46 protein-coding genes and 1 riboswitch (2 of these 47 only partly in view) are annotated in these 57,671 nt (G+C 64.9%); of the genes, 18 read left to right on the plus strand and 28 right to left on the minus strand.

Annotated features, from left to right (window positions below; all coding sequences use genetic code 11):
• From JNB89_RS00500 to JNB89_RS00515, 4 genes are all read right to left on the minus strand, one after another.
• Window positions 1-428, minus strand: the 5' end (the start) of a protein-coding gene (locus JNB89_RS00500) for a GGDEF domain-containing protein (protein ID WP_220360847.1). 721 nt of this gene lie to the left of the window's left edge; 428 of the gene's 1,149 nt are visible here — the first part of the coding sequence; the start codon lies at window positions 426-428; the stop codon falls past the left edge of the window.
• The gene (locus tag JNB89_RS00505) at window positions 388-1,287 is read right to left on the minus strand and encodes a hypothetical protein (RefSeq protein ID WP_220360848.1); all 900 of its coding nucleotides are present in this window, start codon (window positions 1,285-1,287) and stop codon (window positions 388-390) included. The genes JNB89_RS00500 and JNB89_RS00505 overlap by 41 nt, the downstream gene beginning before the upstream one ends.
• Before the next feature lie 756 nt (window positions 1,288-2,043).
• A complete protein-coding gene (locus JNB89_RS00510) occupies window positions 2,044-4,209 on the minus strand; it encodes a M1 family metallopeptidase (protein ID WP_135892079.1) in 2,166 nt (721 codons plus the stop codon).
• Window positions 4,210-4,798: 589 nt separating this feature from the next.
• Complete coding sequence (locus JNB89_RS00515; protein WP_220360849.1) at window positions 4,799-5,962, minus strand: epoxide hydrolase family protein; 1,164 nt, start codon at window positions 5,960-5,962, stop codon at window positions 4,799-4,801.
• A 137-nt stretch (window positions 5,963-6,099) separates the two neighbouring features.
• On the opposite strand from JNB89_RS00515, the gene JNB89_RS00520 reads away from it, so the two are divergent.
• From JNB89_RS00520 to JNB89_RS00535, 4 genes are all read left to right on the plus strand, one after another.
• Window positions 6,100-6,483, plus strand: a complete 384-nt coding sequence (locus tag JNB89_RS00520; RefSeq protein WP_013341204.1) for a CidA/LrgA family protein — start codon at window positions 6,100-6,102, stop codon at window positions 6,481-6,483.
• On the plus strand, window positions 6,480-7,220 hold the full coding sequence (locus JNB89_RS00525) for an LrgB family protein (RefSeq protein WP_013341205.1): 741 nt from the start codon (window positions 6,480-6,482) through the stop codon (window positions 7,218-7,220). The genes JNB89_RS00520 and JNB89_RS00525 overlap by 4 nt, the downstream gene beginning before the upstream one ends.
• 344 nt (window positions 7,221-7,564) lie before the next feature.
• Window positions 7,565-9,268 carry an alpha,alpha-trehalase TreA gene (gene treA / locus JNB89_RS00530; RefSeq protein ID WP_220360850.1) on the plus strand — a complete coding sequence of 568 codons (1,704 nt, stop codon included), beginning with the start codon at window positions 7,565-7,567 and terminating at the stop codon, window positions 9,266-9,268.
• 165 nt (window positions 9,269-9,433) lie between these two features.
• Entirely contained in the window at window positions 9,434-10,024 is a 591-nt protein-coding gene (locus JNB89_RS00535) for an alpha-ketoglutarate-dependent dioxygenase AlkB (RefSeq protein ID WP_198140001.1), read from the plus strand.
• A gap of 19 nt (window positions 10,025-10,043) precedes the next feature.
• Here the strand turns inward: JNB89_RS00535 and JNB89_RS00540 are convergent, their stop codons facing one another.
• Window positions 10,044-10,679 carry a carbonic anhydrase gene (locus JNB89_RS00540; protein ID WP_013341208.1) on the minus strand — a complete coding sequence of 212 codons (636 nt, stop codon included), beginning with the start codon at window positions 10,677-10,679 and terminating at the stop codon, window positions 10,044-10,046.
• 240 nt (window positions 10,680-10,919) lie between these two features.
• Window positions 10,920-11,192 (minus strand): DUF1488 domain-containing protein, encoded by a 273-nt coding sequence (locus tag JNB89_RS00545; protein ID WP_013341209.1) that lies wholly within the window; start codon window positions 11,190-11,192, stop codon window positions 10,920-10,922.
• A gap of 179 nt (window positions 11,193-11,371) precedes the next feature.
• Between JNB89_RS00545 and JNB89_RS00550 the strand changes: the two genes are divergently transcribed.
• The gene (locus JNB89_RS00550; RefSeq protein ID WP_220360851.1) at window positions 11,372-12,865 is read left to right on the plus strand and encodes an MDR family MFS transporter; all 1,494 of its coding nucleotides are present in this window, start codon (window positions 11,372-11,374) and stop codon (window positions 12,863-12,865) included.
• 72 nt (window positions 12,866-12,937) lie between these two features.
• Here JNB89_RS00550 and cobM read toward each other — a convergent pair whose 3' ends face one another.
• Genes cobM through cbiE form a run of 4 tightly spaced genes read right to left on the minus strand, consistent with a single transcriptional unit; the run spans window position 12,938 to window position 16,755 of the window.
• The gene (gene cobM, locus JNB89_RS00555; RefSeq protein WP_220360852.1) at window positions 12,938-13,663 is read right to left on the minus strand and encodes a precorrin-4 C(11)-methyltransferase; all 726 of its coding nucleotides are present in this window, start codon (window positions 13,661-13,663) and stop codon (window positions 12,938-12,940) included.
• Window positions 13,664-13,691: 28 nt separating this feature from the next.
• Window positions 13,692-14,414 carry a cobalt-precorrin-6A reductase gene (locus JNB89_RS00560; protein WP_220360853.1) on the minus strand — a complete coding sequence of 241 codons (723 nt, stop codon included), beginning with the start codon at window positions 14,412-14,414 and terminating at the stop codon, window positions 13,692-13,694.
• A complete protein-coding gene (locus tag JNB89_RS00565) occupies window positions 14,411-15,499 on the minus strand; it encodes a cobalt-precorrin-5B (C(1))-methyltransferase (protein ID WP_220360854.1) in 1,089 nt (362 codons plus the stop codon). Before JNB89_RS00565 ends, JNB89_RS00560 begins: the two co-directional genes overlap by 4 nt.
• A gap of 5 nt (window positions 15,500-15,504) precedes the next feature.
• Window positions 15,505-16,755, minus strand: coding sequence for a precorrin-6y C5,15-methyltransferase (decarboxylating) subunit CbiE (gene cbiE / locus JNB89_RS00570; RefSeq protein ID WP_220360855.1), 1,251 nt, complete (start codon window positions 16,753-16,755; stop codon window positions 15,505-15,507).
• A gap of 83 nt (window positions 16,756-16,838) precedes the next feature.
• A riboswitch (cobalamin riboswitch) is annotated at window positions 16,839-17,028 on the plus strand.
• Window positions 17,029-17,120: 92 nt separating this feature from the next.
• Between cbiE and cobG the strand changes: the two genes are divergently transcribed.
• Genes cobG through cobJ form a run of 4 tightly spaced genes read left to right on the plus strand, consistent with a single transcriptional unit; the run spans window position 17,121 to window position 21,944 of the window.
• Window positions 17,121-18,692, plus strand: a complete 1,572-nt coding sequence (cobG, locus tag JNB89_RS00575) for a precorrin-3B synthase (RefSeq protein ID WP_276572766.1) — start codon at window positions 17,121-17,123, stop codon at window positions 18,690-18,692.
• Window positions 18,693-18,697: 5 nt separating this feature from the next.
• A complete protein-coding gene (locus tag JNB89_RS00580) occupies window positions 18,698-19,324 on the plus strand; it encodes a precorrin-8X methylmutase (RefSeq protein WP_135892069.1) in 627 nt (208 codons plus the stop codon).
• Window positions 19,321-20,064, plus strand: coding sequence for a precorrin-2 C(20)-methyltransferase (locus tag JNB89_RS00585; RefSeq protein WP_220360856.1), 744 nt, complete (start codon window positions 19,321-19,323; stop codon window positions 20,062-20,064). Before JNB89_RS00580 ends, JNB89_RS00585 begins: the two co-directional genes overlap by 4 nt.
• Window positions 20,061-21,944, plus strand: coding sequence for a precorrin-3B C(17)-methyltransferase (cobJ, locus tag JNB89_RS00590; protein ID WP_220361248.1), 1,884 nt, complete (start codon window positions 20,061-20,063; stop codon window positions 21,942-21,944). The genes JNB89_RS00585 and cobJ overlap by 4 nt, the downstream gene beginning before the upstream one ends.
• 25 nt (window positions 21,945-21,969) lie before the next feature.
• Here the strand turns inward: cobJ and JNB89_RS00595 are convergent, their stop codons facing one another.
• Both JNB89_RS00595 and JNB89_RS00600 read right to left on the minus strand, forming a co-directional pair.
• Window positions 21,970-24,594 carry an AAA family ATPase gene (locus JNB89_RS00595; RefSeq protein WP_220360857.1) on the minus strand — a complete coding sequence of 875 codons (2,625 nt, stop codon included), beginning with the start codon at window positions 24,592-24,594 and terminating at the stop codon, window positions 21,970-21,972.
• Entirely contained in the window at window positions 24,591-25,733 is a 1,143-nt protein-coding gene (locus JNB89_RS00600; protein ID WP_220360858.1) for a metallophosphoesterase family protein, read from the minus strand. The genes JNB89_RS00595 and JNB89_RS00600 overlap by 4 nt, the downstream gene beginning before the upstream one ends.
• A 256-nt stretch (window positions 25,734-25,989) precedes the next feature.
• Here JNB89_RS00600 and JNB89_RS00605 point away from each other — a divergent pair, with 256 nt between their 5' ends.
• On the plus strand, window positions 25,990-27,270 hold the full coding sequence (locus JNB89_RS00605) for a DUF445 domain-containing protein (protein WP_220360859.1): 1,281 nt from the start codon (window positions 25,990-25,992) through the stop codon (window positions 27,268-27,270).
• Window positions 27,271-27,433: 163 nt separating this feature from the next.
• Window positions 27,434-29,392: an AI-2E family transporter gene (locus tag JNB89_RS00610; RefSeq protein WP_220360860.1), complete on the plus strand. Its 1,959-nt coding sequence runs from the start codon at window positions 27,434-27,436 to the stop codon at window positions 29,390-29,392.
• Between the two features lie 33 nt (window positions 29,393-29,425).
• Here JNB89_RS00610 and JNB89_RS00615 read toward each other — a convergent pair whose 3' ends face one another.
• The 3 genes from JNB89_RS00615 to JNB89_RS00625 all read right to left on the minus strand — a co-directional run bounded on the left by JNB89_RS00615 (window position 29,426) and on the right by JNB89_RS00625 (window position 32,483).
• Window positions 29,426-30,400: a 2-dehydropantoate 2-reductase gene (locus JNB89_RS00615; protein ID WP_220360861.1), complete on the minus strand. Its 975-nt coding sequence runs from the start codon at window positions 30,398-30,400 to the stop codon at window positions 29,426-29,428.
• A gap of 4 nt (window positions 30,401-30,404) precedes the next feature.
• Entirely contained in the window at window positions 30,405-31,196 is a 792-nt protein-coding gene (locus JNB89_RS00620; protein WP_220360862.1) for a class II aldolase/adducin family protein, read from the minus strand.
• 87 nt (window positions 31,197-31,283) lie between these two features.
• Complete coding sequence (locus JNB89_RS00625; protein WP_135892062.1) at window positions 31,284-32,483, minus strand: aromatic amino acid transaminase; 1,200 nt, start codon at window positions 32,481-32,483, stop codon at window positions 31,284-31,286.
• A gap of 176 nt (window positions 32,484-32,659) precedes the next feature.
• Here JNB89_RS00625 and JNB89_RS00630 point away from each other — a divergent pair, with 176 nt between their 5' ends.
• Window positions 32,660-33,601 carry a LysR family transcriptional regulator gene (locus tag JNB89_RS00630; RefSeq protein WP_013341226.1) on the plus strand — a complete coding sequence of 314 codons (942 nt, stop codon included), beginning with the start codon at window positions 32,660-32,662 and terminating at the stop codon, window positions 33,599-33,601.
• Window positions 33,602-33,629: 28 nt separating this feature from the next.
• On the opposite strand, the gene JNB89_RS00635 is transcribed toward JNB89_RS00630, so the two are convergent.
• From JNB89_RS00635 to JNB89_RS00650, 4 genes are read right to left on the minus strand one after another with little or no spacing between them, the layout of a single operon-like run.
• The gene (locus tag JNB89_RS00635) at window positions 33,630-34,757 is read right to left on the minus strand and encodes a hybrid sensor histidine kinase/response regulator (RefSeq protein ID WP_220360863.1); all 1,128 of its coding nucleotides are present in this window, start codon (window positions 34,755-34,757) and stop codon (window positions 33,630-33,632) included.
• Between the two features lie 9 nt (window positions 34,758-34,766).
• The gene (locus JNB89_RS00640) at window positions 34,767-35,396 is read right to left on the minus strand and encodes a chemotaxis protein CheB (protein ID WP_220360864.1); all 630 of its coding nucleotides are present in this window, start codon (window positions 35,394-35,396) and stop codon (window positions 34,767-34,769) included.
• Between the two features lie 7 nt (window positions 35,397-35,403).
• Window positions 35,404-36,249 carry a CheR family methyltransferase gene (locus JNB89_RS00645; protein WP_041729473.1) on the minus strand — a complete coding sequence of 282 codons (846 nt, stop codon included), beginning with the start codon at window positions 36,247-36,249 and terminating at the stop codon, window positions 35,404-35,406.
• Between the two features lie 55 nt (window positions 36,250-36,304).
• Window positions 36,305-39,901 carry a response regulator gene (locus tag JNB89_RS00650; RefSeq protein WP_220360865.1) on the minus strand — a complete coding sequence of 1,199 codons (3,597 nt, stop codon included), beginning with the start codon at window positions 39,899-39,901 and terminating at the stop codon, window positions 36,305-36,307.
• Between the two features lie 242 nt (window positions 39,902-40,143).
• Here JNB89_RS00650 and treF point away from each other — a divergent pair, with 242 nt between their 5' ends.
• Window positions 40,144-41,997 (plus strand): alpha,alpha-trehalase TreF, encoded by a 1,854-nt coding sequence (gene treF / locus JNB89_RS00655; RefSeq protein ID WP_220360866.1) that lies wholly within the window; start codon window positions 40,144-40,146, stop codon window positions 41,995-41,997.
• 71 nt (window positions 41,998-42,068) lie between these two features.
• On the opposite strand, the gene JNB89_RS00660 is transcribed toward treF, so the two are convergent.
• The 3 genes from JNB89_RS00660 to JNB89_RS00670 form a co-directional block, all read right to left on the minus strand.
• The gene (locus JNB89_RS00660) at window positions 42,069-42,965 is read right to left on the minus strand and encodes a MipA/OmpV family protein (protein WP_220360867.1); all 897 of its coding nucleotides are present in this window, start codon (window positions 42,963-42,965) and stop codon (window positions 42,069-42,071) included.
• Window positions 42,966-43,348: 383 nt separating this feature from the next.
• Window positions 43,349-44,101, minus strand: coding sequence for a peptide-methionine (S)-S-oxide reductase MsrA (msrA, locus tag JNB89_RS00665; RefSeq protein ID WP_220360868.1), 753 nt, complete (start codon window positions 44,099-44,101; stop codon window positions 43,349-43,351).
• Between the two features lie 171 nt (window positions 44,102-44,272).
• A complete protein-coding gene (locus JNB89_RS00670) occupies window positions 44,273-44,812 on the minus strand; it encodes an Lrp/AsnC family transcriptional regulator (protein ID WP_220361249.1) in 540 nt (179 codons plus the stop codon).
• A gap of 149 nt (window positions 44,813-44,961) precedes the next feature.
• Between JNB89_RS00670 and JNB89_RS00675 the strand changes: the two genes are divergently transcribed.
• Window positions 44,962-45,978 carry a 1-aminocyclopropane-1-carboxylate deaminase gene (locus tag JNB89_RS00675; protein ID WP_220360869.1) on the plus strand — a complete coding sequence of 339 codons (1,017 nt, stop codon included), beginning with the start codon at window positions 44,962-44,964 and terminating at the stop codon, window positions 45,976-45,978.
• 61 nt (window positions 45,979-46,039) lie between these two features.
• Here JNB89_RS00675 and JNB89_RS00680 read toward each other — a convergent pair whose 3' ends face one another.
• Window positions 46,040-46,930, minus strand: coding sequence for a LysR family transcriptional regulator (locus JNB89_RS00680; protein ID WP_220360870.1), 891 nt, complete (start codon window positions 46,928-46,930; stop codon window positions 46,040-46,042).
• A 176-nt stretch (window positions 46,931-47,106) separates the two neighbouring features.
• Between JNB89_RS00680 and JNB89_RS00685 the strand changes: the two genes are divergently transcribed.
• Entirely contained in the window at window positions 47,107-47,832 is a 726-nt protein-coding gene (locus JNB89_RS00685) for a pirin family protein (protein ID WP_013341237.1), read from the plus strand.
• Window positions 47,833-48,051: 219 nt separating this feature from the next.
• Here the strand turns inward: JNB89_RS00685 and ahpF are convergent, their stop codons facing one another.
• The 3 genes from ahpF to prpR form a co-directional block, all read right to left on the minus strand.
• Window positions 48,052-49,644 carry an alkyl hydroperoxide reductase subunit F gene (ahpF, locus tag JNB89_RS00690; protein WP_135892053.1) on the minus strand — a complete coding sequence of 531 codons (1,593 nt, stop codon included), beginning with the start codon at window positions 49,642-49,644 and terminating at the stop codon, window positions 48,052-48,054.
• 195 nt (window positions 49,645-49,839) lie between these two features.
• Entirely contained in the window at window positions 49,840-50,403 is a 564-nt protein-coding gene (gene ahpC, locus JNB89_RS00695) for an alkyl hydroperoxide reductase subunit C (RefSeq protein WP_013341239.1), read from the minus strand.
• Window positions 50,404-50,559: 156 nt separating this feature from the next.
• Complete coding sequence (gene prpR, locus JNB89_RS00700) at window positions 50,560-52,668, minus strand: propionate catabolism operon regulatory protein PrpR (RefSeq protein WP_220360871.1); 2,109 nt, start codon at window positions 52,666-52,668, stop codon at window positions 50,560-50,562.
• A 220-nt stretch (window positions 52,669-52,888) separates the two neighbouring features.
• Between prpR and JNB89_RS00705 the strand changes: the two genes are divergently transcribed.
• The 3 genes from JNB89_RS00705 (at window position 52,889) to JNB89_RS00715 (ending at window position 56,215) form a co-directional block, all read left to right on the plus strand.
• Window positions 52,889-53,770: an isocitrate lyase/PEP mutase family protein gene (locus JNB89_RS00705; RefSeq protein WP_013341241.1), complete on the plus strand. Its 882-nt coding sequence runs from the start codon at window positions 52,889-52,891 to the stop codon at window positions 53,768-53,770.
• 539 nt (window positions 53,771-54,309) lie between these two features.
• The gene (locus tag JNB89_RS00710; protein ID WP_220360872.1) at window positions 54,310-55,749 is read left to right on the plus strand and encodes an MFS transporter; all 1,440 of its coding nucleotides are present in this window, start codon (window positions 54,310-54,312) and stop codon (window positions 55,747-55,749) included.
• A 28-nt stretch (window positions 55,750-55,777) separates the two neighbouring features.
• Window positions 55,778-56,215 (plus strand): GNAT family N-acetyltransferase, encoded by a 438-nt coding sequence (locus tag JNB89_RS00715; RefSeq protein ID WP_220360873.1) that lies wholly within the window; start codon window positions 55,778-55,780, stop codon window positions 56,213-56,215.
• Between the two features lie 62 nt (window positions 56,216-56,277).
• Here the strand turns inward: JNB89_RS00715 and JNB89_RS00720 are convergent, their stop codons facing one another.
• Window positions 56,278-57,180: a 2OG-Fe(II) oxygenase gene (locus JNB89_RS00720; protein WP_220360874.1), complete on the minus strand. Its 903-nt coding sequence runs from the start codon at window positions 57,178-57,180 to the stop codon at window positions 56,278-56,280.
• Window positions 57,181-57,234: 54 nt separating this feature from the next.
• Window positions 57,235-57,671, minus strand: partial view of a nuclear transport factor 2 family protein gene (locus JNB89_RS00725; protein WP_220360875.1) — the 3' portion only. The gene runs 43 nt beyond the window's last position; 437 of the gene's 480 nt are visible here — the last part of the coding sequence; the start codon falls outside the window, past its right edge; its stop codon occupies window positions 57,235-57,237.

Genomic DNA, 57,671 nt, shown 5'->3' on the forward strand with positions numbered 1-57,671 from the left:
AGCGTCGCATCGGGCAACAACACGGACGAAGGCATGCGCGGCGCGCCTGCGGGGCTGGCATTGATCAGCGCGGCGAGCGACGCGAGGCGGCGCGTCAGTTCGGCACGCGCGTCGCGATAGCCGTTGGCCGCGGCGTCGTGCGCGCCCGGCACCTGTTCCCACGCGCCGACCCGCGCGCGTGCCGTTCCGGCTTGCTCGACGGCCTCCAGCACGAGGCTCGCGTATTCCTGTTTGACCTGATCGGAGAACACGGTTCTGATCTGCAAGGCGAGGTACAGCAGGCCGATCAGCAGACACAGCAGCGAAGCCACGGCGAGCGTGGCGGGTCCGGGCGTGAGCGGCCGGCCGTTGACGCGCAGCGGCCCCGGGCGCCACGCGAAGAGCGGCTCAGGGATGCGAGTAGAGGTCTTGCTGGCTTCCGCTGCCATGTTGTCGATAGCTGACTCGTCGAAAGAAGGAACCCATGCGCGCGAAGAGATTGCCCTTGCGGCGCGCGTTGCTGGCCGACGCACGCCGCTCCTGCTGGGCGGATTTCGCTTCCCGCGCGGGGCGCGTCGATGCAAGCTGAGGCACTGCGGCTGGCGCAGCGGTTGCGGCAGCTTGCGTCGCGCGAGGCGCGATCGCGGGCGCGGCGGCCAGGCTCGAGCGCGCATCGGCGGCGGCGTCCGCGAGCACCGCCTCGTCCTGAGGACGCGAGATCTCACCGGCCCATGTGGACGGCTTGCGGCGCTCGTCCACCGTCGCCGCCGAAGATTGCGCGGGGATTGCCGGCAAGTCGAGTAGCGCGATGGCGTCGGCGGGTGAACTCGTCGCGACGGCAGGACTGCGTGCGAGAGCATCGGGCGCCGGCATTCCGAGCGGCCCGGCGGTCGTCGCGACAGTGGCCGGCGCTGTCGGACTGCGCGCCGGAGCACCCGGCGCCGGCATCACGGGCGGCCCTGGGGTTGTCGCGACAGTGGCCGGCGCTGTCTGCGCGGCCGTTGCAGGCAAACTGCCGCTTCGCTCCGACGCTGTCGCCAGCATGGACGCCGTATGGTTCGGCGCGGGCATGCGCAAAGCCTGGCGCGCGCGGGCAATGGCTTCCGCGTAGGTCTGCTGATCGCTGTTGAACCACACCCCGTAAGCGACGGTGCCGACCACGCCAAACGCAAGCGCGCTCGCCGCCGCCACGCACAGCGCCAGTCGCCCGAAGCGGGGTGTCATGTCCGTTGCCTGCGCAGTTCTCGGGTCGAGGCCGTCATCGTCATGGTCCGCGCGAACATGAGGCAAGTCAGGATCGTTGTACATCGTAGTACGCTCCGCAATTCTTCCGTCTGACGCTCCGTCAGGCCCGGTTCACACAGTCTGCACGGTCGATGCAAACGCTGCCCGAAGAATGTAACTCTCTCATTCGATAGTCACAACACGACCGGCTCTGCTTCAAACGTCTGTTCGGCAGATCGCATTTGAGCCTGCAAAACCAGGTAAAACCTTCAAGGCGGCCATGCATGCGCGACAAACTCGCGGCGCCGCGAGTCGGCCAAGCCCGCTGCAAAGGCCCGCCACGTGTGAAGGCGAAGCCTCGCACCGTACGAGGGGCCTAAGTCCACGCAATAAGCGCGCCTGTGTGGCGGATCTGGACAGTAGGCGCGGGCGGACGCTTCAAACGCACGTGTGACCGCGAGAATTGGTTGCGTGATCCACCAAATTGAGGATATTTCGCGCGGTGGCGCGCGCAGCGGGAAGGAGGAATCTGCTGGCCGAAGCGATTCGATCGTGGACGCTGCCGCGTTCCCGAGCCGCGGCCATGAATGGCGCATTTCGCCGAGGTTTCGGCACAAAAGCGCGATGGCAGAACCGACGAATGGCAACGCAGCGGCATGTTGGCGTCGCGCAGAGCAGCCGCTACCGCGCGCTGGTTCAGCGAGCGTTTTTCAGCCCTGCACGTCAGGCATGACTGCGGCCGCGGGGCATTTACGCCCAGCGGCCGCAGGGTGCTGCTTGCAACGCAGCTCCAGGGTGGCCGCCAACGTGCAAACGTCGCCGGCCAGGCCCTGAGTGGTCTTACTGCGTCTGCGCCTTCTGCCGCAGCTTGCCCTGATAGCGGATGGTCGGACGCAGCGACTGCGTCGTCGGTGCCGGGGCTTTCAGCAGTTGGCGGGCCACCATGGTGTTGGCGGAAGTGAGCGAGCCGATGGTCGTTTCACGCGACGGGTCGGCGAGTCCGTGAGCAACCAGCAGTTTTGCCTCGAGTTGCAGGCTCGTCAGCAGCACAGGGTCGGTCAGCGCATTGCTCTGTGCGAGCAACTGGCTCCACGCGTTGTTGCTGTAGTTCGTCACGTAGTAGTCGAGGCCGCTCGGATCGGCGAGCACCGCGGAGCAGCCGTTCAGCCGCACCTGCGTTTGCAGGTCCTTCATGGCGACCGTCTTGCGCGAAGTGAGTCCATCGCCATAAGCGAGCGTGAGCGGAATGGTCCATTGCGTTCCGGGATACTGGTTCTGGTTGGGGAACGGCGCCTGTTTGAGCGTCACGATGGTCTGGTTCGTGGTCAGGTCGCATTGGGTGTCGAGTGAGATCAGCGGCACGCCGGTTTGCCGCACGAAGCTGTCGCCAATCGCGCCCATCGGCTGACCGCTTGCCTTCGTGAGCTCGTCCCATAGACGCTTGGGCGTGACGTTGCCGAGCGCGTAGTCGGCCAGGTACTGCTGCAGCCCCTTGCGCATCGTTTCTTCGCCGAGATAGTTCTCCAGCATCTTCAACACGTGACCGCCCTTGTCATACGTGAAGGCGCTCGCGCTCAGCACGAAGTCGTTGGACGCCCAGCCATTGAAGTTCGGCTGCACCGGGAACGCCGTGGACTTGAGGTCCGCGTTGATGACCGCGTACTTGTTCTTCACGTCGTCGACCCAGCTGAAGCGGTCCGGGAAGAAGCGCACTTTCGTCTTGTTCTCGAAGAACGTGGCAAACGATTCGTTCAGCCAGACGTCGTCCCACCAGTCGAGCGTAACGAGGTCGCCGAACCATTGATGCGCCGCCTCGTGCGTGAGCACCGTCACGCCATAGTCGGACATGCTCGTGCCTGGCGCCGGCAGGATATCGTCGGCGAATTCCAGAATCGCACCCCAGTTCTCCATGCCGCCGAAGTTCAGGTCCTTCTGTTCCTTGAACGCGTCGTTCGCCGCAATCGTGTCGAACTTGGTGAGCGGCAACGGGATGCCCGTGTAGCGATAGTAGTAGTCGAGTGCCTGCTTGGTCTGCTGCATGGCGGGCTTGGCCCAGTCACGCATGCCGGGCGGCGTGAAAATGCGCAGATGCAGGCCTTTGCCGTCGGGCAGCGGGCTCGTGAAGTCGTCTTCGAGAATGTCGAACTGACCGCCGCCGAAGAACAGCAGATACGAAGGCATGGGCGGGGTTTTTTCGAACGACACCAGCTTATAGCCGCCGCCAACGTTCACCGCCGGCTTTTCGGCCGCGTTCGACACGACGTTCCAGTTTTGCGGCACTTCCGCGCTCACCTCATAGGTCGGCCGGAACGCCGGCTCGTCCCAGCCGGGGAACCACTGCCGCGCGAGATTCGACTCTCCCTGGGTAAGAATCGCGCCGCTCGTCGAACCGTCGGTCGCCTTCAGGTCGACGCGGAAAACGCCCTCCGCCGCGGAACAGCCAGGATACGGATCGTCGCCGCAACTTCCGCCGGTTTTCGTCACCGGGTCGTCGTAGCTCTTGAAGTTGATGATGCCGCTCCACTCCATGTGCAGCGAGTAGTTGCCCGCGGCGATCTGACCGCTGACGGGCCGCAACTGGTAGAAGTCGCCGTCGTCCTGCGGCGTGGCGATCAGCGCGATGTTGCCCGGCTGAAGCATGATCGTGCCGTTGGTGAACTTGATGCGATGCCCCGCGATCGTGATCGCGTTAACCGCCTTGAGCACCTTGATCTGCACGTCGGCGCGGCCGTCGAACGACGACAGCGCCGGGTTGGGCCTGAACCACAGCTTGTAGTTGACGGGCGTTACCGTGTTGGGCAGTTCAACTGGCTGCACGGTCTTGTCGATCGACGTGTCCGCGACCGCCGCGCTCGCCGGCACGACCGGCGTATCGGAGGCGCTCGCCGGGCCTTGGGCAGATTTGCTCGTGAGCGAAGCCGAGCCGTCTCCTCCTCCGCAACCGGCCAGGGCCATTATTCCGGCTAGCGCCAGGCACTGAATCTGCAATCGGAAATTTATGCGCATTTTAATCCTCGACTGACAATATCGGTATAAACAAGGTGCGTTGAGTCACTTCAGCCGTGTTTCTCTTTTTTCAGCGAAAAAGGTCTCCCGCACCAGCACCGATTTGCTAGCGAGAATATATGGACGTGTTACGCCCTCAGCACTAACGGCTGATTTTTAAAGTTACAGATCTTTTTATTACAAAGCTTTCAGAACAGACATTTACGACGCCGCTCCGATTCACGGAAAAGCGCATGCAGCGCGCTTTCCGGAGAAACGCGATAAACGTGGCTCGGTTTTGACGCCAGTGCGTAGCCTAGTTTGGCAAACGTTATCGTGTCAACTTCCTTTCACAAACTTTCCTGGTTTCGAGCGCCACGTATGCAAACCGAATGGCCGCGCCGATTTACCTGAGTCGATACTCTAAATACGTGATTTCCCGGACGGGACTACGGAAAATTTTTTATTTTCTAATTGCCGGATGTGATAAAGCGAAAGCGCGAGTCGCCGAGAGAAACCGGCGACTCGCGCTTTACTTTGCATTGAGTTCGGGACGCACTTGCCGCACGCAACCGCTTGGCAAATCGCGGCGTCGGCGTCTCGCACCAGGTCAGCGGCGCCCGGTCCGCAGCGGTCTGAAGAAGCTGCGAATTTCGGCCGCCAGCAGGTCAGGCTTTTCCATTGCGGCGAAATGGCCGCCGCCTGGCATGTCGGTCCACTGCGTCACATTGAAGGTTCTTTCAAGCCAGCTGCGCGGCGGATGACTGATCTCCTTCGGAAAACGCGCAAAGCCGACGGGCGGCACGACGCGTTCAGCTTGCGCGAAACGCATCGGCTGAAGACGGTTTTCCCAGTACATCTGCATCGCCGGCCCAATGCTCTGCGTGTACCAGTAAAGCGAGATGTTGGTCAGCAACTCGTCTTTTGAAAAAACGCGCTCCACGTCCCCTTCGCAATCGCTCCACGCGCGGAATTTTTCAGCTATCCATGCGGCGAGCCCCACAGGCGAATCGTTCAGCGACGCCGCGAGCGTAAGCGGCTTCGTCATGTGCAGATGCGAGTAGCCGCCTTCGAGCGCGGCCCACTCGTTCCTGTCGCGCAAAAAGCGCTCTTCTTCCGCGCTCAACGCTTGTTGCGTCGCGCCGATCGCGGGCTCGTAGGAACCCGGCAGGAAGTTCAAATGAATGCCGTCGACCACCTCGGGATGCCGCGTCGCAAGTGCAATGGAGACGCCCGCGCCCAGGTCGCCGCCTTGCGCGCCGAAGCGCGGGTAACCGAGGCCGTGCATCAGCGACGCCCATAGATCCGCGACCTGAAACGCCGACATGCCGGGCCGCGCAGGCGCCGCGGAAAACGCGAAGCCGGGCAGCGAAGGCACGACCACGTCGAACGAATCCGCAGGTTCGCCGCCGAACGCGCCGGGGTCGCACAGCCGTTCCAGCAGCGCTTCGAACTCGACGAACGAACCCGGCCAGCCATGCGTGACAACCAGTGGATAAGGCGCCGGGCCCGCGCCGCGCCGATGCACGAAGTGCACGCGCTGTCCCTCTACGTCGGCCATGAACTGCGGCTGCCGGTTCAGGCGCTCTTCAGCGGCGCGCCAGTCGAACTGCCCGGCCCAATACGCGGCGAGCTCGCGCAGCCATGCTGCGTCCATGCCCTGTTGCCATGCGGGCGACGGCGTGGCGGGCGCCCAGCGCGTTGCGAGTATCCGTCGACGCAGATCGTCGATGTCGTGCTCAGGCACGGCGATATGAAACGGCTGGATTTGCATGGGCGTCGTCCACGGTGGAGTAGTCGATCGAGCGCAGTTTGCAGCGCGCCGTTCGCGGCAATCGGCTCGCATGATCCACAAAACTACCGGCATGGTACACAATGCGCGCTGTTTCGTTTCGTGCGCTGGAGATCGACATGCTGGGAGCGCTGGCCGCCCTGCTCACCTTTCAATGCCTTGGAGAAGGCGTGTCTTACGTGTTCCGCTTACCGGTGCCGGGCCCGGTGATCGGCATGCTGCTGCTGTTCGGCTTTGTGATGATGCGCCCGCAAACAGCGGACGCCATCGAGCCCACCGCGCTCGAATTGCTACGGCATCTGTCGTTGCTTTTCGTGCCCGCGGGCGTCGGCATCATGGTGTCGGCCAGCCGCATTCGCGGCGATGCGATTGCCGTGATCGTTTCGATCGCCGTCAGCACCACGCTTGCAATTGCGGTTGCCGCGCTCGTCACGCGTGCGTTGATGCGCCGGCAGCAGCGCAGCGGACCGGACAACCGCGCCGACACGGAGGCCGCACAATGACCGCTTTACCGAAGCTCGGCGCGATCTGGGTCTATCTGGCGGCAAGTCCGCTGCTCGGTCTCACCATCACGTTGATCGCGTATCTGATTGCGCAGGCCCTGTATGCAAAGGCGCGTTTCAATCCGCTCGCCAATCCGGTGCTGATCGCGGTCGCGCTGCTCGTCGCAGTGCTCGAACTGACCGGCACGCCATACGCAACGTATTTCGAAGGCGCGCAGTTCGTCCACTTTCTGCTCGGTCCGGCGACCGTTGCACTCGCGTTGCCGCTTTATCGCCAGTGGCCGAAGCTGCGCCGCTATGCGTTGCCGCTCATTGGCGGACTTGTCGCCGGCTCGTTGACGGCGATTGTCTCGGCCATCGGCGTGGCCGCGCTGTTCGGCGCCTCGCATCAGACGCTCGCGTCGCTCGCGCCCAAATCCGCGACTACGCCGATTGCGATGGCGGTGGCGTCGCAAATCGGCGGCATTCCGTCGCTTACCGCGGTGCTCGTCATATCGACGGGAGTGTTCGGCGCCGTGTTCGCGCGCGCCATTCTCAACGTATTGCGAATCGCCGAGCCCGAGGTGCGCGGCTTCGCACTCGGCATTGCGTCGCACGGCATCGGCACCGCACGCGCATTTCAGGTGAGCGAGCAGATGGGCGCGTTCGCCGGGCTCGGCATGGGGCTCAATGGCGTGTTTACCGCTTTTGTGGTTCCCGTGCTGATGCCTGTGATGGCGCGCTGGCTGGGCGTGTGAGCGTTGGGCACGGCGTCGCGTGCGCACAGGAAGAGCGCGTGCGCAGCACATGAGCATCGCGCAGATGCGTGGAGGGCCACCGCTATTGCAGCAGAGATCGGCAATCCACAACGCGGTTTCGCCCGCCACAATGCTTCGCCATCCGAATTAATCACGCCTCGTCGCGATCGCTACATCGCACTCCCTTGCCAGAGCCAGGCTCTTGCGATTCACGCAGCATAGTTTGAAGCGAGCCCGCTTTTATGCGATGCTAGCCACGCCCCAAACGCAGGGCACGGCAGGTCATCGAACGAGAGGGTGTGAGAGGCAGACCAATCCTGTTGTCCATTCCTTCAGGAGGAGACATGATTGTGTCATTGCAAGCGCGCAGCATTCGCTGTGCCGGCCGCGCGCCCGGCATGCCTGGCTGTCCCAACGGTTTACCGCGGCCTTTGCCTCCCGGCGCCCGCCTGAAGTATCTGCAGCGCGCGGCCGCCGTTTCGGGCTTTGCCTTCCTCTTTGGTCTTTCATCGCTTTGTCATGCGGACACGCAGGTCGGCGGCACGTTGCCGCCCGCACCGGACATACTGTATGGCGAGCTGTTCGTTGCCGTGCAAACGGCACAGATCTATCCGGACCAGAAGACCTTCGTCGACGCAACGCCTAATGCGGACCCCGCCGTCATCGTGCAGCTTTATCAGCAGCAGAAGAACAATCCGGGGTTTTCGCTCGCGAACTTCGTGAACCAGTATTTCACGCCGCCGAGCGAGCCGGTAATCACCCCGCCCGCGAACCAGACGCTGCGCGAGCACATCAACTGGCTGTGGCCCGCTCTCACGCGCACGACCACGAGCGCGCCGCCTAACAGTTCGCTGATCCCGTTGCCGAAGCCCTACGTAGTGCCCGGCGGACGCTTTCGCGAAGGCTACTACTGGGACACCTACTTCACGATGCTCGGCTTGCAGGAAGCCGGCCGCGAAGACCTGGTCGACAACATGCTCGACAACTTCGCATACATGATCGACAAGTTCGGCCATATTCCGAACGGCAATCGCACGTATTACCTCGACCGCTCGCAGCCGCCCTTCTTCTCGCACATGGTGGAGCTCGCGTCCAAAGTGGAAGGCCACGGCGTCTATCAGAAGTACCTGCCTGCGCTGCGCAAGGAATACGGCTACTGGATGCAGGGCGAAAGCTCGACGTCGGCCGGCTCGGCCACGCGCAACGTGGTCGTGATGCCTGACCGCACTGTCCTGAACCGCTATTGGGACGAGCTGGACACGCCGCGCGACGAATCGTATCTGGAGGACATACAGACCGCGCAAAAGGCGACCGGCCGCAATCCGAACGACGTGTACCGCGAATTGCGCGCCACCGCCGAAAGCGGTTGGGACTTCAGTTCGCGCTGGTTCGGCGACAACATGACGCTCGCGACGGTGCGCACCACGTCGATCGTTCCGGTCGATCTGAACAGCCTGATGTTCCACCTGGAGATCAGCATTGCGAAAGGCTGCGGCGAGACGCGCGATTTCCGCTGTGTCGGCGAATTCACGGCACGCGCAGCGAAGCGCGCGCTCGGCATCAACCGCTACCTGTGGAATTCGAACGGCTACTACGGCGACTACGACTGGCAGCTCGGCAAACCACGCGACAACAAGACGGCGGCCATGGTGTTTCCGCTGTTCGTCGGCGCTGCATGGCCGGATCGCGCGAAAAAGACCGCGCAGCAGGTGCAATCGACGTTGCTGCAACCGGGCGGCCTTGTCACGACGACCTACAACACCACGCAACAGTGGGATGCACCGAACGGCTGGGCGCCGCTGCATTGGGTCGCCATTCAGGGCTTGAAGCGCTATGGTCAGGACGCGCTCGCGCAACAGATCGGCACACGTTTTCTCGCCGACGTAAAGGGCGTTTATGCGACCGATAAAAAGCTGGTGGAGAAGTACGTAGTGGAAGGCGCAGGCACCGGCGGTGGCGGCGGAGGCGAATATCCGCTTCAGGACGGCTTTGGCTGGACCAATGGCGTGACGCTGAAACTGCTCGACCTGTACAGTCCGGGCGAATAAGCCAGACGGCAGCGCGCGCCGGGCGGGCACGGGCGGCGCGAGGAGACCACGCTTGGAGGAAGGCGAGTCCGGGCGAGCGTCCGCAATACTGTACAAAAACACAGTATAATGACTCGTATGAACCAGTCATTTCCCGGCGGGCCCGTGCCCGCCCGGCGTTCGATCATGGCGTCCCAGCAAGGACTCTTTGCCCCGGAACCGGTCAGCCTGTTCAGTGACCGTGAAGGCGGAATCCGTTACCTGCCCGAGTCCATCGCGCCGGATATTGCGCAGCAGTGGTTTGTCGAGTTGCTGAACAGCATTGGCTGGAGCAGCCATCAGCGCATGATGTATGAGCGCGAAGTGGCGGTGCCCCGGCTGATCGCCACGTTCCTACGCGAATCGGCGGACCTGCCCGCGCCGCTTGGCGCGGCGTTCGAGGCGGTGCGCTCGCTCGTCGGCGCGCCGTTTAACCGCGTGGGGCTCAACCTGTACCGGGACGAACATGACAGCGTCGCGCCGCACAACGACAAAACCGCCAACCTGGTGCGCGGCGCGCCGATTGCGATCGTGTCGCTCGGCGCCGCGCGGCGCATGACAATCCGCCCGAAAAAAGGTCCCGGCCGCGCCGTGCATGTGGAACTGGAGCCGGGCAGTTGCCTTGTCATGAGCTACGCGTCGCAATTCACGCACGACCACGGCATTCCCAAGCTCGTGGAAAGCGTCGGGCCGCGCATCAGCCTCGCGTTTCGCTGCTACAACGGTCCGCGCGACTAACCGGGCATTGGCGCACGGCTCACACGGCAAAAATGTCCGGATTCTCGAGCAAGGGCACGAATTGACCGGTGCGGCCGTCGAGTGCGAGCATCACCCCGCTCTCGATGTCGAAAATCCAGCCGTGCAGCTGCAGGGTCTTGTTCGCGAGCCCGACCGCAACGGAAGGATGCGTCCGAATGTTCGCCAACTGCGCGACCACGTTGTCCTTGACCAGCGCGTCGAGCCGTTGCGCGGGCGACTCGTAGCTGCGCGACGCGTTGATGGCCTTCGCGGCATCCGCGTGGCGCAGCCAGCCCGCCACTGCCGGCAGGCGCTCCAGGTTGGTGTTGGCCGTGATCGCGGTCATCGCGCCGCAGTTCGAGTGCCCGCATATCACGATGTCGCGCACGCCAAGCACCGCGACCGCATATTCGACCGTCGCCGACACGCCGCCGGGCTCGGGACCATACGAAGGCACGATGTTGCCCGCATTACGAATCACGAAAAGCGCGCCCGGCTCTGCCTGCGTCAGCAGTTCAGGAACCACGCGGCTGTCCGAGCAGGTCACGAAAAGCGTGCTCGGGCTTTGCGCGGTGGACAGGCGCTTGAACAAGGCGCTTTGCTGCGGAAACACTTCGCGTTGAAAGCGGATCAAGCCCTCGATGATTTCCTGCACGATGTTCTCCAGATAGTCGAAGTTACGCGGCGCGCCCCGTTCAGCCAGCTTGTGCATGCTGGCGCCTGCGGCGGCCGCGGGCGGTTCGCGCGACTATACCGCGTTGCGGCGCCCAGGTCAGGTGCGTCCCTCATGCCGCCGCGTGTCTGCCGTGTCAGTCAGGTCCGCGCGTGCCGCGGCGGCATGCCGGCGGCATGTCGGCGGCATGCCGGCGGACCGGCGGACCGGCAAAACCCGTCGTCAAGGGCCTGTCTTGTCGAAGTCGCGCGTTTCCAGTTCCACGGATTGCCCGCCGTTCTTTTCGAGCACGCGCGTCGCGGCCTTCTCAATCTGCGCGCGGTTCGCCTCGAAAGTGCCCACCAGGTCGTGAGCCGACGGTCCGCCGTTGCCGAAATGGTCGTTCAGCGCGTCGAGCGAGACGCTGCACCAGACGTCCTTTCCATCGACATTGGCTTCGAAGGCGACGCGCGCGGCCGCCACCACTTCACGGCGTCCGGTGAATTCGATCCTCATAATGACCCTCCATGTGTCGAAAGAATGTCGTCAGTCGCAAGCGCCGTGCCACGCCGCCACGCCGCCTGCCCGCGTGCGACAGACTGCGCGGATCGCGCGCAAGGTGCATACTCGGAGTCGGCCGCGGCCGATGCGCCGCCTCGCCCGCGCACCTACTATTCTGATACCAACTCCACCCCATGTCCCGCAATCCGCAATCGTCACGCCCTCTGGTCATTGCCGCTGTAATGGCATCCATGGCGATGGTCGCCATTGAAGCCACCATTGTCTCCACCGCCATGCCGCAGATCGTCGCGCAACTCGGCGATCTGCATCTGTATAGCTGGGTCTTCTCGTCGTTTCTGCTCGCTCAAACGGCCATGACCGTGGTGTTCGGCAAGCTCGCTGATCTATACGGCCGCAAGCCGATCGCACTGGCCGGCATCGCCATCTTTCTGCTCGGCTCGGTGCTCGCTGGCTTTGCCTGGTCCATGCCGGCGATGATCGCGTTCCGTCTGATTCAGGGCATTGGCGCAGGCGCGATCCAGCCGGTTACGCTCACCATTGTCGCGGACCTTTACCCCGCACGCGAACGCGGCAAGGTGCAGGGCTATCTCGCGAGCGTCTGGGCGATTGCCGCGGTTATCGGGCCGATGGTCGGCGGCTTCATCATCCACAACATGTCGTGGGCGTGGATCTTCTGGATGAACGTGCCGATCGGCCTCGCATCGGCGGCAGGCTTCATTGCGTTCCTGCGCGAGTCCGAGCGGCACGCGCGCCCTTCCATCGACTTCGCGGGCGCCGCGCTTTTCATGGCCGCCATCGCCGCGTTGATGACCGCGCTCACCTACGCGGGCGACGACGACCTCGCGCATGCATCGATGGCTGCGGGTGCATTCGTCGTGTGTCTGCTGCTGTTCGTGCTGCAGGAGCGCCGCGCGAGCGAGCCGATGATCTCGTTCGCGCTGTGGAGCCGCCGCCCGATCGCCGCGTGCAACGGCGCGACGTTGCTCTCCGGCATGATCCTGATGGGCTCGACCACGTTTCTGCCGATGTACGTGCAAGGCGTGCTGAACCGCTCGCCCGTGATTGCCGGCCTCGCGCTCACGATGATGATGGTCGGCTGGCCGACCGGCGCCACGCTCGCGGCGAAGGCGTTTCACCGTATCGGCTTGCGGCGCATGCTGATTGGCGGCAGCGCGTTCATTCCCGTCGGCGCGGTGCTGCTGCTCTTTCTCGCACCGGGCGGCTCGCCGGTGGTCGCGGGCCTGGGTTCGCTCGTCATGGGCTTCGGCATGGGCATTTCGAGCGTCAGTTGCCTCATGCTGATCCAGGAGATCGTGAAGATGGACGAACGCGGCAGCGCGACCGCGTCGAACCTGTTCTCGCGCAACCTCGGCAGTACGCTTGGCGCGACCCTTTTCGGCGCGGTGCTGAACTTCGGTCTGAGCCATTCGCAAGGCAGCGCGGTGGTGACCTCCGATCAACTGAAGAGCCTGCTGCAGAACCAGGCGGCGAACTTCGCCGGCAGCGAGGCCGTGCGCACGGTGCTGCATCAGTCGCTGCACCTGACCTTCGTGTCGCTCTTCGCGATTGCGATTTTCGTCGTCGTGCTGCTCGCGCTGGTGCCGGCCATCAACATTGGCGGCGAGAAAAAGATGCCGCTAGAAGCGCTCGCGCCGCTCGAAGACTGAGCCGTTCAGACGCCAGCGCCGTGATCGCCGCCACCAAGGTGTGAGCGAGTTGCAGGCGCTGCGAGCACCCTGTCAGCTTTTGGCGTACAGCGTGGAGTTGGCAAAGCCCTCGGCGGCCAGCACGTCTCCAACCAGAATCAACGCCGTGCGTTCTATCTGCGTCGACTGAATCTTGCCGAGAATATCGTCGAGCGTGCCGGTGATCTTTTCCTCGTCCGGCCAGCTCGCGCGATACACCACCGCAACGGGACACGCGCCGCCGTAATGTGGCCGTAACTCGTCGACGATACGCGCGAGGTGCCGCACGCCGAGGTGAATCGCCATCGTCGCCCGATGCCGCGCGAGGTCGGCGAGTTGCTCGCCTTCGGGCATGGCGGTTCGGGTCGCGTAACGCGTGAGAATGAGCGTTTGCGAAATGCCGGGCAACGTAAGCTCGCAGCCGAGCGTCGCCGCGCATGCAGCCGTGGCGGTTACGCCCGGCACGATTTCATACGGTATCGCGAGCTCGCGCAGTCTGCGAATCTGTTCGCCGATCGCGCCATACAACGACGGGTCGCCGGAATGCACGCGCGCCACGTCCTGGCCGTTCCTGTGCGCGCGCTCGAGCAAGGCCACGATCTGCTCGAGGTCGAGTTCGGCGGTGTTCACCACTTCGAGCGCCGAATGTCCTTCGAGCACCGCTGCCGGCACCAGAGACCCCGCATAAAGAATCACCGGGCAGCTGCGCACGAGGCGCTGCCCCTTCACCGTAATCAGTTCGGGGTCCCCAGGACCCGCGCCGATAAAAAACACCGTCATTCAAGACTCCATGATTGATGCTGACCGTTCAGTCCGGCAGACCGAGCGCCGCGAGCAGATCCGTCGTGCTGGGGAATTCGCGCTCCACCGCTGGCAACGCAGGCCGGCGCAGCATCACGACGGGCAAGCCGCGCTCGCGTGCGACTTCGAGCTTCGCTTCAGTCGCGCTGCCGCCGCTATTCTTGCTGATGAGCACGTCGAAGCCTTGCAGCGCGAAGAGCGCGCGCTCGCCTTCCAGCGTGAACGGCCCGCGCGCCGCAAGAATGCGGGCACGCGGCGTATCGGCATGCGAGTCGAGGCAGCGCACGAACCAGAACTGATGCGCGGGAATTTCGTCCAGATGTGCGAGCGGCTCGCGCCCGAGCGTGAAGAGCGGGCGTCTGAACGCAGCCAGTGCCGCCGTGAGTTCGTCCCAGTTGCCGACCATGCGCCAGTCGTCGCCCGGTTGCGGCTGCCATGCGGGCCGGCGCAAAGCCCAGCAGGGCACGCGAGCGGCGCGCGCCGCCAACGCCGCGTTGGCGCTCATTTGCGCCGCGTACGGGTGCGTGGCGTCGATCACAAGGCCAATCGCTTCCTGTTCGATGTAGCGCTGCAAGCCCTCTGCGCCGCCAAAGCCGCCCACGCGCACCGTGCAGCGCAGATCGTCGGGCACCTTGCCGAGCCCGGCGAGACTGTACACGTCGCGGGCAGACAAGTGCCGCGCGATCCGCAACGCGTCGCCGGTGCCGCCCAGCAGCAGCACCCGCGTCATCGCGCGGCTCCGATCAGATTGCCTTGCCGGTCAATGGCGAACATTTCGACCTGCACCTGCGGCGGCACGATTTCGCGCGCCACGTGCAGCGCATGCTGACAGACGATGTCGGCGAGCGGCACCTGCTGCGCATGCGCGAGCGCTACCGCCTGCTGACTGGTATTGGCCGCGCGAATAGCGGCTTGCAGCGTCGCGTCGGCGCCGTGTTCGGCGGCCCAGCTCGCGAGGCATGCGAGGTCGATGCTCGAACTGCGGCTATGCAGGTCCAGATGCCCGGCCGCGAGCTTGCTGAGCTTGCCGAAGCCGCCGCAAATACTGAGGCGCTCGACCGGCGCGCGTTTCATGTGCTTTAACACTGCGCCGACAAAATCGCCCATTTCGATCAGCGCTATGTCCGGCAAGCCGTAGTGCGCGCGCATTGCATCTTCGCTCGCGTTGCCGGTGCAGGCGGCCAGATGCATATAGCCATTGGCGCGCGCGACGTCGATACCCTGATGAATCGACGCGATATAGGCGGAGCACGAAAACGGCCGCACGATACCCGTCGTGCCCAGTATCGAGAGCCCGCCGAGAATGCCGAGCCGCGGGTTCATGGTTTTCTGCGCGAGCGCTTCACCGCCCTCCACGCCGATCGTCACGTCGAAACCGCCGCGATAGCCGTGCTCGGCTGCCAGTTCCGCGAGGTGCTCGGTCATCATCTTGCGCGGCACCGGGTTGATGGCCGGCTCGCCGACCGCGAGCGTGAGGCCCGCGCGCGTCACCGTGCCGACGCCCGGCCCTGCGCGAAACACCACCCCCGGCCCTGGAACGAGCCGAACCCGCGCGAACACCAGCGCGCCATGCGTGACGTCGGGATCGTCGCCGGCGTCCTTGATCGTGCCGGCTTCGGCGCCGTCATCGGTCAGGCGGCAGAACACGAGCGGCATGGGTACGTGCTGCCCCTTCGGCAGCACGATCTCGGCGACCTCGCTCCCCACGCCCGCGAGCAGCAGACGCGCCGCCGCCAGCGAGGTCGCGGTGGCGCAACTGCCGGTCGTGTAGCCGCTGCGCAGCGGCGCGGGTTGTTCGGGGGTCTCGTCGCGCATCGCAGTCAAGCGCAGGGATTGCGCGATGGGTCGCTTGCCGCACCCGCAGCGTCGCGAGGTTTCACCACCTCCAGCAACGTGATCGGCAACGCCTGCCGCCACGTATCGAACCCGCCGAGCGGTTGCGCGTCGGCCAGCGCGATGCGCGTGAGCGTGCCGCCGTGGCGCTCGCGCCACGCAGCGAGCGCGGCCTCGCCCTGCAACGTGACCGCATTCGCAACCAGCCGGCCGCCGTCGCGCAGACTCGCCCAGCATGCTTCGAGCACACCGGGCGCCGTCACGCCGCCGCCGATGAAAATCGCGTCCGGCGCGGGCAGCCCTGCCAGCGCTTGCGGCGCGCGGCCCGCGACGAGTTGCAGACCGGGCACGCCCAACGCGTCGCGATTGTGTTCGATGAAGCGCTGCCGCTCCGCATGGGCTTCCACGGCAATCGCGCGGCAGGCCGGATGCGCGCGCATCCATTCGATGCCGATGGAGCCGCTGCCCGCGCCCACGTCCCATAGCAATTCGCCGGGCGCCGGGGCGAGACGCGCGAGCGTGATGGCGCGCACGTCGCGTTTGGTCAACTGGCCGTCGTGACGAAAGGCGTCGTCGGGTAAGCCGCAGGTGAGCGGCAGACGCGGCGCGCCTTCCGTCGCGCGGCATTCGAGCGCGATCAGGTTGAGCGCGGCGCTCTGCTCTGTGGACCATTGATCCGCGCGGCCGTCGATGCGTCGCTCGGCGTCGCCGCCCAGATGTTCGAGCACGGTCATGCGCGTCGCGCCGAAGCCGCGCGCGCTCAGCAAGGCCGCAAGGGCTGCCGGCGTGCCACCGTCCGCGCTCAATACGAACATGCGGGCGCCGTCGTGCAACTGAGCATTCACAGCCGATAAAGGCCGGCCGACCAGCGACACCGTGGCCACCTCCTGCAACGGCCAGCCGAGGCGCGCAGCGGCGAGCGACAGCGACGAAGGCGCCGGCAGCACGCGCAGTTCGTCAGCCGGCAACTGCCGCGTGAGCGTTGCGCCGACGCCGAACAGCATCGGATCGCCGCTTGCGAGCACGCACACCGGGCGGCCCCGCTGTGCAAGCAGCGGCGCGAGATCGAACGGCCGCGGCCACGCGGCGCGGCGTGCGGCAAGCCGCGCCGGCAACATCGACAGATGACGCTCGCCGCCGTAAATCACCGACGCCTCGAGCAACGCACGCCGCGCGGGCCGTCCCAAACCGGCGAAGCCGTCGTCGCCTATGCCCACTACCGTCAGCCACGCCGGCATGCATCCTTCCTCATGTGGTATCTCAAACAATGCGCTGCGCCACGCCGGTCAAAGCGTCCAGCCTCGTTGTGCCATCCGAAAAAAGGCATAATACAGCCGCCGGTGCCCTTCGGGGCCTAACAGGGAACACAGCGCAGAACAGATTGCGCTGTGGCTGCCCCCGCAACTGTATGCAGCGAGTCCGCCTGCGCTCAACGCCACTGGTTTAACCGGGAAGGCCGCGACGGACGACGACCTGCGAGCCAGGAGACCTGCCGGCGAGACTGTTCGTGCCAGCCAACATCGGGCGGGGTGTACCGATGCCGCAGCCAGGCCGCTTCATGGCTTGCTCGGGCCGTCGCGCGACGCTAACCGCGGTGTCCGTCTTGAATCCAGTCTGCTCCTCTGCTGTCCTGCCCGACGCGGCCCTTGCGCTGCGGCCCTCGGCATGCCCGGGGCTCGTGCGGATCGTCGCCGCGCGCGACGGCGGCATCTGCCGGATCAAGCTGCCGGGCGGCGAACTGGGCGCGGCGCAGGCAGAAGCGATTGCGCACGCGAGCGCGCGGCATGCGGCGGGTGTGATCGAGCTGACGAATCGGGCCAATCTGCAACTGCGCGGAGTTCGCGGCGGCGACGAAGCGGCGCTGACCGCGGCGTTGGTCGAGGCGGGTCTCGGGCCGATGGCCACAGCCGGTTTCGACGGCGGTGCCGATGCTGGGGCCGCTTCGTTTCCCGACTTGGGCGGCGTGAGTGCTGCGGGTGCAGCGGGTGCAGCGAGTGCCGCGAGTGCCGCGAGTGCTGTGAGTACTGCGGGTGAAGCAGGTGCCGCAAGCACCATGAGCACCCTACCCGCCCCCACCGCTCTCACCCCCAGCGCCGCCGACGACATCCGCAACGTGATGATCAGCCCCACGGCGGGCCGCGACCCGTCCGCTCTCTTCGACACCCGACCGCTTTGCGCGGCATTGCTCGGGCTGCTGCAAAGCGACGCACGGTTCGCGGCGCTGTCGCCGAAATTCGCGCTGCTGGTGGACGGCGGTGAGCGGCTTGCGCGGCTCGATCATCCACATGACGTGTGGCTCGCGGCATCGCAGGATGCTTGCGGCGAGATCCGCTTCGTGTTCGGCCTCGCGGGTTGCCCGCCCGTCAACGCAACCGGCCAGGCAGGCGCGTTGTCTTCAGTGCGGCCTGCGCAGGTTGCGGCGCTCGTGCGCGCGCTGCTGCACACGTTTCTCGACCTTGCCGCCGCCGACGCCACACGCATGCGGCATCTTCTCACCACGCATTGCGTCGACGCCGTCTTGCAGCATGCGCAACGCTACGTCGACTTCCCTTTGCAGCGCGACGCAGCCCTCGCGCAATGGCAACGCAGCACCGCCGCCGAGCCCGCCTTGCGCGTCGGCGCCCATGCACAACGCGACGCGGGAACCTGGCATGTGGGCGGCCAGCCGTTTCTCGGCCGCATTGACGCAAGCACGTTGCAGCGCCTCGCCGCGCTCGCGCGGCAACACGGCAACGCGACGCTGCACATTACGCCGTGGCAAAGCGTGCTGCTGCCCGACATCGGCACACAGGCGGTGCCTGCCGTGCTTGCCGCACTGACCAGGCTGGGCTTCGCTTGCGATGCCAGCGACCCGGCCGCACGGCTTATTGCGTGTGCCGGTTCGAGCGGTTGCGCGAGAAGCCTCGCCGACACCAAGACGGATGCGCTCACGCTCGCGAGGCGCCTGCCCGCCGCCGCCCAGGTGCACCTGAGCGGTTGCCCGCGCTCCTGCGCCGCCGCGCATCGCGCGCCGTTCACACTGCTCGCGGTGGCACCAGGCATTTACGACCTATATCGACGCAACGCACAGCCGGGCTTCGGCGAATGCGTCGCGCGCCGACTGACTATCGAGCAGGCCGCCGACGCGCTTGCGCCGCTCGCCAGCAGTGAACCGAGGCATGACCCAGATGAGTAACACCAATGCTTGACTACATACGCGACGGCGCGGAGATCTACCGCCAGTCTTTCGCGACGATCCGCGCCGAAGCGGACCTGTCGCGCATCCCCGCCGACCTGGAGAAGCTCGCCGTGCGTGTGATCCACGCATGCGGAATGGTCGACGTGATCGACGATCTCGCGTTCTCGCCGCAGGCCGGCACAGCGGGCCGTCTGGCGCTTGCACAAGGCGCGCCGATTCTTTGCGACGCCGGCATGGTCGCGCAGGGCATCACGCGCGCACGGCTGCCCGCAAACAACGACGTGATCTGCACGCTCACGGACGAACGGGTGCCCGAACTCGCTCGCACGCTCGGCAATACGCGCTCGGCTGCGGCGCTCGAATTGTGGCGCCCGCGCCTCGCCGGCAGCGTCGTCGTGATCGGCAATGCGCCGACGGCGCTGTTCCATCTGCTCGACATGCTCGATGCGGGCGCGCCGCAGCCCGCGCTGATTCTCGGCTTTCCGGTGGGATTCGTCGGCGCGGCGGAATCGAAAGCGCTGCTCGCAGCCGACAGCCGCGGCGTGCCGTATGTCGTCGTGCACGGCCGGCGAGGCGGCAGCGCGATGGCTGCGGCAGCGGTCAACGCACTCGCGACGGAGGCCGAATGACAGGCGCGCGGCAACCCGGCGGGCGTCTCTTCGGACTGGGCGTCGGTCCCGGCGACCCCGAACTCATCACGCTCAAGGCGCTGCGTCTGCTGAAGGCCGCGCCGGTGGTCGCGTACTTCGTCGCGAAAGGCAAGAAGGGCAACGCGTTCAGCATTATCGAGGCCCATTTGCACGACGGCCAGCAGCGCCTGCCACTCGTCTACCCCGTGACGACCGAGGCGCTCGAGCCGCCGCTTTCGTATGAAGCGATCATCGCGGACTTCTACGACACCGCGGCGCAGATCGTCGGCGCACATCTCGATGCGGGCCGCGACGTGGCCGTGATCTGCGAGGGCGACCCGTTCTTCTACGGCTCGTATATGTATCTGCACGACCGGCTCGCCGAGCGCTACGAAACCGATGTGGTGCCGGGCGTGTGCTCGATGCTCGGCGGCGCGGCCGTGCTGGGCGCGCCTCTCGTGTATCGCAACCAGAGCCTGTCGGTGCTGTCGGGCGTGCTGCCCGAAGACGAACTGCGGCGCCGTCTCGCCGATGCCGACGCCGCCGTCGTCATGAAGCTCGGCCGCAATTTCGACAAGGTGCGGCGCGTGCTGGTCGAGCTTGGCCTCGCGCATCGTGCGTTGTATGTGGAGCGCGCGACGATGGGCAATCAACGCATCGTGCCGCTTGCCGAAGTCGACCCGATGGCGTCGCCGTATTTCTCGCTGCTCGTGGTGCCGGGGGAAAAATGGCAAGGATGACGCCGCCCGCCGTCGTGATTCTGGGCGCGGGCGCGCTCGCTACCGCGCGGCGCATCCAGGCGCTGTATCCAGGCTCGCAGGTGCACGCGCTGCGCGAGCGCGTGCAGGCCGAAACGGTCGATGTCGCCTATAGCGAACTCGGCGCGCACCTGCGCGAGCTGTATGCGCGCGGCACGCCGATCGTCGCGTTGTGCGCGGCCGGCATCGTGATCCGCTGCGTCGCGCCGCTGCTGTCGAACAAGGGCGCGGAACCGGCTGTGCTGGCCGTCGCCGAAGACGGCAGCGCGGTGGTGCCGCTGCTCGGCGGCCTCGCTGGCGTGAACGTGATGGCTCGCGAAATTGCCGCCGCGCTCGCCGTCGCACCGGCCATTACGACGAGCGGTGAGCTCAGGTTCGGCACCTGTGTGCTCAATCCGCCGCCGGGTTACGCGCTCGCGGACATCGGTCAGGGCAAGCGCTTCGTGTCGGACCTGCTGGCGGGCGCGAGCACGCGGATCGAAGGCGACGCGCCCTGGCTCGACGACGCGCAACTGCCCCGCTCGGCCCGCGCACGGCTCGCGATTCGCATCACGCCGCGCGCGTGGGACGGGCGCGAGGACGAGCTCGTGATTCACCCGCGCAGCGTGGTTGCAGCGGTGATCCTGCAAACCGGAGAGGCGTGCAGCGCTTCCTCGATCGCGGACCGCGTGCGCGCCTCACTGGACGCGCACGGCCTTGCCACGCTGTCGCTCGCCGCGTTGCTGGCAGCGCCGGAAGAGATGACGAACGCGGCGCTCGCCGACGCCGCAGCAAGTCTAGGCGTGCCGCTGCGCTTTGCCGGACGGTTTGCTGGACGCTTTGCCGAAGGCCGAGCCAAAAGCGAGGTCGCAAGCCGGGCCGAAAGCCAGGCCGAAGCACCGGCCGAAGCACCGGCCGAAAGCGGGGCCCAAAGACAGGCCGAACCGCGGGCCGCTCAAGCTCATATGGAATACAGCAGTTCACCAACAAGCCTGTTGCAAGCCGCGCTGCGCATCCCTTACGAAACGCTGCCCCGCGAGCACGACAAGCACGACAAGCACGACGCGCACGACAAAGGCGTCGCGCTCGCCCTTTCGCCTGTTGCGATCGACCCCGACACGATAGGCCGCGCGCGCGGCCGGCTGACCGTGATCGGCCTCGGCCCCGGCAGCGCCGCGTTGATGGTGCCCGCCGCGCGCCGCGCGCTCGACGAAGCCTCCGACATTCTCGGCTACGAGACCTACGTGAAAATGGCCGGGCCGCTGCGCGCCGATCAGCGTGTGCACGGCACGGACAACCGCGAGGAGATGCAGCGCGCACGCCACGCGTTCGAACTCGCGAGTGAAGGACGCTCGGTGGTCATGGTGTCGTCCGGCGACCCTGGCGTGTTCGCGATGGCCGCGGCCGTGCTCGAAGCGCTCGACACCTCCGGCGACCCCGCGTGGGCCGCCGTCGACCTGCGCATCCTGCCCGGCGTCTCCGCGGCGATGGCCACCGCTGCGCAAGCCGGCGCGCCGCTCGGCCACGACTTCTGCATGCTCTCGCTGTCGGACAATCTGAAGCCGTGGAGCATCATCGAGCAACGCCTGCGGCATGCAGCGCAAGCCGACCTCGTCATGGCGTTCTACAACCCGATCTCGCGCGCGCGGCCGTGGCAACTGGACAAGGCGCTCGACATCGTGCGCGAATACCGCGCGCCCACCACTCAGGTGGTGCTCGGGCGCGACATCGGCAGGCCGGGCGCGACACTGCGCACGCTGACGCTCGCCGAACTGCGTTCAACCGACGTGGACATGCGCACAATGGTGATCGTGGGCTCGTCGACCACGCGGCAGTTCACCAAAGGCGCGCAGTGGGTCTACACGCCGCGCTGGTACACATGAAGCGCGGCGCGTAGAGCGCGAACGCTCAGGCCGCTGCCTTGATATCGTCGATGGCGCGCTGCCTCACGCCCAGGTCGTCCCACAGTTCAGGGTGGCAGGTGAACACGAGTATCTGATGCCGGGTGGCGGCGTCGAGCAGCGCCCGCTTGATGGCGTCGCGCCGTGCCGCGTCGGTATGCACCGCCGCATCGTCGAGCATCAGCAAGGTGGGCCGGCCCGCCGCCTTCAGCAGATCCGCGTAGGCAAGCCGCGTGAGAATGCCAAGCTGTTCGCGCGTGCCGAAGCTGAGCGCCTCCAGCGTGTCGGCGCGGCCATAACGGTCCAGCGTCGCGGGACTCAGGTCGTCGCCGAGCGCAAGCGTGGATTGCGGGAAAATCCGCTTCAGATAGTGGCCGAGGCGCTCGGTCAACGGCGCGCGCAATTGCGCAACGGCCGCATCGCGCTCGGCCACGAGTACTTCGTCCAGCAGACTCAACGCCCCCGCGCGCAAACTCAGTTCTTCCTTGCGGCGCGTGGCCTGCTCGATCTTCGCCTCGAGCGCGGCGAGCCGCTCGCCGAGCCCCGATGCGCCGACGGTCTCCAGTTGACTGCGCAAATGCGCAATGCGGACCTGCCGCTCATGCTGCTCCTGACGCGCCAGTTCCGCCGACGCCCGATAGCGCCTGGCCTCGGCCGCCGGATCGTCCAGACGCACGGCTTGTAGTTCACGCTCGCGGCCTTCGCGCTGCCTCGCGAGCGCCTCGACCTGCACACGCTGTTCAACGATCTTCGCCTGCCACTGCGCGCGCTCGCGGCTAAACGCCGCGTCGCTCAACTGCGCTTCCTTGCGCTGCACCTGGAGCGCGAGCGATTCCGCTGTGGCGATGCCGGTCGAGCGTTTCTCCGCTGCGTCGCTCAACAGTTTGCGCGCGCTTTCCAGCGCCGCGTGTGCGAGGTCGGCGCGGCGTCGCGCTTCGTCGAGCGGCAGCGCGGCGGACACGTCGGGCAGGCCCGTCAGCCGTTCGCTGGCAGCCTGCAAACGGGCACTGGCCGAAGCGGACGCCGCGCGCAGCGCGTCGATGCCTTGCGGCGCATGTGCTTGCAGCACGTTCGCGTGGCTCTTCTGTTGCGCGAGCAGCGCTTTCCATTGCTCGCGCCTGAATTCCGCTTCGGCGAGCGAGCTCACGCCGAGCGCCTGCAACAACTGCGCGTGCTGCGCTTCGAGCGCGGCCAGTTCGGACAGACGCGCGGGCAAATCCGAAACGCCCGGCACCACGCGCAATTCGCCAAGCTCACCAAGCGCGATGCGTTTTTCTTCGTCCACACGCAGCACGCCTGCGCCGCTGACAGGCTCGTCATCCACCGTGATGGTGCCGTTCAGCCGATATTCGACGCGCGTCATCGCCGCTTCCGTGCGCGCGCGCAGCACGGTCAACGACGCATCCAGTGCCGCGAGCTGTTTGAGCTTGCCCTCGTCTATTTCCAGCGACGCCGCAGCACGCGTGGCCTCGACGAGCGCGTCATGCGCTTCGCTCGCGGCGCCAATCGCCGCCTGCAACCGTTCGAGTTCCGCGCGATGCATGCCTAGCTGGTTACGCAAATCCGCTGCGCTCACCGCTGCATTGGCGAGTTCGAGCGCACGATTGGCGTCGGCGGCGGCCTGCTCCAGTTGCGCGACGCGGCTTGCCGCTTGCGCATGGTCGGTTTCGGCTGCCGCCACGTTGGCGCGCGCCGCGTCGAGCTGCTGCCGCTCACGGGCGACGGCCGTTTCAAGTTCGACAGCGGCCTGTTCCCGCTGCAACGACAGTGCAAGTTCCGCTTCGCTGACTTTGAGCGCCTGCACGAGCCCCTCTACGTTGCGCTCGAGGTCGGCGGCAGCATCCGCGCGCTGTTGTGCGAGCGCGGCCTTCTCTTCGTGCAGCGACCAGGGGCTCTTGCGTTGCGCGTCGTCGAATGCTTCCTGCAGTGAGGCGAGTCGCGTGATGTTTTCGTCGAACTGCTCGCGCTGCCGCACGAGGTCGTCGCGCTCGGCGCTTAGCGCGCTTAACGCCGCTTCCGCTTCCGCAAGCGCTCCCGTGGATTTCTGCGTGCGCGCGGTCAGCAGTTGCCGCAGCTCGCGCTGCACGACGGCGATCAACGCGTCTTCTCCCGCCGCTTCGCGGCTGCCCGACAGTTGCGACAAAGCATCGCGCAGATACTGCGCCGCATGTCCCGTCGAATCGCGCATGTCCTGGGTGCCGCCCTGCTGCACCCACAGCAGGCCGGGCACGCCTGCGTTCTCCGCCTTCAGCGGTCCGCGCGCGGCGCGCGAGAAACCGAGCAAGGCGGCGAGCCGGTCTTCCGCTTCGTCCTCGCCGAACACGTTCTGGCCGATTTTCAATTCGCAGCGCTGACGCGTGACGAACTGCTTCGACAGGCGGCAGGCCACGCCGTCGAGATCGAAGCTCACTTCCACCGAAGGCTGCCCGCTTGCCTTGCCCCATGGCAGCAGATCTTTCAGATGCGAGGCCTTGTAGCGCTCGAGGAACACCGCGCGCACCGCCTCGGCAATCGTGCTCTTGCCGGCTTCGTTCGGCCCGACGAAAAGATTGAGTCCGGGCTGCAGGTCGTCAATGAAAAGCCGCCCGGTGAACTGCTTGAATTCCTGTATTGCGATGCTTTGAAGCTTCATGCGGACCTCGCCTCACGCGGCAGTTCACGTTGAAAACGCGCCAGCAGCAGCAATGCTTCGGCAGCGCGTTTGACCTGTTGCGGATTGGACTGCGGGTCCTCCTGCATGGCGCGCAGACGCGCCACCACTTTCGCCAGATAGCCGCTTTGCGCGCCGAGCTCGGCCAGGTCTTCGGTGGTGGGCAGCACGTGAAGCGCGCTCAGGTCGACGCGCAATGCGCGCACGCGGGCGCGTGCTTCGTCGACCGCGACGCGCAGCGCTTCGGCCTCGGCCAGCGCTGCGGTGCCGCTCACCGTGAGGCGCAGCACGTCGTTGCGGCCCAAGGTCGCAAGACGCGTTCTCAGCGCGTCCACGTCGGTCGGCACAGCAATCGTTTCGTCCCAGCGATGCCATTGGTATTGGCCGACGCGCAGCGGCTGCACCACCGGCACCGCGCCCGGCTCGCTCAGGCCCACTTCGAGCACGAAGCCCGGATCGTTCGCGCGAAAACGGTCCTGCTCGTGCGTGCCGGCGTACCACGTGCGGTCGTCGACGCGCAGGTGGCCATGCCAGTCGCCGAGCGCGAGATAGTCCAGACGTGCGCTCGCTGCGCGCGTCGGCGCAATCGGATTTGACGAGTCGATGCCTTCCTGCAGAATGCCGCTCACGCTGCCGTGCGCGAGGCCGACGCGGTGATAGCCTGGCGGGGTGTCCGCCAGGTCGAAGAAACCGGTGGTGTCGTCATAAGTGATGCGCTGCGTGAGCGGCGCGCACAGCAGAGCCAACCGGCATGCGTCGAGCACCACGACGCCTGGCTCGAGTACCACGCGCACGTTCGGCGGCACGCAATTCAGGCGCTGCGCGCGCGTCCATACGCTTTCGACGAGCGCCGCGTCGTGATTGCCCGGCAGCATGATCCACGGACCGGTGAACGCTTGCAGCGCGGCAAAGAGACGCCGGATCACCGTGTCGGACACCGTTTGCAGATCGAACACATCGCCGGCCACGAGCACCGCGTCGACCTTGCGCGCGGCGGCTTCTTCGGCGATGCGGCGTACCGTGTCGAAACGCGCCTGCGCGAGATGCGCTGCCTCGTCCGGCTCGAACTGGCCGAACTGCGTGCCGATCTGCCAGTCCGCCGTGTGCAGAAACCTGATCACTGTGCCTCCATTGCGTTGCATGTACTCGCATTCATTTGCGTTGCCGCGCGACGTGAGCCACCTGGCCGGGCTCACGGGGCAGCCATCGTCGCGACAGTTCAACCGTACATGTTACCGCGCGCAAGCGGCAAAAAGTGGGCACAAGCGGCAACAAGCGGCAAAGCGCACCGTGCGTCGCCCGCTTTGCACCCGATACGTTCGCCGCGTGCCGCGCACGGCGCTAAACTCGCGGTTCCAGACCCGGGCTCTCGCGCCGATGAACAAAGCACTCGAACTGAAGAAAGCCAAACGCACGCCCTTGCTGCTGCTCGCCGCCGCGGCCTGCGTCTTTGTCGCGACGGCGTTGCTGCCGCGCGGCGTGTGGATCGACGGTATCAAGGCGGTGGCCGAGGCGGCGATGGTGGGCGCGCTCGCCGACTGGTTCGCTGTCGCCGCGCTGTTCCGGCGCGTGCCGATTCCGATTGTCTCCGCACACACGGCGATCATTCCGCGCAACAAGCACAAGATTGCCGACAACCTGGCCGTCTTCGTGCAGGACAAGTTTCTCGACGTGCCGTCGCTCGTCGGGCTGATCAAGAAGCACGACCCGGCGCAGAGCATCACGCGCTGGCTCTCGGCGCCTGCGAACAGCGCACGTATTGCCGATTACGTGGTGAAGGTGACGGGCGGCATGCTCGATCTCACTGACGACGTGCGCATTCAGGCGTTCATCAAGGACGCGCTGCGCGACGTGCTCGGCAAAGTCGATCTGTCACAGTCGATGGGCTCGATTCTCGACACGCTCACGAAGGACGGCCGCCATCAGGAACTGCTCGACGCCGGCATCGAGCAGGTTCTCGCGCTGCTGCGCCAGGTAGAGGCGCGGGAGTTTATCGCGGAACGTATCGTCGATTGGGTGAAGAGCGAGTACCCGAAGATGGAGAAGATTCTGCCGTCCGCGTGGCTCGGCGAGAAAGGCGCCGAGGCGATAGCCAGCGCCGTGAACCGGATGCTCGAACAGATTAGCGAAAACCCCACGCACCAGTTGCGCCAGAAATTCGATGACGCCGCACACAAGTTGATCGTCAAGCTCAAGAACGATCCCGCGTTCCTGCAAAAAGGCGAGGAACTGAAGCGTTATCTCGTGGAAGGCGAAGCGCTCGCCTCCTACGTGAAGGACATGTGGGGCGAATTGCGCGCGTGGCTCAAACGCGATCTGCAAAGCAGCGACTCGGCATTGCACGCGCGAGTCGTCGCGGCCGGACAATGGGTAGGCCGCGAGCTCGCGAACGACGCGGCGCTGCGCCAGTCGCTCAACGACCACCTGGAAGAAGCCGCACGCGCGATGGCGCCGGAGTTTGCGCGTTTCCTCACACGACATATCAGCGATACCGTGAAGAACTGGAACGCAGAGGACATGTCGCGGCAAATCGAGCTCAACATCGGCCGCGATCTGCAATATATCCGCATCAACGGTACGGTGGTGGGCGGCTTTATCGGCTTGCTGCTTTATGTGAGTTCGCAACTATTCGAGTTGTTGCGCGTGCAGTTCGGCTAGCGCGCCTGTATCGCATCGCAGCGCAGAACGCATACAATTCGGGCATAAGGTTTGCTCCGTCGCAGTGGCCCTATGGCCCATGGCTCTATGGCCCGATCCTGCGCCGCGTTCATCGCGTGCAGGATCTGAAAGCGACCGCGCCGCACAATCGGACAGTGTGCTCATGAAAATATCCCTACCGCCGCACGGGCGCCCGAACCGCGTTTATCCTCCCGGCGCGCCCGGCTTGCATGGCCTTGCGTCGGTCATTACCGGCGTCGTGGTGGTTTGCGCGCTTTACTTCGGCCGCGCGGTGCTGATTCCGATCACGCTCTCCGTGTTGCTGAGCTTTCTGCTCGCGCCGCTCGTGCAGACGCTAAGGCGCCTGCATATGGGGCAATTGCCGTCTATTTTCATTGCCGTGCTGTTCGCACTTGCGGCGCTGCTTGCGATCGGCGCGCTGATCGGCGCGCAGCTCGTGCAACTCGCGAGCGACTTGCCGCAGTATCAGGTGGCCATCGAGCAGAAGATCGAGACCGTGCAGGAGAAAACGATCGGCCGCGCCGATTCGTTGATGACCCGAGCGGCCGCCACGCTGCAACGCGTGGCGCCCTCGAAGCCGCCGCCGCCACGGCCTACCGGCCGCGCGGCGCGCAATGCGCCGGCCGTGCCCACGCCCGTCGAAGTGCACGAGCCGTCGCCCACGCCGCTGCAACTCGCGCAGCGCGCACTGTCGCCGGCCATCGCGCCGATTGAAACCACGTTCATCGTGCTGGTGGTGACAATCTTCATCCTGCTGCAACGCGAGGACTTGCGCGACCGCCTGATCAGCCTGTTCGGCTCGCGCGACCTGCATCGCACGACCACCGCGATCAACGACGCTGCCGTGCGTCTGAGCCGCTACTTCGTCGCGCAATTGGGCGTGAACCTGAGCGCGGGCGGCGTGATCGCGATTGGTCTTGCGATCATCGGCGTGCCGGGTGCGCTGCTGTTCGGCGTGATTGCGGCGCTGCTGCGCTTCGTGCCATATATCGGCATCTGGATCGCGGCGCTGCTCGCGGTGTTCCTCGCCGCCGCTATCCAGCCGCAATGGACGATGGCGGTGTACACGCTGATTCTGTTTATCGTCGTGGACGTCGTGGCCGGGCAGATTGCGGAGCCGCTGCTATATGGGCACCGTTCCGGGCTCTCGCCGCTTGCGGTGGTGGTGGCCGCTATTTTCTGGAGCTGGCTGTGGGGGCCGATTGGCCTCGTGCTTTCCACGCCGCTCACTCTGTGCCTGGTAACGCTCGGGCGTTACGCCGACCGCCTGAACTTTCTGACGGTGCTCCTCGGCGACCAGCCAGCGCTCACGCCCGCGCAAACTTTCTATCAACGGCTGCTCGCCGACGATCCGCACGAAGCGATCGTGCAGGCCGAGCGCCTGTTGCGCGAGATGTCGTTGATCGACTACTACGACAAGGTCGCGCTCGAAGGGCTCAAACTCGCGCGCAACGATGCAATGCGCGGTGTGCTGATGCCCGACCAGTTGGCGCGCGTGAACGAAGCGCTGGTGGACATCGTCGAAAACCTCGAAATTGCGGAGGGTTTGCCGGACCGCCTCGCGCGCCCGGAACCGCACGACACGCTGGCGCTGCACGCGGCTACGTCGGCGGATCTGTCCGAGCGAAACGCCACTCATGCGCGCGCTCATTCGTCCTCGCACAACGGCGGCGAGAGAACCGCGGTGCTATGCGTGCCGGGGCGCGGCGCGTTCGACGAAGTGACGACCGCGATCGCGGTGCAACTGCTCGGCCGCCTCGGCTTCGCGCCAATCATGGCGACGCACTCCGGCTACCGCAGCGCGCGCGCCGACGAACCGAGCTTCAGGAATGCGCCGATCATCTGCATCGTGACGCTGGACGCTCCGGAGTCGCCGCCCTATCTGCGCAACATGCTGCGGCGCACGCGCGAATGGCGGCCACGGGCAACGCTCGTGGTCGGCGTGGGCGGCACCGCAGAAAACGGGCACGACGCAGCAATGGGCGCGACCGCCGCAGCGCATTGTGCCCCTACGTTCCGCGCGATGATCGAGGAATGCCAGGTGGCCGCTTCCGTGCTGCACTCGCGCGAGCATTCACATGTCGCCGGTGCTGCGGAGTAACCGGCCGGCTCGCTGCTGGCCGGCACACCGCCCTCAATACAGGCCCAGCGTGCGTGCATGCAGACGCGCGAGCCCGAGCAGCGCATCCGTGTAGGGCGTGTCGACGCCGGTTAGTTGCCCGAGCTCGCGAACCGCGCTCACCAATGCGTCGAGTTCGACTGCCTTGCCGGCCTGCACGTCCTGCAGCATCGACGTTTTCATCGCGCCGAGTTTCAGCGTGACCGCATGCCGGTCTTCCGGATGCTGGTCGATCGGAATGCCAAAACGCGCGCCGATCTCCTTGGCCTCCAGCATGATGCTCGTGACAAAGCCGCGCACCAGCTCGTCGCTGAGAATGCGATCTGTAGTGGCGCCGGTGATCGCGCTGATGGGGTTCATCGTCATGTTGCCCCACAGCTTGTACCAGACGTCGCGCTGAATCTGCTCCGACACCGACGCATTGAAACCCGCCGCGGCCAGCGTGCCTGCCAGCGCGTTCACGCGTTCGCCGGAACGCCCCGCCGCCTCGCCGATAATCAGCCCATTGCCCTGATGATGGCGGATCACGCCAGGCGCCTCGACGAGGCAACTGGCATGCACCACGCAGCCCACTGTCTGCTCAGTGGGAATGGCGGCGGCAATGGCACCGTCGGGGTCGATGCTCTTGAGCCGCTTGCCCGTGAAAGCGCTGCCGAGTCCCTCGCAAAACCACCACGGCACGCCGTTCATGGCGGTCAGCACGATGGTTTGCGGGCCGAGCAGCGGCGCGATCTGCGCGGCCACCGAAGCCATCGCAGGCCCCTTGACCGCGATTACCACCAGATCCTGGACGCCGAGCGCGGCTGGATGCTCGTCGGCTTGAACTTCCACTGTATGCGTGCTGCCGCCTTCGATCAGGCGCAAGCCGTGTTCACGCACGGCGGCAAGGGTCGCACCGCGTGCAATCACGCCAACCTCGTGACCCGCTTGCGCGAGCTTCACGCCGATCCAACCGCCAATGGCGCCTGCGCCGTAAATTGCTGCCTTCATGAATTCAGTCCTTGTAACTGGCGTCGATACGCTCGACACGCCGCACGAGTGCGTCGAACACGTCCTGCCCCGCGCCGTGGCGGGGATCGAACTGGAGCGCGTCGCGCGAGCAGCGGATCGCGACCTCTTGCGGCACCGGTCGCGCCCGGCCCATCGAGAATGTCGCCATCTGAATCTCGCACGCGCGGTTCAGCGTCCAGAGAATCGCGAAAGTCTGCGGTAAGGTGGCGCCCCATGCAAGCAGGCCGTGATTGCGCAGAATCACCGCCTGCCTGTCGCCGATATGTTCGACGAGCCGCGGCCCCTCTTCCGCATGCACGGTGATCCCCTCGAAGTCGTGATACGCAATGCGCTCGTGCAATTGCGCGCTGTAGAAGTTGGTTTGCTGCAAGCCCTCTTCCAGACAGGCCACCGCAACGCCCGCCGTGGTATGCGTGTGCATCACGCAATGCGCGCCCGGCACGCCTTGATGGATTGCCGCGTGCACGACGAAACCAGCGGGATTCACCGGATACTGCGAGCCGTCGAGCACGCGCCCCTGCGCGTCGATTTTCACCAGATTGCTTGCGGTCACCTCGCTGTAGTGCAAGCCGAAGGGATTGATGAGGAACTGCCGCTCACCGCCGCTCACGCTGTCCGGCACGCGCAACGTGATGTGGTTGTAGATCATCTCGGTCCAGCCGAGCATGTCGAAAATGCGGTAACAGGCAGCCAGTTGCACGCGAGCCTGCCGTTCGTCGGGGTGCATAGCGGCGTTTTTCGGCGCACTCGCCGCTGCGATATCAAGTGTCGTCATCGACGTCTCCAGGGTTATCCGTTGGCTGTGCGCTTCGCCCGCCTGCCGCTGCGCGCGCGGGCGAGAGCGGCTCGCGTCGCAGCGCCGCTATGCGTCGGCCACCACCGCTGCAATCGACGACGCCACGTAGTCCGCGTTGCGCGCATTCAGGCCCGCCACGCACATGCGGCCGGAGCGCAGCACGTACACTGCGTGCTCGTTGCGCAGCCGCTCGACCTGGCTCTCGCTCAGGCCCGTGTAGGTGAACATGCCGCGTTGCGCGACGTAACGCGCGCGCATGACTTCGTCGACACGGCCCGCAAGTCCCGCGTGAATCGTGCCGCGCATCGCGAGAATGCGCTCGCGCATGGTGGCCAGCTCCGCTTCCCACGAAGCGCGCAGCGACGCATCCGACAGCACGTTCGCAACCAGCCGCGCGCCATGCGTGGGCGGATTGCTGTAGTTCGCGCGCACGGTGGACATCAACTGGCCAAGCACGCGGCCCGCTTCGTCAGCGTTGTTGCACACCACGCTCAGCGCACCGCAACGCTCGCCATACAGCGAGAAATTCTTCGAAAACGAATTGGCTGCCATGAGCGGAATGCCGGCCTCCGCCAGCATGCGCACACAAGCGGCGTCTTCCTCGAGGCCCGCGCCGAAACCTTGATAAGCCATATCGACGAACGCGATCAGCTTGCGACGCTGCAATACCGGCACGAGCTCGGCCCATTGCGCGGCGCTCAGATCGACGCCCGTCGGGTTGTGGCAGCAGGCGTGCAACAGCACGACGCTGCGCTCGGGCAGCCGGTCGATCGTGTCGATCATATCGGCGAAACGCAGCCCGCCCGTCGCCTCGTCGTAGTAAGGATAGGTATTGACGGTTAGACCCGCGCCTTCGAACACGACGCGGTGATTCTCCCAGCTTGGGTCGCTGATCCAGATTTGCGAAGCGGGAAAATAACGCCGCAGGAAGTCCGCCCCGACCTTCAGCGCGCCCGAGCCGCCGATGGTCTGCAATGTCGCAATGCGGCCGGCTGCGCGCGCTTCGCTGTGCGCGCCGAAGACGAGCGCCTGCGCCGTTTCGCGGTAGAGCGGCAGGCCCGCCATGGGCAGATAGGAACGCGGGCCGATTGCATCGAGCAAAGCCGTTTCCGCGCGGCGCACGGCGTCCATGACGGGCAGCTTGCCGGCGTCGTCGAAATAAATGCCAATGCTCAGATTGACTTTGTTCGGGCGCGGATCGAGCTGGAAGTCTTCGTTCAGGCTGAGAATGGGGTCGCCTGGATAGGCGGGAATATGTTCGAACATGGCATTTCCTTGATTGGAGCCCGCCGAGCTTTGCATGGCGTCGCACCGCGGGGCGAGACGGAAAGTCTAAGCGCCTTTGCGGACTCGCGTCGATTGGGACAAGTGTCGATCAGCACATGACTATTCACAATCAACCGATTTTTCACGATTCGTAAGTTGCTCTTTATAATCGCGGGATGGCTCTTACCCGCGTGACCATCCGTCAGTTCGAGGCGTTTCTCGCCATTGTGGATCTTCAGAGCATCGGCGCAGCGGCCGGGCGGCTCGGGCTCACTTCGTCCGCGGTCAGTCAACTGCTCGCCGAACTCGAAGCGGAACTCGGCTTTCGCCTGTTCGACAGGACCACGCGGCGCGTGAATCTGTCGAGCGCAGGGCACGACTTTCTCGCCTCGGCTGAATCCGTGTTGCGCCATGTGCGCGCCGCCGCTCAATCCGCTGACGATATCCGCAACCGCGCCGCCGGCATCGTGCGCATCGGCGCGCCGCTGGTGCTTGCATCCACCGCGCTGCCCGCGGCGATTGCCGACTACGCGCGCGACAAGCCCAAGGTAGTCGTGCGCATTTGCGACACGGTGGTGGAGCAACTGGTCGAGCGTGTAGAAAGCGCGGACGTCGATCTCGCCATTGGGCCCGATCGCCCAAGCGGTGCGCGCGTGCAGCGGGACACCGCGTTCGCGAGTCCGTGGGTCATGTGGTGTGCGCCTTCGCATCCGCTCGGCGAGCGCAGGCGCGTGCAGTGGCAGCAGTTGCGCAATATCCCGATTGTCGCGACGGGGCGCGACCACGAACGCGCGGTCGACCAGATGCTCGCGGTTCTGCCCGTCGAGGCGCGCATTGTTCCTGTCGACGTCGTGGACAACGTCACCACTGCTTTCGGTATCGCCTCGCGAGGCCTTGCAGTGACGCTCGCCCCGGCTTACGTGGCGCCGCTCGCGCGCACTTTCGGGCTGGTGATGAAACGGATCGTCGAGCCGGAAACGATCCGCGAGGTATGTCTGTATCGCTCCACAGAGCGAGCGCTGTCACCGCCCGCTGCCGGCTTCGCTGACTTCCTGCTGCCGTGGCTGAAGCGCTGGGATCGCGACATGCAGGCGCATGCGCGAGTAAAACGCGGCTAGAACGGGGCCGATATGCGAGTTGCCGCGCTCATTTGCCGGAAAACGAGCCGCGCTGCAGCGTGACCATTCGCGGCAGTTCGATAGTGAAGACAGTGCCGGCGGATTCGTCGGATTTCACGCTGACACTGCCCCCGTGCATACGCGCGATTTCGTGCACGATGTGCAGGCCGAGACCAAGCCCCTGGCGCGAGCGCGAGCCGCCGTTGTTGGGCCCGAATGCCTTAAAGAGATGCGGGAACACTTCAGGCGGAATCACGCCGCGGTTGGCCACCTTCAGCCGCACGAATTCGTCCGCTGCGCCATCCACTTCCACGCTGACGTCGCCGCCCTCCGCGCCGTGGTGCAGCGCATTGCTGACAAGGTTCGACACCGCTTGCCACACCAGATCCGTGTCCCACGCGCCCGCAGTGTTGCCGTGGCTCGTGAACACAATGCGCTTGCCGTTCTCGCGCGACGTGAATTCGTCGATCACCGAGCGGCACAGCGACGCCAGTTCGATTGAGCGCGGCTGCAACGGCAGGCGTCCACCTTGCAGACGCGCGAGATTGAGCAGTTGATCGACCATGCGCGCCATGCGCAGCGAGCTGTTTTTTACGCGTGCCGCCACTGTCGCGGACTGCTGGTCGGCGGCGGTGCGCATCAGATATTCGGCGGACGCGAGCACCGCGCCGAGCGGCGTGCGCAGGTCGTGGCTGAGCACGGCCATCAGCATCTCGTTCGCTTCCAGCATCTGCTGGGTAGTGACGAGTTGCGCGGCGAGCTGGCGCTTCTGCTGCTCGAGCTGAACGAACACGTCCACTTTCGATTGCAGAATGCGCGGATCGAACGGCTTGTAGAGGAAATCCACCGCGCCCGCTTCGTAGCCGCGAAACGTGCGCGACGCATCCTGAGCGGTAGCAGTCAGGAAGATGATGGGTACATGCGACGTGCGCGGACTGCCCCGCATCAGCGCTGCCAGTTCGAAACCGTTCATGCCGGGCATGTTGACGTCGAGAATGGCGAGCGCCACTTCGTGCTTGAGCAGCAGATCGAGCGCGGCCGTGCCCGAATCGGCCACCAGCACGGCAACATCGGGACGCGTCAACAATGCCTTGAGCGCGGTGATGTTGTGAGCGATGTCGTCGACGATAAGAATATTTACGGGTGGGTTCGACATGGCATCGGGTCAAAGAGAGGCCGGCCATGCTGCGAGCCGCCGGGCCATGGTTTCGGGAGAATAGATGAAATCAGCCGCACCGCGTTCTATCGCGGTACGCGGCATGTCGGGCGAAGAGGCAGTGCCCGGGTCCTGCACCCATGTCACGCCGCCCAATGCGCGCACGCGCTGCAGGCCTTGCGCGCCGTCGTCGTTCGCGCCGGACAGCAGCAACGCCAGCAAATGCTCGCGATACACCGTGGCCGCGGACTCGAACAGCACGTCGATGGATGGCCGCGAAAAGCGCACGGCCGCATCGGTTGAAAGCGCAACGGTACGGTCCACCTCGACCAGCATGTGATAGCCAGGCGGCGCGACGTGCACGCGCCCCGGCGTGATCTGCTCGCCGGCGTCCGGTTCGACCACAGGCAGGACGCAACGGTGCGCCAGCGCGTGCACGAGATAGCTCGGCGGATCGGGCGGCAGATGCATGACGATCATCACGGCTGGTGCGAAGGTGGCGGGCAACGCGTCGAGCAGCAGATTGATGACCTCCATGCCGCCCGCCGAACCGCCGATCACGACGAGCTCGCAGGCGCGCGCATCCTGCGCGCTGCGCGTTGCGCGGGCTTCGGGCCGAGTGATTGAGCGCGTGGTCACGTTGGTATCAGCGCTTCTGGTAAATGCGTTCGCCGGGACGGAATTCGTCGAAGGCTTCGTAATGACGCGAAAAACGCAGCGTTTCCTTGCTGCCGAGGCCGAGAAAGCCGCGCCGCACCAGCGCGTTTTCGAACAACCCGAGCGCGCGATCCTGCAAGCCGCGGTCGAAATAGATCAGCACATTGCGGCACGACACGAGGTGCGCTTCGAGAAAAACCTCGTCGGTAGAAAGACTGTGATCGGCGAACACCACGCGGCCCTTCAGGGAGCCCGCGAAACGCGCGCCGTTATATGCCGCGTGATAATAATCGGAAAGCGAGCGCGTGCCGCCCGCCGCCAGATAGTTTTGCGTGAAGCCCTGAATCCGGTCTAGCGCATAAATGCCGGCCTCGGCGCGCGCCAGTGCGTCGGGATTGATGTCTGTCGCGTAAAACAGCGTGCGTTCGGTCAAGCCTTCTTCGTCGAACAAAATCTTTAGCGACCAAAGCTCTTCCCCCGTACTGCAACCGGCCACCCACACCTTGATGGACGGATACGTGCGAAGACGCGGCAACACGTGTTCGCGCAGCGCGAGGAAATAGGCAGGATCGCGAAACATGTCGCTCACCTGCACGGTGAGATACTGGAACAGCCGCGAGAATTCGTCGCCGTTGCGCATGATGCGGTCCTGCAATTGCGACAGCGTAACAAGGCCGAACTCTTCAAGCGCCTGCGACAGGCGGCGGCGCAGCGACGACATCGCGTAGTGACGAAAATCGTGCTGGTACTTGAGGTAAATGGCCTCCAGCAGCAATTTCAACTCGATGTCGAAATCGCTCATGCGTTGCCGTGCGTCCAGTTCGGATTGGCTCATTGCGTTGCCCGTATCGCCCGCTTGCACCACTGCGTCACCTGCGTTGTGTTCGTCATTACCGCTGGCGCAGCCAGACACGGCACAGCGCAACCAGCTTGTCCACGTCGATGGGTTTGGACACGTAATCGTCCGCGCCCGCTTCGAGGCAACGCAAACGGTCGTTCGCCATGGCCTTCGCCGTTAGCGCAATGATCGGCAAATGCGCGAAACGCGGATTGCGCCGGATCTCGCCCATTGCAGTCAGACCGTCCATCTCCGGCATCATGATGTCCATCAGGATCAGATCCACTTCGGGGCCGTTTTCCAGCGCCTCCAGTGCTTCGCGGCCATTGCGCGCGATCTGCAGCTTTGCGCCGAGCGGCTCGATCACATGCGAAAGCGCGAAGATGTTGCGCACGTCGTCTTCGGCGAGCAGGATCGTGCGCCCCTCGAATGCATTATCGCGCTGCCGTACGGTGCGCAGCATGCGCTGCTGCTCGGGCGCAAGCGACGACTCCACGCTGTGCAGAAACAGCGTCACTTCGTCGAGCAGGCGCTCCGGAGACTTCGCACCCTTGATGATGATCGACTTCGAATAGCGGCGCAGGCGGTGCTCTTCTTCGTCGGACAGCATGCGCCCGGTGTAGACGATCACCGGCAACGCCGCATGTTCCGGATTGCCCGCGAGGCGCTCGAGCAGGTCGTAGCCAGTGCCGTCCGGCAGCGCGAGGTCGGTCACGACGCAATCGAACGACAGTTTCCCGAGGTGCTCGAGCGCCTCCGACAACGTTGCGACCGCAACAATCTCGGTGTTTTCGCTTTGCAGCAGCGCGCGAATGCTTTCGCGCATCGGCGTGTCGTCCTCGATCACCAGCACGCGCTTCAGACGCTGTTGCAGGCGCGCTTCGAGACGGCGGATCGCGGCTTCCATCGTGGAGCGCGCGGTTGGCTTGAGCGTATAGCCAATGGCGCCGAGATGCAGCGCCTTGTCGGCGTGGTCCGTGGCCGACACGATGTGAATCGGAATGTGGCGTGTGAGCGGGTCGTTCTTCAGCCACTCCAGCACGGTGAGGCCCGAGCGGTCCGGCAAGCCTACGTCGAGCAGCACGGCCGCCGGGCGCATGTCGCGCACGAGCGCAAGCCCGCTTGCCGCGTTGCTCGCATGCACGAAGTCGAAGTCGAGCTCGTGCACCAGGTCGCGCAGAATCTCGGCAAACGCGAGGTCGTCTTCGACCGCCACGATCAGACGGCCGGCGCGTGTGCGGTGCTCGCGGTCATCCGCAATGGCCGCAAGGCCGCTCTCCTGCGCGCCGCCTGCCTGCGCGGCACTGCCGGCACCCTCTGCAGAAGCGGGCCGCGCCGCCAGCAAACCGTTGGCCGGAGTGATGACCGACGCTGCCGCATCGCTCCACGACACGGGCGCGACCAGTGCCTGATCCGCGTTGCCGTTCGTGCCGGTTGCAATTGCGGGCGTGGCTTGCTGCGCGGCCGCAGTTGCGCTTTCGCCGCCCGCGGCCAGCGCCGCGCGTGCGTCGAGCGGCAGCCATAGCGTGAACACGCTGCCCTTGCCGAGCTCGCTTGCAACGGTGATCCGGCCGCCCAGCAAGCGGGCAAATTCGCGAGAAATGGACAACCCAAGGCCGCTGCCGCCGTACTGGCGACTCGTCGATCCGTCCGCCTGCTGGAACGCTTCGAAGATCATTTCCAGCTTGTCGGCCGCAATGCCGATGCCGGAATCGCGCACGTCGATGCGCAGCATGCCGTCGTCCGCCGGGGCGACGGAGAGCGCGACCTCGCCGCGCTCCGTGAACTTCACCGCGTTCGACAGCAGATTGCGCAGAATCTGCGTGACGCGCTGCCCGTCGCTGACAATAGTTTCGGGCGCACCGGGCAAACGGTCGAACACCAGGCTCAGATGCTTGGCGCCCGCCATCGGCTTGAAAAGCTCTTCGAGCGACTGCAGCGTCGCGTCGATCGAAACGGTTTCCAGTTCGACGCTCACTTGCCCCGCCTCGACCTTGGAGAGATCGAGGATGTCGTTGATCAGCACCAGCAGATCGCTATTCGATGCGTGAATGGTTTCCGCGTAACGCACCTGCTCTTCGGTGAGGTTGCCAGTGCGGTTCTGTTGCAGGAGCTTGGCGAGAATCAGCGAACTGTTGAGCGGCGTGCGCAGTTCATGCGACATGTTGGCGAGGAACTCGGACTTGTAGCGGCTCGATTGCTCGAGACGCTCCGCATTCGCGGCAAGGTCGTCCTGGGCGCGCAGCAGCTCTGCTTTTTGCCGCTCGAGCCGGTGCGCATACTCTTCGAGCTGCACGTTGGTCTGTTCGAGTTCCGCCTGCTGCGCCTGTAGCCGCGTTTGCGTGTCGAGCAGCGCGCGGCCGCGTTCCTCCAGACCTTCGTTGGAAACGCGCAGTTCTTCCTGCTGCACCTGCAGCTCTTCGTTCAACTGCTGCGTTTCGATCAGCGCGTCCTGCAAGCGTTCGCGATAGAGCGCCGCCTCGATGAAGTCGCCCATGCTGTTGCTGACGAGCTCGATGAACTCTTCGTCGCGCGGCGCGAGCGGGCGCATGAAGCCGAGTTCCACCACGCCATTGACCTCGCCTTCGCTTGCTACTGGCATGATGATCAGGTTCTTCGGCGCGCTTTTGCCGGTTGCCGAAACAACCTGGATGTAATTGTCGGGTACGTCGCGCATCACGACCATCCGGCGCGACACGGCCGCCTGGCCCACCAGCGTGTCCGCCTGGCCGAAGTCGCGCGCGGCGGCCTGCTCGCCCTCGCGGCTAAACCCGTAGGTCGCGATGCGGCGCAGCGTGCCGTGCCGCTTGTCGCGCACGTACAGAGCGGCAACTACCGCATCCAGGTACTGCGCGAGGCAATCCAGCATTGCGGTGCCGACCAGTTGCGGCGTGGCCTGCCCGACCACGCGCTCGGCGAGCATGCGCTGCCCGGAGCGCAGCCACACCTGCCGCTCCAGCGCCTGGGTCTGTTCCGCCTGCTGACGCAGCGCCTTGTCGTACGCACCGGCCAGGTTCAGTAATTCCCGGCGGCCCATCCAAGCAAGCAGGCTGTTTATGCCGATGCTGAAGATCAGAAACACCGTGACCAGCACGCCGGTGAGGCGCCGCGACGCCTCGCTGCGTTCCTGGCGCAAGCGCAGTTCCACGTCGAGGAAGTCGTCGAACTCCTTTCGTATGGCGTCGAATTCCATCTTGCCGCGCCCGCTCGTCACGATGCTCGCCACGTCCTGCATTCTGCGGCGCGAGTCGATCATGTTTTCGGCAAAGCGGTTCCAGCGCTCCTGAATCGTAGCGATCTGCTTGAGCTTTTCGACCTGCATCGGGTTGTCGGAAACGAGAGCCTGCAGTTCCTCCATTTGCGCTTTGAACTGCGGGCCGCCGCTGTCGTATTGGCCGAGAAAGCTTTCGTCACCCGTAATGAGGAACCCGCGCATTGACGATTCGCGCTCCACCGCGAGACGCAGCATCTGATTTGCCTTGCCGATCACGCGCTCTGAGTGCTCCGCGAGATTCGTGGTGGAAACGAGGTAGACAATCAGCCCCACGAATACGGCTATCGTGATCAGGCCGACCAATAACGGCAATGCGATGTTCCGGCGGATGATGCCGCGAAAGTAGCGTTCGTCGACAACCTGGGATGCGGTCATTTTTTCTATATTCAGCAAGACGGGTCGTTGCGATCCGGAATATTTTTCGGGGATCCCGCGTGGGTTCTCGCGTGGTTAGGCAAGCGCTTAATCATACCTGACGGGTCCTCGTTATGGCGCATACGAGCGCCGTTTTGCCTCACCGCACAAGGCGCGAAGCACGCACGCAACTTTGGCCGACCGGCTGCGGTCAATCATGCGGACAACGCAAGCCAATCATCCCTTCCCGACCTGTTCAACCGATGACCGATAACGCCTACGCTGTCACCCGTCTGCGCCGTTTGCGCGGTCTGCGACTTTGCAATGCGCTCGTTGCCGCGCTCGTACTGCATGCGTGTTTCGCGAGCGCCGCTGCTATTGCCCCTGGCACCCAGCCGCAAAATGACGCTGCGACAACTAACAGCGGCGCCATCACCCAGGTCGCGCTGCATGTAGAACCGCCTGCGCAGGCGTCCCCGGTTGTGCCCGTGCCGCCCTCCGAGCAGTACCCTGAGCTCTATCGCGACGTTGAGCTGGCCCACCTCTTTCCCGACAGCAAGACTTTCGCCGACATGGTGCCGCTCGAGCCGCCATCGCAGATCGCCGCGAATTACACGAGCGCGAAGCAGCAGCCGGGCTTCAATCTCGGCGACTTCGTCAAGCGTAACTTCGCGCTGCCTGCAAGGGAATCGAAGAGCTATGTGTCCGATCCGAACCAGGACGTAGTGAGCCATATCGACACGCTGTGGACCGTGCTGCGGCGCGAGCCCGACTCCACTGCAAGCCGCTGGTCGTCGCTGCTGCCCCTGCCCGATCCGTACATCGTGCCGGGCGACCGCTTCGACGAAATCTACTACTGGGACTCGTACTTCATCATGCTCGGACTCGAAGCGAGCGGGCGCCACGCCATGGTGGTCGATGCCCTGAAGAACTTCGCAGCCCTGATCGATCGTTATGGCCACATTCCCAACGGCAACCGCACCTACTACCTGAGCCGCTCACAGCCGCCGTTCTTTGCGCAGATGGTGCGGCTCGTGGCCGACAAGGACGGCGACGCCGTGTATGCGCAATACCTGCCGCAGTTGCGACGCGAGTACGCATACTGGATGAACGGCAGCGAGGGCCTTGCCGCCGGCCACGCGAGCCGCCATGTCGTGCGCCTCGCGGACGGCACGCTGCTCAACCGCTACTGGGACGAGCGAGCGGCGCCGCGCGACGAGTCGTATCGCGAAGACGTGGCCAGCTCGCAGCAAACGCCGCAGCGCAATCCAGAAGACCTGTGGCGCAATCTGCGCGCGGGCGGCGAAACAGGCTGGGATTTCAGCTCACGCTGGTTCGCCGACGGCAAGACGCTCGCCACCGTCGACGTCACATCGCTCGCGCCGGTGGACCTGAATTGCCTGCTGGTGGATCTGGAGCGCGCGCTTGCCAAGGCGTACCGCATGCGCGGCGACGTCACGCACGCAGAGAACATGGCGCAGCGAGCCGCAACGCGCGCAGACACCATTCGCCGTGTGCTGTGGGACCCGCAATTGCAGGCCTTCGGCGACTACGACTTCGTGCATCGCACGCTCACACACAAGCTGACTGCCGCAACGGTTTATCCGCTCTATACGGGGGTGGCGAGCCGGCAGCAGGCAAAGGCCGTCGCGGTGACCTTGCAGCGTGAAATGCTGCGCCCTGGCGGCCTCGTTACGACGCGGGTCGCAAGCGGCCAGCAGTGGGACGCGCCGAACGGCTGGGCGCCGCTGCAATATCTCGCGGTGATCGGCTTGCGCCGCTACAGCGAAGCTGCGCTCGCGCAAACCATCGCAACGCGCTGGATCAGAACCAACGTCTCCTACTACCAGCACACCGGAAAGCTGGTCGAGAAATACGATGTGGAAGCCGCTGCGCCCGGCGTGGCCGCGGGCGGCGGCGAATATCCGTTGCAGGACGGGTTCGGCTGGACCAACGGCGTGTTGCGCACGTTGCTCGCGCTTTATCCGCAAGCCGTCAGCAGTTCGCGCCCGAGCGATATTCCCGCAGGCCCAGCGGGCGTCTCGGCGGCTGCAGCGTCTGCCGCAGCCGCACCGAAAAATACGCACCGGCTGCAAGGCATGCGCGTGAATCCGTAATCGCCGCGGTTACGCAAGCGCTGCGCACTCTTTGCGTAACCGGGGCGATTGCGCCTCGCGTGATGCCCCGCTCAGAACCGGTAGTTGATGGATATGTCGGCCACACCGTTGGCCTTGCGGTGCGTGATCGGACTATTCCCCGCACTGCCGACGAGCTGCTGGAACGCGCCGTCGGCAGTGGCAAACCAGTGCTTGTCGAACAGCCACACGGCGCTAATGCCGAAGCCTACCGACTTGAAGCCTGCGCTTGCGTGATATTGCCGATACCCGGAACGCGCCGCCTGGTTCTGGTTGACGCCAAACCAGCTATTCATATAAGTGGAGTCGGCGAGCGTTACGTTCGGACCCGCGAACCAGAAGAACTTCTTCGAGCTGCCGGGCATGGGCATATACGCGCCTAAATCGCCGATCCATCCGTTGGAGCCGCCAAAATAGCGGCGCACGTCCGCGCGCAATACCAGCGGAAAGTCCTTTGAGACCACGTATTCACCCGACAGCTTGAGGCCAGGTGCGGGGTTGATGTTGCCAAGCCCGTTCAGCTCCTGTGGATCGTCGTGGCCGCGCCGCCCCAGGTCGTAGACCGCTGCGAGGCTCGCGCGCCAGTTCTGCCCTTGTGCGAAGTTGACCCCCAGACCTTCGCCGCTCGAGAAGAAGAACAGATCCTTATAGCGCACGTCGACGCTTGGTCCAGCCATCAGGTGATAGCGGTCCGAGCCTTCATAGCGCGGCTGAAACGAAGTGGCAGCGCCAATGCGCAACTGCCAGTCGGGAACGGTCGGCTGCCACATCTTCTGCAGCGGGATGCCGACCGAGTACTGCCATTCGCCCAGCGGCGAAGGGGTTTGCGCGAGCGCCGTCCCCGGTAGAGCGGCGATGCCGCCAACAGCGAGCGCCGTCAAGGAAGTCGCCGCGATGCCTGTTTGTTTATTGCGGATCTTCCCGATCCACTTTCTACGGCTGTTCAACACCAATGCCTCCGATCTCGCTTATCGCGATGAGGGTTACGTTTCTCGCGTGCTTCCGGCGTCTCGCGCAGACAATGGGCGAGCGCCGCGTTACTACGCGCAGCATGTAATTTTTTCAGCTACGACATGCGTTGCACGGCAAAGCGCCAGCTGCTCCCCGTTGGCTTGCGGCAATGCACCAGGCCATGCACAGCGGTATTCGTCGGGACATAAGAAAAGCAAGTTTTGCCGACGGACCTGCTAGTGCAAAATACGGGCCTACGGCGTCGAGGCGGGCCTCCATCGCTCGATATAGCGCTTCCTAGAGCACCTCCCACGGCAGCCAAGCGAGCTTCGCCGTGCGATACGCCTCGGGTCAAAGGCGATTGCCGCAAAAGCTGGCGGATTTACTGCGCTTGCGGAACGAGCACCGCCTTGTCGCGGTACAAATTGGGGAATAGCCGCTTCAGGTTGGCGACCTTGGGCATGTCATTGAGCGCGATGTAGGCGGAGTTGGGGTGCTGCGTCAGGTAATTCTGGTGATAGAACTCGGCCGGATAAAAGCCCTTGAACGCCTCTACCTTCGTCACGATGGGCGCCGGAAAGGCCTGCGCTTTATCGAGCTGCGCGATATAGCTTTGCGCGACGCGCCGCTGCGTGTCGTTCAACGGGAACACCGCCGACCGGTATTGCGGGCCGCTGTCTGGCCCTTGACGATCGAGTTGAGTCGGGTCGTGAATCACAGAAAAGTACACCTGGAGCAACTGCCCGTAGGTGACCTGAGCCGGATCGAACGCGACCTGCACCGCCTCCGCGTGGCCAGTGGCGCCGCCGCTTACCGTTTCGTAATGCGCGGTCTCGCGCCCGCCGCCCGAATAGCCGGAGACAGCCTGCTTCACGCCTCGCACATGCTGGAACACGCCCTGCACGCCCCAGAAGCAGCCGCCCGCGAACACCGCGCTCTCTTCGTGAGCGGATGCCGCTGCCACCGGCTCGTCCAGTGCGGGCGGCGCAATTGGCACTGCCTGCTCCGCCGAAAACGCGACGCGTTGCGCGAGAAAGAGCCCGAGTAGCAGCGCAACTGCGCCCACGCCGCCGGGAAGGCGGCGCGCCGAGCGCGAGCCGCGGTGCCTGCTGTCGATACGCTTGCCGATATTCATGATGTCCGTCCTGATTGCATCTTGATGAGAGCGATACCGTTTGCCGTGGCGAACGGCCCCAGACGTTGGTCGTGCGAACGCCCCAGTCATGACAGCATGCGCGACTTTTCCGCTTTGCGTTTGCTTTGCGTTTCACTTCGCGCTGGCCGGTGCAACGTGCGCAGCAGGATGTCACAGCGGAAAGCGCGTGGTCGAGAGAATTTCCTTGAGCACCATGAACGAGCGGATCTGCCGTACGCCCGGTAAATACAGCAACTGCTCGGCGTGCAGACGGTTGAAGCTGTCGCTGTCGCGCGTGCGAATGGTCATGAAGTAATCGAACTCGCCCGTTACGACGTGGCACTCCATGCAGCCGGGCACTTTCTGCGCGGCTTTTTCGAAGTCGGCAAACGACTCCGGCGTCGAGCGGTCGAGCACCACGCCGATGATTACCAGCATGCCCGCACCCGCCGACTTCGGGTCGATCAACGCGACCACGCCGCGAATCAGGCCCGATTCCTTCAAACGCTCCACCCGCCGCAGGCACGCCGGTGCACTAAGTTTGACTTTGGCCGCGAGGGCGACGTTGGAGATGGACGCGTCCGTTTGCAACTGGCGCAGGATCGCGCGGTCGATGCGGTCCAACGACTCGAGAGAGGCGGATTCAGCGCCGCGAGCGGCAGCCGGGGTTGCCGATGCCCCACGCACTTTTGTTTTGTCCGAAGGCTTCATAGAGAAATAAACAGGACCGGGATTGGTGTACATATTACGCAAATTACGTCCGAAGCATTTTCTTCGCAAGCTCATTTCTCACCGTTTTTCCTACCATGTGTTGAACGCGGCCGCCCCTGCCCGCGCCCCACATCGACCATGGAGATGCCATGAACCTGCAACGCTTTCCCCGCTACCCGCTCACTTTTGGACCGACACCCATCCAGCCGCTCAAGCGCTTGAGCGATCACCTGGGCGGCAACGTGCAGTTGTATGCGAAGCGGGAGGACTGCAACAGCGGCTTTGCGTTCGGCGGCAACAAGACTCGCAAGCTCGAATACCTGATTCCCGAGGCGCTTGCGCAAGGCTGCGACACGCTGGTGTCGATTGGCGGCATTCAGTCGAATCAGACGCGCCAGGTCGCGGCGGTCGCCGCGCATCTCGGCATGAAGTGCGTGCTGGTGCAGGAAAACTGGGTCAACTATTCGGACGCGGTGTACGACCGCGTCGGTAACATTCAGATGTCGCGCATACTGGGCGCCGATGTGCGCCTCGTCCCGGACGGCTTTGACATAGGCTTTCGCAAAAGCTGGGAAGACGCGCTCGAAAGCGTGCGCGCCGCGGGCGGCAAGCCTTACGCGATTCCTGCCGGCTGCTCGGACCATCCGCTAGGCGGCCTCGGCTTTGTCGGCTTTGCCGAGGAAGTGCGCCAGCAGGAGGCAGAGCTCGGCTTCAAATTCGACTATATCGTGGTGTGTTCGGTGACGGGCAGCACGCAAGCCGGCATGGTGGTGGGCTTTGCCGCCGACGGTCGTGCGGATCGGGTGATCGGCATCGACGCATCGGCCAAGCCCGCGCAGACCCGCGAGCAGATCACGCGAATCGCCCGGCAAACTGCGGAGAAAGTGGGCCTCGGGCGGGACATCACGCAAAAGGACGTGGTGCTGGACGAGCGCTTCGGCGGCCCGGAATATGGCCTGCCCAATGCAGGCACGCTGGAGGCGATCCGCTTGTGCGCGCGCCTTGAAGGGGTGCTGACCGATCCGGTGTACGAAGGCAAGTCGATGCACGGTATGATCGAGATGGTGCGCAACGGCGAGTTTCCGCAAGGCTCGCGCGTGCTCTATGCGCATCTTGGCGGCGTGCCCGCCTTGAACGGCTACAGTTTTATTTTCCGCGACGGCTGAGCACACGGTAATACAACGGCCCAGGCGCCTCTTTGACGCTCGGGCCGCGAGGCTCTCACGCTCATACCGTCAGGCGTTTTTTCAGGTGCTTGCGCAAGAAGTCCACGAAAGCGCGGATGGTCAGCGAGCTCTGCCGATGCTGCGGATATACCGCATACACGCCGGTCGAGCCCGGCATGAAATCGTCGAGCACCGTGACGAGCCGGCCGTCCCGCAGTGCGTCGGTAACAATAAAATGAGGAAGCCGAACTATTCCCAACCCGGCTACCGCGGCGTCGCGAATCAGATCGCCATTGTTGGCGCGCAGCGGCCCGTGCACTTCAAAGCTCTTCATTGCGCCGTTCACGGCAAACTCCCAGGTCACCACGCCCCCGTGCCCGTAGAGCAGGCATGAATGGCCCGCGAGGTCCGCAGGCGTCGCGGGCCTGCCGCGGCGCCGCAGATACCCCGGGCTGCAGCATGCGACGAAATTCACGTCTACGAGTTTCTGCGCGATCAGCGTGGAATCCGGCAGGACGCCGATCCGCACCGCCATGTCGAAGCCCTCGCCGACCACGTCGACAGTGCGATCGCTCAATTCCATGTCGAACCGCACGTCGCGGTGCTCGCGCAAGAAGTCCGCGACGAGAGGCGACAGATGCGTCATGCCGAACGACATCGGCGCGCTCACCCTCAGCAGCCCGCGCGGGCCCGCGCGCCGCAGCGACATGGCCTGCTCGGCCTCCTCCACCTCGCTCAGAATGCGCCTGGCGCGCTCGTAGAACTCCTGGCCGAGTTCAGTGACGGCGAGCTTGCGCGTATTGCGCACGAGAAGCGGCACGCCGAGCGCTTCTTCCAACGCCATGACGCGGCGGCTGACGAATTGCTTCGACAGCGACATGCGCCTTGCGGCGGCCGTGAAGTTATGGGCGTCGACAGTCGCCACGAAGATGCGCATGTCGTCCAGTTGCATCGGCATTGTCCACTTAAATAAGACAGTCTTTCCGGTTTGTTGGCAATTATACCCACTCCAGTTGACCTAAACTTCAATTCACGGATCGCAGACAACGTTAGTGCCGATCACCCCGCAACGAAAGTTGCATCCAACGAGGAGCGCGACGCGTCAAGCGTGCCTCCACAGGAGAAAAAATGCTCGAAATCAGACATGCCAATCAACGTGGCCGCGCGGAGCACGGCTGGCTTAGCTCGCGTCACACGTTTTCGTTCGCGCATTACCACGATCCGAAGCAGAATGGCTTCTCCGACCTGCTCGTCATCAACGACGACCGTGTCGCGCCGGCCCAAGGCTTCGGCAAGCACCCGCATCGCGATATGGAAATCTTTTCGTACGTGCTGGAGGGCGCACTGGAACATAAGGACACGATGGGCACCGGCTCCGTGATCGTGCCCGGCGACATTCAGTTGATGAGCGCGGGAACCGGCGTTGCGCACAGCGAGTACAACCATTCGAAGAGCGAACCGGTGCACTTTCTGCAAATCTGGATCGCGCCGGCGCAAAAGGGCACGGCACCGCGCTATCAGCAACAGCATTTCAGCGAGCAGGACAAGCGCGGCGTGCTGCGCCTCGTTCTGTCGCCGGACGGTGCGAACGGTTCTCTGACGTTGCAGCAGGACGCCCGCGTTTATGCCGGGCTCTTCAACGGCGACGAAACGGCGCGACTCGAGCTGGCTAGCAACCGCTACGCGTATGTGCACGTCGCGCGCGGCAGCGTGACGGTGAACGGCGTCGAACTCGGCGAAGGCGACGGCGCACGCGTGCGCGGCGAAGAAGCGCTGACCTTCACGCAAGGTCACGACGCCGAGGTGCTGGTGTTCGACCTGCGCAACATCGAGGTGTCGGAGTTGTGGGCTTGAGCGGTGCTACCGCGTCATAAGCTCATTCGTAGTTGAGAGCCGCCCGGTTTGCGCCGGGCGGCTTTTTTACACGCGCGTGTTGCCTGATGGCTGATACCGGTGCAACGTTCCCGTACTTCTACCCGGGATGTCATGAGCACCGTATGACTGCTGCTCGATCAGCAAATGAAAACGGCGGCCCGCGGGCCGCCGTTGTTCGCTACTGGTTGCGGGTGATCGTCAAACCGCCGCTTCCGCTTCCACCTCGCTGACCGCTTCGGTTTCTTCGCTGTTGCGGATCAGGTGATCGAACGCGCTGAGCGATGCCTTCGCGCCCTCGCCCACTGCAATCACGATCTGCTTGAACGGCACCGTGGTCACGTCGCCTGCGGCGAACACGCCCGGCACCGACGTCGCGCCGCGTGCGTCGACGACAATCTCGCCGTGCTTCGACAACTCGACCGTGCCCTTGAGCCACTCGGTGTTCGGCACCAGACCGATCTGCACGAATACGCCTTCCAGTTCCACCTTCTTCACTTCGCCCGAACGCAGGTCTTTGTAGACGAGCCCGTTCACCTTCTTGCCGTCGCCGGTGATTTCGGTGGTCTGCGCCTGCGTGACGATCGTGACGTTGGCGAGGCTGCGCAGCTTGCGTTGCAACACTTCGTCCGCACGCAGGTTGGCGCCGAATTCGAACAGCGTCACTTCGCTCACAATACCCGCGAGGTCGATTGCGGCCTCCACGCCCGAGTTGCCGCCGCCGATCACCGCGACGCGCTTGCCCTTGAAGAGCGGCCCGTCGCAGTGCGGGCAGTACGCCACGCCGTGATTGCGATACTCGCGCTCGCCCGGCACGTTGATTTCGCGCCAGCGCGCACCGGTTGCGAGAATGATCGTCTTCGCTTTCAGCACCGCGCCGTTCGCAAGACGCACCTCGTTGATGCGGCCGGGAATCAACGCTTCGGCGCGCTGCACGTCCATGATGTCGACTTCGTACGTCTTCACGTGTTGCTCGAGCGCCGTGGCGAACTTTGGGCCTTCCGTTTCGGTGACCGACACAAAGTTTTCGATGGCGAGCGTGTCGAGCACCTGGCCGCCGAAGCGTTCCGCCACCACGCCGGTGACAATGCCCTTGCGCGCCGAATAGATTGCCGCCGCCGCACCAGCAGGCCCGCCGCCGACGATGAGCGTGTCGAACACCGGCTTCTTTTCCAGTTCTTTCGCGGCACGCGCACCGGCGTTGGTATCAAGCTTCGCGAGAATTTCCTTCACGCCGCTGCGGCCCTGGCCGAACACTTCGCCGTTCAGGAACATGGTCGGCACAGCCATGATCTGGCGCGCTTCGACTTCGTTCTGGAACAGCGCGCCGTCAATTGCCACGTGACGAATGCGCGGGTTGATGAGCGCCATCACATTGAGCGCCTGCACGACTTCCGGGCAGTTCTGGCACGACAGCGAGAAATACGTTTCGAATTGATAGTCGCCGTCGAGACTGCGGATCTGTTCGATTACCGCGTCGTCGAGTTTGACCGGATGGCCGCCCACCTGCAGCAATGCCAGCACGAGCGACGTGAATTCATGCCCCATCGGAATGCCAGCGAAGCGGATGCCGATGTCCTTGCCCGGCTCGCCGATCGAAAACGACGGCTTGCGTTCGCTGTCGTCGCGACGCTCCACCACGCTCACGCGTTCCGACAACGTCGCGATATCGTTCAGCAATGCCAGCAGCTCTTGCGATTTCGCGCTGTCGTCCAGCGACGCGACGATCTCGATAGGCCTGCTAACCTTTTCGAGGTACGTTTTCAACTGAGTCTTGAGATTGGCATCAAGCATGGCTATTCGATTCCGTGACGATGGGTGTTGGGTTCCCGGCGCCGCACGCGTGCCGGTAGGACGCGTGCGGCCCGGGGACGTGCGAACCGCTGCATGAAGCGGACCGCACGTTTGATGCGCCGCGAAGGCGCTACTGCCTGAAGCTGTAAAGCAGATTGCCTTGAAGCTGACCGACGCTTCCAGGCCTGTGAAACCTTAGATCTTGCCGATCAGGTCGAGCGACGGCGTCAGCGTTTCTGCGCCCGGCGTCCACTTGGCGGGGCACACTTCACCCGGGTGAGCCGCGATGTATTGCGCAGCCTGAACCTTGCGCAGCAGTTCGCCGGCGTCACGGCCAATGCCGTTGTCGTGAATTTCGCACAGCTTGATCTCGCCTTCCGGGTTGATCACGAACGTGCCGCGCAGTGCCAGACCTTCTTCTTCGATCAGCACGTCGAAGTTGCGCGAGATAGCCAGCGTCGGGTCGGCCAGCATCGGGTACTTGATCTTCTGGATCGTGTCCGACGTGTCGTGCCAGGCCTTGTGCGTGAAGTGCGTATCGGTCGACACGCTGTAGATTTCCACGCCGAGCTTCTGGAAATCGGCGTAGCGATCGGCCAGGTCACCCAGTTCGGTCGGGCACACAAACGTGAAGTCGGCCGGATAGAAAACGAAAACCGACCACTTGCCCTTCAGGCTTTCTTCAGTGACGGTCACGAAATCGCCGTTGTGATAAGCCTGTGCCTTGAACGGTTTGACTTGACTGTTGATGATCGGCATTTGCTGAGTCCTCTTTCTGAGTGGTTGGAAAGTGGAGTCAGTATGTCAGACTGCGCTTAATAGGTAAAGTGGATTGTTTTAATTCTGTTGATAGATTGAATCTATCCGATTCGACCCTTTGGGCTATCGGACCCTCTCGCCTATCGACCCTTTAGGCTATCGGTTCCCGTCTGCCTTGAGAAGCCGCCAGAGCGTGGTCCGGCCTATCCCAAGCATCCGGCTGGCCGCCGCCCGGTTGCCTTGGCACTGCTCCAGTGCGCTCAGTACCTGTTGGCGGCTCGGAGCGGCGCGCGGTACGGAGGCGGCAGAGCCAGTTGCCGTCAGTGCGGCTTGACGCGAGGCCACGGGCACAGGTCCGGTCACGGCTGCAACCGGCGGCGCGTTGAGCCGCGTGGCCACCGCTTCGTCAGCGGCAGTATTCGCCAGCGTGTGGCGCCCTTCAGCCCGCGTCATGCGCTCGAACTCGGGGAAAAGCGCCCGCAGATCGGCGCCGCTGTCGTCGTCAGTGCGCACAGCGCCGTCAGCGGCGGCTGCGTCGCCTCCGGCGGCGTCCAGGTAAATCGCCGCGCGCGCCAGCAGGTTTTCCAGCTCCCGCACATTGCCAGGCCACGCATAACCGTCGAAGAGCGGCGCCAGAAACGCGAGCACCCGCTCGTGCGCCGCGTCCGACAACTTATATTGCAGCGCACTGCGGCTTAACAAGTGGCGAGCCAGCGCAACCGCGTCGGCGCGCCGCTCGCGCAGCGGCGGCAATTCTATCTGAAGCAGATTCAGACGGAAATACAGGTCCGCGCGAAACGCGCCCTGCTCGACGAGCGCATGCAGGTCGCGATGCGTGGCGGCGATCACCCGCACATCCACCGGCGTCGCGCGGCCCGAGCCGAGCTTCATGACCTCGCGCTCCTGCAGCACGCGCAAGAGCCGGCTTTGCAATGCGGCGGGCATCTCGCCGATTTCGTCGAGGAAAATGGTGCCTGTATGGGCAATCTCGAACAGGCCCGGCTTGCCGCCGCGCCGCGCGCCGGTGAACGCACCCTCTTCATGGCCGAACAGCTCGCTTTCGATCAAGCCTTCGGGCAGCGCCGCACAATTGAACGCGACGAACGGATTGCCGCGCCGCCGGCTCGCGTTGTGAATGCCTTGGGCGACCAGCTCCTTGCCGGTGCCGCTCTCGCCGCTCAGCAGAACGGTGACGTCGTGCGCCGCCGCTGCGCGCGCGAGCCGCCGCACGCGTTGCAGAGCCGCCGACTCGCCGACCAGATCCTCCAGCCGGTGCCGGGCCACCAGATGCTTCGGCCGCTGGCTGGTGCGCAGCGAGCGGTCGATCCGCTGCGCGACGAGCGCGTCCTGCACCGTCACGACGGAGCCGGAACGCACGCCCTGCTCGAGAATCGGCACGCAATTGACAATCAGCGAGCGTTCGCCGATCTGCTGGATGCGTTCGTCGACGGCGCCGCCGCGTTCCAACGCTTCGCGCAGCCACGGGCCGACCGTTCGCACGAGCCCCGCGGACACGTCGCGCTCGCGCTGCAGACCCAGCAGGTCGAGCATCGCCGGATTGACGGCTTCGAGCTGGCCGGCGTCGTCGAACGCGGCTACGCCGTCGCGCAAATGCGCGACGATCGTGTTCAGGCGCACCCGCTTCGATTCCTTTTGCCGGCTCACGCGCGCAAGTTCGACCGAACGCTCGAACGCTTCTTCCACCGCGCCGAGCGAATAGAGGAACACGCTCGCGAGCCCCGCCTGCTGCGCCAGATCACAGGCCATGCCGGGGCCGATAATGACGCGGCAGCCCGCATCGGCAAGGTTGTTCACGGCGGTTCTGACCTCGTCGGCCGAGCGGTACGCGCGCTGGGTCAGGCGCACGTTCAGCCAGCCATCCAGTTGGGCTAGTTCGTGCGCGACGGTTTCATGCAGCACGAGGCCAATCGGCGCGCCGGGCCACGTACTGGTGGCGTGCGTGATCGCGCTCAACACGTCGAAGCCGTTCACCTTGACCATGACGACCGGCACGCTCAGGTGGTCGCGCAAATAGGCGCCGTTGGAGCCGGCCGCCAGAACCACGTCGACGGAACCCGCATCCACGTAGCGCTGCAGCGCCGTGACGGCGGCGCCGTAACCTTCGCGCACCGGAAAAAATCTGGCGCGCTCGGCGTAGCGCGGCGCGATAGTCTCGCAAAGCGACTGCAGGCGGCTGATACTGACGAGAGCGACACCCGGCCGGCCGCGGTCCGCGTTGCTGAAGGACGGTGCAAAAGTGGACACGGCGAACTCCCGGTAACCGCTGAGGGCGGCAATGGACGCATCTGAAACGTTCCATGAAACACTCAGTGGAACGTTCGCGAATTCTGCCATGAAACGCTCTGGTCCCGCGACGTATCGCAAGTCCTTGATGGGACGCGAGAAACGCGTATGTGCCAGCAATGGCACAGTTTCTGCCCTACAGGCCACTTCTACCACTCGTCAACTTTCCGGAGAAACCGTCATGAGCACTTCCGCCACCCGCCGCGCCGCCTTCCGTGCGAAGGTCAACCAACGCGAGGGCCTGCTGGTGCCCGGCGCGTTCAACGCGATGAGCGCCCGCGTGATCGAGGACGCCGGCTTTGAGGCTGTCTACATCACGGGCGCGGGCGTCACGAACATGTCGCTCGGCTTGCCCGACCTCGGCTTCATCGGTCTTGCCGAGGTCGCGGAGCACACCGCGCGGATTCGCGACGCGGTCGCACTGCCGCTGATCGTGGACGCCGACACAGGCTTCGGCAACGCGTTGAACGTACGCCAGACCGTGCGCGTGCTGGAGCGCAGCGGCGCGGACGTGATCCAGTTCGAAGACCAGATCATGCCGAAGAAGTGCGGTCACTTTTCGGGTAAGGAAGTGATCAGCACGAGCGAGATGGTCGGCAAGATCCGCGCGGCCGTCGACGCCCGCGAGGACGGCAATCTGCAGATCATGGCGCGCACCGACGCCGCGGCCGTCCACGGCATAGAAGACGCGATCGAGCGCGGCCATCGCTTCATCGAGGCGGGCGCCGACATCCTGTTCATCGAGGCGACCGAATCGCTCGCCGACATCGAACGCCTGCCGTCGCTGTTCGACAAGCCGCAGCTGATCAACATCGTGATCGGCGGCAAAACGCCGGTGCAGTCGCGCGAGGCGCTGGCGAAGCTCGGCTACGGCATCGTGCTTTACGCCAATGCGGCGCTACAAGGCGCGGTGCTCGGCATGCAGCGCGCGCTCGGCACGCTCAAGACCAATGGCCGCCTCGACGAAGACGCGTCGCTGGTCGCGCCGTTCAGCGAGCGCCAGCGTCTGGTCAACAAGCCGCTGTACGACCGGCTCGACCGCGAATACGCGGCGAAAGACTGAGCGGCGCGTATTGCTCGAAACGTGTGGCCGTCGCACCCGGCACGGCATGCACCGTGCTGCCGCGAGAATCGGCTGCGAACTCACAGCCGCCTTGCATGGCTCGCCGATACGGCAAGCCCGATTAGCCCGATTGCGCTAGGATTCAGGGCCGGCCCGTAAACCCGGCGAGTACCGCGCCCAGCTGCAGCGGCGACGGGTGCCGCAGGTACGCACAGTATGCAGAGGCGGCTCCCGCAGCCCATGTCGACAAGGTCGAGGCGCGGACATGGCCTTGCCATGTCGCCGCACGACGGGGACAACGGGGACCACGGGGACCGCGGGGACCACGCGCCGCGCGGCGTGATCGGCACGGTTGCGCCAGTCGCAGCGGCTCCCGCAGGCCCGGCTGACCTGCACGGCACCAACACGCATTCGAGAAAGGTAGTCAATAAAATGAAGCCCATCACATCGCTCTTGCCCCGCCCGGCGTGCGAGCGTGGCCCGCACGCTCCCGGCGCGCTCCGACGCGCGGTCCCCCGCAACCTCCCCGGAGCCACGCGATGAGCGCGACGCACGCGCCTCACAAGCACGTGGGCTGGCTGCCCTACATCGTCGCGGCCACGTTTTTCATGGAATATCTCGACACCACGGTGATCGCGACCGCGCTGCCGCAGATGGCGCACTCGTTCGGCGTGGGGCCGAACAGCATCAGCCTCGGCATGACGGCCTACATGCTGGCGCTGGCGATCTTCATTCCCGCGAGCGGCTGGGTGGCCGACCGCTGCGGCTCGCGCACCGTGTTCTTCAGCGCAATCGGCGTGTTCACGGTGGCTTCGATCTTGTGCGGACTCTCGCAGAACGTCGCCGAGTTCACCGCCGCGCGTCTGCTGCAAGGCATCGGCGGGGCGATGATGGTGCCGGTGGGCCGGCTGATCGTGGTTCGCAGCACCGAGAAGTCGCGCATGATGCAGGCCATTTCCACCATCACCTGGCCGGCCATCGCCGCGCCCGTGGTCGGCCCGCCGATAGGCGGCTTCATCACGACCTACGCGTCGTGGCGCTGGATCTTCCTGCTCAACGTGCCGTTCGGCCTCGCGGCCATGGCCGTGGCGCTGGCCATGGTGCCGAACCTGCGCGGCAGCGAACGCAGGCCGCTCGACGTGGTGGGCCTCCTGCTGAGCGGCACCGCGCTCACGGCGATCCTGTACGGCGCCGAACTGGCGAGCCAGCCAGCCGAGAATCCGTGGGTGGCGGGCGCGATCATCGCGGCGGGCCTGCTGGTCGGCGTGGTCGCGTTCCAGCACGCGAAGCGGCATCCGCATCCGCTCATCGACGTCTCCACGCTGAAGATTCCAACCTTTTCCGTGACCGTGGTGACGGGCTCGTTTACACGCATCGGCATTGGCGCCGTGCCTTATCTGATGCCGCTGCTGTTTCAGGTCGGCTTTGGGCTGTCTGCGTTCAAGTCAGGGCTGCTGCTGCTCGCGAGCGCGCTCGGCAATCTGGGTATGAAGGCGCTGACCACGCGCATCCTGCAGCGCTTCGGCTTTCGCATGGTGTCGATTGTCGACGTGACGGTGGCGGGCATCTTCATCATCGCGTGCGGTCTGCTTACGCCTGAGGTTCCGCTTGCGCTCGTGCTGATCGTGGTGTTCGTGTACGGCGTCGCGCGCTCCATGCAGTTCTCGACGCTCGCCACGCTCGCCTACGCCGACGTAGCCCAGCCGCAGATGAGCGCGGCCAGCACGCTATGGAGCGCCGCCGCGCAAATGACAATCGGGCTCGGCATTGCGTTCGGCGCGGTGTCGCTGCGTGCGGCTGCGTTCTTCAACGGCGAGACCTCGGGCCACGCCTTCACGCTCGACGACTTCCGGCTCGCTTTCCTGCTCGCAGGCGTGCTGACGCTGCTGTCGGTGATTGGCTACATGGGTCTTTCACGCGACGCGGGCCAAAGCATCGGCGGCGGCTCGCGGGGCGCAGAAGATCCCGCGAAGGGCTGAGCCAAACCAGCAGACAGCAGGAGACAAAGTGACGACTTCCAATGATCTGAAAATCTCGAGCGACAACAGCGAGCTTGACCTCGACATCGTGCACGCGTTCCTCTCGCAGCAGACGCCATGGGCGAAGGGCATGCCGCGCGAAACGCTGGAACGCGCGATCGCGGGGTCGCTATGTTTTGGCGGTTATGTCGACGGCAGGCAGGTGGCGTTCGCGCGCGTCGTCACCGACCATGCGACCTTTGCCTACCTGTGCGATGTCTTCGTGCTGCCGGAGCATCGCGGCAAAGGTTATGCGCACGCGTTGCTGACGCAGTTGCTTGCGAGCGACTCGCTGCAAGGTCTCAGAAGAATCATGCTGGCGACAACCGACGCGCATCACGTCTACCGGCCGCATGGCTTCAAGGCTTTGTCGAACCCCGCGCTTTTCATGGAAGTGCACAACCCCGACGTCTACACCAGCGCCTGACCGCCCCGGCGCGGCCACGACACGCGCACCAACGCGGGCCGCAACGCGCGCCGCGGCGTTGGTCAGACGTATGGGCGCTCGCGCACCCACTTCGTCATGATCCACTTGTCGCCGGAGAGCACCGGCGCGCCGCCGTGCAAGGTCAGCGGATCGAGTTGACGCCGGCCGTTCATGTAGCGGAAATACACGGCGCCGCCCTGCTGCGCCGCTACCGACAAGCCCGCTTCGGGAAAGATGGTTTCGCCGCCCTCAGGCACGTCGTTCAGATAGACGACGAGCGTCGCCACGCGTTGGCCGCCGCGCGCGGTGTGCACCGCGCTGCCGGGCTGGTCGGGCGGGAAATAGTCGAAATGCGGCCGGTATTCGCCGCTCGGGCCATAGTGAAGGATTTGCAAGCCTTCGCCATTCTCGAGCGGCCAGTTCATCAGGCTGGCGATCCGCTGGTCGAGCCGCTCGATCAACGCGTCTTCTCCGCGCTGATACCAGATGCCTTCGCTGGTGCGGTTGCGGATCACATCTTCGCGGCCGGTCGCCGGATCGACGATGGTCGAGCGTTTGAGCCGATGCCGCGAACGCTCGATCATCTCGGCGCACTCGTCCGGCGAAAGCACGTTGCCGAATACGATTACCTGCGGCCGTTCACAGCGCATCAACACCTGCACGTCGCGGTCGAACGCGCGAATCGTATTGCCGCGCGCGACGGGGCCTGGGTCGTATTCGTACGCTGCCTGCGCGTTCTGCGAGCCTTGCAGCTCCTGCGGCAAGGCGGCTTGAACGCCGCCCGCAGACGCCGCCAGGGGCAACGCGTCCAACGCAGTCGCGCCGAATGCGCCGCGCACCGCTTCGCCGGCCGCGTCGGAGGCAAAACCGGCCTGCACCATGGCCTCGATCATCGACTCCATCGTGCAGCCGCGTGCTGCGTTGGTGCGCAGCCATTCCTGCCATGCGGCATCCACTACCGGCATACCTTTCCCCGCTGTTGGATAGAACAAGCATAGTGCATGGGCCAGCGCCTCCGTTCAGCTCTGATGGTCCTGGCGCCGATAAATGGCGAGCCCTTTGCGCGCCCGCGCGCGGATGGAGCGCTGCACGAGCGGCGACCATCCGAGCAGCGCGCCCCGCGCGCCGAGTGCCTGGCGCAGCCACGCCCACAAATCGAAACTGTCGCGATGCTCGACGATCAGTCCGTCGCGAAACGCAAAGCGTGCGTCGATCTGGTTCACCACCGGCCGGCCCGTCTGACTGAACACATAGCCCGCTGTCCAGTGCGCGCGGCCGGCGTGATCGTCGGCTTCCACGCTGTCGAAGGTCAGCGTGAAATCCTGCGCGCGCGTGACGAGCATGCGCCACATGTCGCGCACTTCGTCGCCGTGCAGTTCGCCGAATGCGGGATCGCTGAATACGACGTCGTCGGCGTAGCAGGCGATCATGGTGTCGGCGTCGCGCCGCTGGAACG

Source organism: Paraburkholderia phenoliruptrix (genome assembly GCF_019511605.1).
In the GTDB taxonomy this organism is placed as follows: Bacteria; Pseudomonadota; Gammaproteobacteria; order Burkholderiales; family Burkholderiaceae; genus Paraburkholderia; species Paraburkholderia phenoliruptrix_A.

Coding starts and splice junctions, on each gene's coding strand:
- JNB89_RS00505 (WP_220360848.1), bottom strand. CDS start 1,287: ATGTACAACGATCCTGACTTGCCTCATGTTCGCGCGGACCATGACGAT.
- JNB89_RS00510 (WP_135892079.1), bottom strand. CDS start 4,209: ATGCGCATAAATTTCCGATTGCAGATTCAGTGCCTGGCGCTAGCCGGA.
- JNB89_RS00515 (WP_220360849.1), bottom strand. CDS start 5,962: ATGCAAATCCAGCCGTTTCATATCGCCGTGCCTGAGCACGACATCGAC.
- JNB89_RS00520 (WP_013341204.1), top strand. CDS start 6,100: ATGCTGGGAGCGCTGGCCGCCCTGCTCACCTTTCAATGCCTTGGAGAA.
- JNB89_RS00525 (WP_013341205.1), top strand. CDS start 6,480: ATGACCGCTTTACCGAAGCTCGGCGCGATCTGGGTCTATCTGGCGGCA.
- treA (WP_220360850.1), top strand. CDS start 7,565: ATGATTGTGTCATTGCAAGCGCGCAGCATTCGCTGTGCCGGCCGCGCG.
- JNB89_RS00535 (WP_198140001.1), top strand. CDS start 9,434: ATGGCGTCCCAGCAAGGACTCTTTGCCCCGGAACCGGTCAGCCTGTTC.
- JNB89_RS00545 (WP_013341209.1), bottom strand. CDS start 11,192: ATGAGGATCGAATTCACCGGACGCCGTGAAGTGGTGGCGGCCGCGCGC.
- JNB89_RS00550 (WP_220360851.1), top strand. CDS start 11,372: ATGTCCCGCAATCCGCAATCGTCACGCCCTCTGGTCATTGCCGCTGTA.
- cobM (WP_220360852.1), bottom strand. CDS start 13,663: ATGACGGTGTTTTTTATCGGCGCGGGTCCTGGGGACCCCGAACTGATT.
- JNB89_RS00560 (WP_220360853.1), bottom strand. CDS start 14,414: ATGACGCGGGTGCTGCTGCTGGGCGGCACCGGCGACGCGTTGCGGATC.
- JNB89_RS00565 (WP_220360854.1), bottom strand. CDS start 15,499: ATGCGCGACGAGACCCCCGAACAACCCGCGCCGCTGCGCAGCGGCTAC.
- cbiE (WP_220360855.1), bottom strand. CDS start 16,755: ATGCCGGCGTGGCTGACGGTAGTGGGCATAGGCGACGACGGCTTCGCC.
- JNB89_RS00580 (WP_135892069.1), top strand. CDS start 18,698: ATGCTTGACTACATACGCGACGGCGCGGAGATCTACCGCCAGTCTTTC.
- JNB89_RS00585 (WP_220360856.1), top strand. CDS start 19,321: ATGACAGGCGCGCGGCAACCCGGCGGGCGTCTCTTCGGACTGGGCGTC.
- cobJ (WP_220361248.1), top strand. CDS start 20,061: ATGACGCCGCCCGCCGTCGTGATTCTGGGCGCGGGCGCGCTCGCTACC.
- JNB89_RS00595 (WP_220360857.1), bottom strand. CDS start 24,594: ATGAAGCTTCAAAGCATCGCAATACAGGAATTCAAGCAGTTCACCGGG.
- JNB89_RS00605 (WP_220360859.1), top strand. CDS start 25,990: ATGAACAAAGCACTCGAACTGAAGAAAGCCAAACGCACGCCCTTGCTG.
- JNB89_RS00610 (WP_220360860.1), top strand. CDS start 27,434: ATGAAAATATCCCTACCGCCGCACGGGCGCCCGAACCGCGTTTATCCT.
- JNB89_RS00615 (WP_220360861.1), bottom strand. CDS start 30,400: ATGAAGGCAGCAATTTACGGCGCAGGCGCCATTGGCGGTTGGATCGGC.
- JNB89_RS00620 (WP_220360862.1), bottom strand. CDS start 31,196: ATGACGACACTTGATATCGCAGCGGCGAGTGCGCCGAAAAACGCCGCT.
- JNB89_RS00625 (WP_135892062.1), bottom strand. CDS start 32,483: ATGTTCGAACATATTCCCGCCTATCCAGGCGACCCCATTCTCAGCCTG.
- JNB89_RS00630 (WP_013341226.1), top strand. CDS start 32,660: ATGGCTCTTACCCGCGTGACCATCCGTCAGTTCGAGGCGTTTCTCGCC.
- JNB89_RS00635 (WP_220360863.1), bottom strand. CDS start 34,757: ATGTCGAACCCACCCGTAAATATTCTTATCGTCGACGACATCGCTCAC.
- JNB89_RS00645 (WP_041729473.1), bottom strand. CDS start 36,249: ATGAGCCAATCCGAACTGGACGCACGGCAACGCATGAGCGATTTCGAC.
- JNB89_RS00650 (WP_220360865.1), bottom strand. CDS start 39,901: ATGACCGCATCCCAGGTTGTCGACGAACGCTACTTTCGCGGCATCATC.
- treF (WP_220360866.1), top strand. CDS start 40,144: ATGACCGATAACGCCTACGCTGTCACCCGTCTGCGCCGTTTGCGCGGT.
- msrA (WP_220360868.1), bottom strand. CDS start 44,101: ATGAATATCGGCAAGCGTATCGACAGCAGGCACCGCGGCTCGCGCTCG.
- JNB89_RS00670 (WP_220361249.1), bottom strand. CDS start 44,812: ATGAAGCCTTCGGACAAAACAAAAGTGCGTGGGGCATCGGCAACCCCG.
- JNB89_RS00675 (WP_220360869.1), top strand. CDS start 44,962: ATGAACCTGCAACGCTTTCCCCGCTACCCGCTCACTTTTGGACCGACA.
- JNB89_RS00680 (WP_220360870.1), bottom strand. CDS start 46,930: ATGCAACTGGACGACATGCGCATCTTCGTGGCGACTGTCGACGCCCAT.
- JNB89_RS00685 (WP_013341237.1), top strand. CDS start 47,107: ATGCTCGAAATCAGACATGCCAATCAACGTGGCCGCGCGGAGCACGGC.
- ahpF (WP_135892053.1), bottom strand. CDS start 49,644: ATGCTTGATGCCAATCTCAAGACTCAGTTGAAAACGTACCTCGAAAAG.
- ahpC (WP_013341239.1), bottom strand. CDS start 50,403: ATGCCGATCATCAACAGTCAAGTCAAACCGTTCAAGGCACAGGCTTAT.
- JNB89_RS00705 (WP_013341241.1), top strand. CDS start 52,889: ATGAGCACTTCCGCCACCCGCCGCGCCGCCTTCCGTGCGAAGGTCAAC.
- JNB89_RS00710 (WP_220360872.1), top strand. CDS start 54,310: ATGAGCGCGACGCACGCGCCTCACAAGCACGTGGGCTGGCTGCCCTAC.
- JNB89_RS00720 (WP_220360874.1), bottom strand. CDS start 57,180: ATGCCGGTAGTGGATGCCGCATGGCAGGAATGGCTGCGCACCAACGCA.